Below are 57671 nucleotides of genomic sequence, written 5' to 3' on the forward strand. Positions count from 1 at the left end.
CTTAATAATATTTTTGTAATTGATGGTTCTAAACGCTCTACCAAAGCAAATGCTTATTTTTCTGGTTTTGGTGCACAAAAAAGAATTACACTTTTTGACACCTTAATTAACGATTTAGAAACTGATGAAATTGTGGCAGTTTTAGCACATGAAGTTGGGCATTATAAGAAAAAACACATCATTTTTAATTTGGTTTCATCAATATTACTTACGGGTTTTACATTATTTATTTTATCATTATTTATCGATTCTTCAATATTATCCAGAGCATTAGGGGTTGCAACACCTAGTTTTCATATTGGGTTAATTGCATTCGGAATTCTTTACTCGCCAATATCAGAAATTACAGGTTTATTTATGAATTATATGTCTCGTAAATTCGAATATCAAGCCGATAATTTTGCAAAAGAAACTTTTGCAGCTTTACCATTAATTACATCTCTTAAAAAATTATCGAAAAATAGTCTAAGTAATTTAACCCCTCATCCTGCATATGTTTTTATGCATTATTCGCATCCAACTTTGTTGCAAAGAATTCTAAATTTAGAAAAGTAATTCTTTGGCTGTTAAATTTTATTTGTTAAATTCACTAAAGTTTTAATCTAAGTCTTTCATCGAGTTTATGGAATATAATGCAACACCAGAAGAAGAAAACAAGGAGATAGCAAATCGTTACAAAGACTTGCTAAAAGGTACTTATGAGGTGTTATCTAAAGAAGATAAAGAGCTTATAAGAAAAGCCTTTGATATTGCTGTGGATGCACACTCCAAACAGCGAAGAAAAACAGGCGAACCCTATATATTTCATCCGATTGCTGTAGCTAAAATTGTAGCTATAGAAATTGGTTTGGGAGCAACTTCTATTGCTGCTGCTTTATTGCATGATGTTGTAGAAGATACGGATTATACTTTAAATGATATGGAGCATTTGTTTGGCGAAACTATTGCTCGAATTGTAAACGGTTTAACCAAAATATCGCGTTTAAATAAAGAGCAAGACGCTTCTATTCAAGCAGAAAATTTTAGAAAAATGCTTTTAACCTTACATGATGATGTAAGAGTTATTTTGATAAAAATTGCAGACAGATTGCATAATATGCAAACTATGGATGCCATGCCTGCACACAAACAAGTAAAAATTGCTTCAGAAACCTTATACATTTATGCGCCTTTAGCACATAGATTAGGTTTGTATAACATTAAAACAGAACTAGAAGACTTAGGCTTAAAATATACAGAACCTGAGGTTTACAACAGCATTATTAATAAAATAAAAGAAAGCAAAGAAGAGCAAAAAGCTTATTTACAGCAATTTTCTAAGACCTTGGGTGATGACTTGAATAAAGAAAATTTTGAATATGAAATAAAAGGACGATTCAAATCTATTTTCTCTATCAGAAAAAAAATGCAAAAGCAAAATGTTACTTTTGATGAAGTTTTTGATAAATACGCCATTCGAATTATTTTTAAGCCTATTTCTAAAGATGTAAAACATGATGCTTGGAAAATTTACTCGATAGTAACAGATAATTTTAGACCAAATCCTGCTCGTTTAAGAGATTGGATTTCTCAACCCAAATCTACGGGTTACGAAGCTTTGCACATAACTGTTATTGGGCCAGATGCAAGATGGGTAGAAGTTCAAATTCGTTCTGAAAGAATGAATGAAATTGCAGAAAAAGGATATGCCGCACATTTTAAATATAAACAAGGCGCAGATAATGAAAGTGGTTTAGAAACCTGGTTAAATAAATTAAAAGAAACTTTAGAAAACCAAAATATAAATGCAGTAGATTTTGTTGAAGACTTTAAACTAAATCTGTACGCTAAAGAAATTTACGTTTTTACACCTAAAGGAGATTTAAAATCGTTACCTAAAGACGCCTCTGCTTTAGACTTTGCCTTTTCTATTCACACAGACGTGGGCTTAAAATGTAGAGGGGCAAAAGTAAACGGAAAGTTAGTACCACTAAGTCACCCCCTAAAAAGTGGCGACCAAATTGAAGTCATTACAAGCTCTACCAACAAACCCAATTCTAGATGGTTAGATTTTGTGATAACTGCCAGAGCAAGAACTAAAATTAGAGCTGCTCTAAAAGAAGAAGAAAAGCTAATTGCAGAAGAAGGTAAAGCCATTTTAACCAGAAAATTACGTCATTTAAAAATACCTTTTAATGAAAAAACTATCAATGAATTGGTGGTATTTTTCAAACTAAAAACTAGTTTCGATTTATTTTATAGATTTGGTAATGGGGCTATAGATAATACACAACTTAAAGCATTTGTAACTCAAAGAAATAGCACCATTTTAAATTTCTTTAAAACAAAATTAAGACGAACCCCTTCTAATACAGAGGTTGATGACACTTCTGATGAAGTAAATAGTAAATACGATGCCTTAGTTTTTGGTAAAGAAGAAGAAAAATTAGATTACAAACTATCTAAATGTTGTAACCCAATTTCTGGTGATAAAGTTTTTGGCTTTTTAACCATTAATGATGGTATTAAAGTACATAAAATGAATTGCCCAAATGCAATTTCTTTACAATCGAATTATGCATATAGAATTATGCGTGCCAAATGGATAGACTCTACAAAACAAGACTTTAAAGCTGTTTTACAAATTAATGGAGTAGATCATGATGGCATTGTTAACAATGTAACAAGAATTATTTCTAGTAGTACAGGCGTATATTTACACAAAATAAATATTTCTGGTGATGAAGGTATTTTTGACGGAAAAATTTCGTTAAGTGTAAAAAACAGCTCTCAATTAAATAACCTAATTAAACGCATAGAAAAGGTAGAAGGCGTTAAAAAAGTAGAGCGTGTTAATAGAATGTAAATATCATTCTTAGAAAAGTGTATTTTAATTCAGAAATAACTGTAAATTTGTCTTTTCGTAAAATTCAAAACGATGAGTAATTCTCAGGACAACCAAGAAATAGTTAAAAAAGTTTTTACCGCTTATTTACAAGAGCATAAACACAGAAAAACTCCTGAACGTTATGCCATACTTCAAGAAATATACGATGCAGAAGAGCATTTTGATATAGAATCTTTATATATTAAAATGAAAAACAAAAACTATAGAGTTAGTAGAGCAACTTTATACAACACTATAGATTTGTTATTAGACTGCGGTTTGGTGCGCAAACATCAGTTTGAAGGACAATCAATGGCACGTTATGAAAAAAGTTATTTTGATAAAAATCATGATCATGTTATTTTTACAGATTCTGGTGATGTAAAAGAATTCTGCGATCCAAGAATTCAAATCATCAAAAAAACCATAGAAGATATTTTCGATATCGATATTCATAATCATTCGCTATATTTTTACGGAACTAAAAAGAAGAAATAATTCAGTTTTCACACACTTTACAATACAACAAACAATACAAAAAACAACAAATTAACACAACTAATGGCTGTAGATTTATTACTAGGATTGCAATGGGGAGATGAAGGTAAAGGTAAAATTGTAGATGTTTTAACCAAAAACTACGATATCATTGCACGCTTTCAAGGAGGTCCAAATGCTGGACATACTTTAATTTTTGATGGATATAAACACGTTTTACACACAATTCCATCAGGAATTTTTCATAAAACTGCCTTAAATGTTGTAGGTAATGGAGTGGTTATAGATCCTGTAATCTTTAAAAAAGAATTAGAAAACCTAGATAAACATAATATCGATTATACATCTAAATTATTAATTTCTAGAAAAGCGCATTTAATTTTACCTACACACAGATTGTTAGATGCTGCCTCAGAAACTTCTAAAGGTAAAGCTAAAATTGGTTCTACTTTAAAAGGAATTGGCCCAACTTATATGGACAAAACTGGTAGAAATGGAATGCGAGTTGGTGATTTAGAATTAGATAACTGGAAAGAAAAATACGATGCTTTAACAGAAAAGCATATTAAAATGCTAGAATTCTTTGATGTTCAAATAGAATATAATTTAGAAGAATTAGAAGCAGAATTCTGTAAAGGAATTGAAAAATTAAAAACTTTAGAATTTATTGATAGCGAAGCATTTTTAAATCAAGCAATAAAAGATAAAAAAACCATATTAGCAGAAGGTGCTCAAGGTTCTCTATTAGATATCGATTTTGGTACTTACCCATTTGTAACATCATCTAACACCACTGCAGCAGGTGCTTGTACAGGTTTAGGAGTTGCGCCAAATAGAATTGGCGATGTTTTTGGTATTTTTAAAGCCTACACAACTAGAGTTGGTTCTGGTCCTTTTCCTACAGAATTGTTTGATGAAGATGGAGCTACAATGGCTAAAGTTGGTCATGAATTTGGTGCAACAACTGGTAGACCAAGAAGATGTGGTTGGTTAGATTTAGTAGCGTTAAAATACGCTGTAGATGTTAATGGAGTTACCCAATTAATGATGATGAAAGGTGATGTACTTTCTGGTTTCGATACTTTAAAAGTTTGTACTTCTTACAACTATAAAGGCAAAGAAATTACACATTTACCATACAACATAGAACCAGAAAATGTTTCTGTAAATTATACTGAATTTAAAGGTTGGGAAGATGATTTAACTAAAATGACTTCTGCTGATGAATTACCACAAAATTTAATGGATTATATTTCTTTTATAGAAAAAGAAACTGGAGTTCCTGTAAAAATTGTTTCTGTTGGTCCTGATAGAAAACAAACAATTAGCAGATAATTCTAATAAAATAAAAGCAAAAAAAAGCATCTTTAAATAATTTAAAGATGCTTTTTTTATTGGTCTAAAACTTATTTTAAGTTCTCTATTTGCACTGTAATTACTTGCAATTTATTTTGTTCTGCTGATAAAGCACTTAGCAAAGCCTCTTTTTGGTTTTTAAAAGCTTCTTTTCTTTCTAATAAAATTTCATTGTAATATTCAATTCCTTTTTCTAAATTATTTTTGAATTTTAATAAATACCTCAATTGCTTTTTATCAATTGTAGTTTTTATTTCATTTAATTTATCTTGTAAATGATTTACATATAAAGACAATTCTTTAATAAACACATTTGGTCTGTCCTTTCTAGAAACCGAATTTGCTCTACCATAAATGTGATCAGTAATTCCATTTAAACTCATAATTTTATCAAAATAAGCCATATTAGGTCCAGGACAAACAGAAACCCCATCTCCTATTTTCTTGGTATCTAAATTGTTTAAAATAAGTGTAGAAGTACTTAACCCCACACAAATACAAGATTTCTCTACAATTTTATCAAAAGCTTTCTTTTTTTCTTCGGCATTTAAATCTAAACTATCTAATTGTTTTAATTTTAAATGTTGATATTCTCTAGATGCCACACACAAACCAGATTCTTTAAATTCTTTATTCAATTGAATAAATTTATTTGGGCAAGACGTTCCTGGTCTGTTTTTATCAATAAATTCCTGTTTTTGAATGTCTTTTGTATTTCCTTTCAAGGTATTAAAAGGTACCCCTAAAGGTGATGTATTACTCAAATACAAATCATTTTCTTTGGCTTTTATAAGTTTGTCCATTGTTTTATCATCTACACTTGTAGCTTCTGGCACTAATAAAAAAGGGCTTCCCCAACCTACAGAATCTAAATCGTATTCCTTTAACAAAAAAGAATGTTCTTCTTCATTACCTACTCCACCTTGTGCTGTAATTTTTAATTCCAAATCGTTTTTTGGTATCGTTTTTTGGGCTTCTTTTAAAGCATCAAACAATAAATTTTTGGTTTGTTCTTTTAAAATTTCTTTATTTTCTTTAAACTCTTTTAGCACAGGCCCCATTAAAAAACCATCAGTTGCAAAAGCATGTCCACCACAATTTAAACCAGATTCTATTCTGTATTCTGAAACCCATAATCCTTTTTTAGCTAAAAATTTACCTTGAATAAAAGCAGATCTATAATCGCTAACTTTTAAGATTATTTTCTTTTTGATGATGCCATTTTCATCAGGAAAAAAATCGTTAAACTTACTGATATAAGTATATAACTTAGGATTCATTCCTGCAGAAAGTACTAAAGACGATGCCAATTTACTTTCAGCAAAACCACGCAAAGCAGCATGAGCATCATTATATTCTACAGGTAACATTTCTTTATTCAGGTAGTTTTCTTTATCAACTTTTGTCATGATATTTACATCAATACTCCCCTTTTTTAAATTTTTGTTAGCCCATTCTTTTAATTTGTTAAAATCGACACCTTCTTCAGTAAGTTTTAAAAAATCTTTTTTAACATCAGAATATTCTGGCAACATATTGATGTATGCTTTTAAAGCGGAACTTTTTTCTGATGTTATGCTTTTAAGTTGATTAAATTTTTGCTCTGTTTGCTCGTGTAATAAATTTAGATAAGATGTTATTCTTTTTGCTCTAAAATCATCCACTTTATCAGATATTTCTTGATATGGAATTTGAAACTTTTCGCTATAAAGTTTGCGCATTTTTTCTACCAAAATGTCATCAACCAAAGAAATTACAGAGTCTATACCATATTGTGCTACTTTTAAGGGCGAATCTATTGTAAAACCAATACCCATAACTGGTATATGGAATGTATGTGCGTTGTTCATTTTAAAATTCAATTATTTTACTAGTTTTAAATTAGTTGCAATGTATTTATTATGAAAACTGTAAAAAATGATTATTATCATAGAAAAATAAGTAACCTTATAAATTCAATTAACGGGAAGCTGAAGTTTGCTTTTAGAAAAAAATCATACTACAGATTTTTTAGATGCTTTTAATCAGACTGATAAAAATCATGTTATTAACTAATATTTATTGCAAACTTCGCATAAAATATGATATAACATGATACATTTAGAAAATAAAACCGTAGGAAATATCGTAACTGAAAATGTTAATACAGCACAAATTTTTCACAAATATAAGATTGATTTTGGCTTTCATGGAGATGTTATGTTGAAAAAGGTTTGCAAAAAGAAAAAACTAAATATTGATCGTTTAATAACAGAATTAAATTCGGTTAACCCAAACAAATTTTATCTCAAAGACTATAATAATTGGAAATTAAATTTACTAATTAGCTTTTTAATTGATGTACATCACCACCACAAACAAGATGATATTTTGTTGCTAAAAAAATTAGCGAATCAGGTTTATAAAAATTATGGTAATACATATTCAAACACAAAATATTTAATTCAAACTGTAATTTCTATTTCTGATGATTTATTAATGAAAATGAATTATGAAGAAACAATTATTTTTCCACATATCAAAAAACTAATAGCGGCAAACTCAGACTCAAAAAGCAGTTTTTCTATATACCCTGTTTTAAGTAATAATATTTCAACCATCGAAAAACAACGCATTATTGTTTCAGATAAATTTAATACCATTGTAAATTTTACAAATGATTTTAAATTGCCCAATAATGCCAGCAAAACCTTTCAACTGTTTTATCATAAATTAAAGAAGTTTCAATTTTATCTACAAGAGCACAATCATATTGAAAAAAATATATTATTACCCAAAGCTTTACAGTTAGAAGAATCTTTAATTCACAAAAAATAAAATATTCACTTTTCTTTAATATCATACACTTAACTTTTCATTATTTTTGTGGCAAAACAACTACTTTTGAAAAGACTATTTTTCATCTTCTTCACGTCTTCTTTTTTTATTTCATTTTCTCAAGAAAAATTGAAAAACGAACAACAAAAAAAAAGAATTGAGTATAAAGCAGAAATTCAAGAAGCAGACGAAGCAAAATACCCAGGTGCAACTGTGCTTATTGGTAATGTAAAAATGAAACATGCTGGTATTCACCTAACTTGCCAACAAGCCTTATACTACCGAAAACAAAATTTTTTCAAAGCTATTGGAAATGTACTCATAAAACAAGGTGATACCATTACGCAAACTAGTGATTATGTAGATTATGATGCAAATGCCAAACAAGCTCTTTCTTGGGGAAATGTGGTGTTAACAGACCCTACAATGACGTTAACAACAGATACGTTACAATTTGATAGAATAAACCAAAAATTATACTATCAGAGCTATGCTACAATTAAAGATACCACCAATACTTTAAAAAGTAAAAACGGAAATTATTATTTAGAAAATAAGAAATTTACGGCAACCACAAGAGTAACTGTAGTAAACCCAGAGCATCATTTAGCATCTAATCATTTAGATTATTATACAGACTCTGGCTTAACCTTTTTGTATGGTCCATCTACCATAACAAATACAGAAAACGAAAATAAACTATACTCAGAAAAAGGGTTTTACAACACTAAAACCGACATCTCTCACTTTACAAAAAACGCAAAATTGTTCTTAAACGAACGTACTATTGAGGGCGATAGTTTGTATTATGATAAAAACCGAGGATTTGCCTCTGCAACTAACAATATTCAAGTAATTGATACCGTTCAAAATTTTGTATCTAGAGGAAATTATGCTGAGTTATTTGAAAAAAAAGATTCTTTATACATCATAAAAAAAGCAGTTGCCATTTCTATAGTTGATAAAGATTCGATGTTTGTTCATGGAGATACCTTATTGGTTACAGGAAAACCAGAACAAAGAATTGTACGCACATACCATAATGTAAAGATTTTTAAATCTGATTTACAGGGAAAGTGCGATTCTATTCATACCAACCAAGCAACTGGGTACACTAAAATGTATAGAAATCCTGTAATTTGGTCAGATAAAAATCAAATTACAGGAGATAGTATTTACTTACAATCAAATGTTGAAACCGAAAAATTAGACTCGTTAAAAGTGTTTAATAATGCGTTTATTGTATCTAAAGATTCTTTATCAGAAGATGACTTTAATCAAATTAAAGGTAGAAATATGTTTGGTAAATTTTACAATAACAAACTAAAATTGTTGCTTGTTAAAGGAAATGCAGAATCTGTATATTTTAATAGAAATGAACAAACTCAAGTATTAGAAACTATTACCAAAGAAATTTCTAGTAATATTGAATTTACTTTAGAAGACGGACAAATACAATCTATAAAATATTTAAAAGATTCTGATGGTCTTACATATCCACCTTCAAAACTTCCTGATGAAGTTAGAAAATTAAAAGGGTTTATTTGGCGAGAAAGTGAGCAACCAAAACGCAAAGAAGATATTTTTATCAAAAATGAGATTAACAAAGAAAATGATGAGAAAAAAAAACCACTTAAAGATAAAGAGTTACTTAAACCAAACGCCGTTTTAGATAAAAAAAAGAGTAAAAAATTACCCTTAAAAAAACAATAGCTTTGAAAGCAGATTTTTTTAAATACCAAGCACAAACTAGCCCTCACCCACTTGCTATAGAAATTTCTCATGCTAAAGATTCTTCTATTTTTGATGTTTCAGGAAAAAAATATTTAGATTTTGTAGCAGGTGTTTCTGCAAATAGCTTGGGTCACAATCCAAAAAAGGTTACTGAAGCCATAAAAAAACAATTAGATGCTTATGCGCATGTAATGGTGTATGGTGAGTTTGTGCAAAAACCTCAAGTAGATTTATGTAAACTGTTAGCATCTACTTTACCTAAAAGTTTACAATCTGTATACATTACCAATTCAGGAACAGAAGCTACAGAAGGTGCTCTAAAATTGGCCAAAAGAGTAACCAACAGAGCCGAAATTATAGCTGCTAAAAACTCTTATCATGGCAATACACAAGGTGCAATGAGTGTTTCTGGAGTCGATAAACAAAATGCTGCTTTTAGACCTTTAATTCCTGGCAATAAGTTTATTACTTTTAATTGCGAGTTTTGTTTACAACAAATTACTACTAAAACTGCTGCTGTAATTTTAGAAACCATACAAGGTGGTGCTGGTTTTATAGAACCGATTGACAACTATTTATTGAAAGTAAAAAAAAGATGTGAAGAGGTTGGTGCGTTGTTAATTTTAGATGAAATACAAAGTGGTATTGGAAGAACGGGTACATTCTGGGGATTCGAAAATTACAATGTTGTTCCAGATATTATCATCACTGGAAAAGGTTTAGGTGGTGGTATGCCTATTGGTGCATTTATAGCATCATTTGAACACATGAACTTGCTAAAAGACAACCCTAAACTAGGTCATATTTCTACATTTGCTGGACACCCTGTAATTGCTGCTGCAGGTGTTGCTACTGCAACAGAAATTTTAGAAAAAAATTTACTTTCAGAAAGTTTGCGAAAAGAAAAAATTATAAGAACACATTTACAACACAATGCCATTTTAGAAATTAGAGGACGAGGATTAATGTTGGCCGCAATTGTTGAAAGCCCAGAGCTAGCTGCAAAAATTATATTTAAATGTTTAGATAAAGGATTAATTTTATTTTTTTTGTTATTTGAAGCAAGAGCTCTTAGAATTACACCTCCTTTAACCATTTCTGATGATGAACTTTTAGAGGGTTGCAGCATTATTCTAGAAGCCATAGAAGAAGTTATTTAATTCTTATTTTTCACTTTGTTTATTGCTCTAAACCATTATTTTTGCAAAAATGGAACACATTAAACAAACTACAAAAAAATTACAAAAAGCAATCGCTAAGGCCATTCAAGAGTTTAAAATGATTGAAGAAGGTGATAAAATTATGGTGTGTTTATCTGGTGGAAAAGATAGTTACACTTTATTAGATATGTTGCTGTATTTTCAAAAAGTAGCTCCTATTTCTTTTGATTTAATAGCGGTTAATTTAGATCAAAAACAACCTGGTTTTCCCGAAGAAATATTGCCCAATTATCTTACAGATTTAAAAGTAAACTATAAAATTATAGAAAAAAATACTTACAAAATTGTAATGGACAAAACTCCAGAAGGTAAAACAACTTGCAGTCTCTGTTCTCGATTACGAAGAGGAACATTATACGAAGCTGCCAGAGATTTGGGGTGTAACAAACTCGCTTTAGGGCATCACTTAAATGATATTTTAGAAACATTTTTTCTAAACTTATTTTTTTCGGGAAAGCTAGAAACCATGCCTCCAAAATTTAAAAATGATGTTGGAGACTTAGTAATTTTAAGACCACTAGCTTTTTGCAGAGAAAGTGATATAGAAGCATTTTCAGCCTTTAAAAAACATCCAATTATACCTTGTAATTTATGTGGCTCTCAAGAAAATTTACAGCGTAAAAAAGTAAAACAAATGATATTTGAATGGGAAAACGATTTTCCGAACAGAAATGCAATTATGATGAATGCATTACAAAATGTGTTTCCTTCTCATTTATTAGATAAAAATCTATTTGATTTTGAAAATTTGAGTAAATACTAGGCACCCATACTAAAGTGTAAATCTCTAGTATTTTAATGCTTCTTATCCTTTTTTAACAATTCTGGAAATTTACTTTTAAACTTATTCAATCTAGGAATTGAAACTGCTTTTACATAACTCTGGTTTGGATTTCTCTTTTCAAAATCTTGGTGATACTCTTCTGCCTTATAAAACTTTGTATGTTGGGTAACCTCTGTAACTATTTTACCATCATAAATATCTTTATTTAGTTGAGTAATTTTGTTTTCTATAATTTCTTTCTCATTTTTAGTACTATAAAAAGCAATAGATCTATATTGTGTTCCATAATCTGGATGTTGACCATTTTTGGTTGTTGGATTGTGTGAACCAAAAAAAACAGTAACCAATGTTTTAAAACTTACTTTTTTTGGATTATAATATACAGCTACAGTTTCTGCATGCCCTGTTCTTCCAGTTCCTATAGATTGGTAAGTGGGGTTTTTAGTTCGTCCACCTGCATAACCAGAAACAGCCTCTTCTACTCCTTCTACACTTTCAAAAATTGCTTCTACACACCAAAAACATCCGCTTGCAAAATAAGCTACTTTTATATCTTGTGATGGTGTATAAACCGTTTTAATTCCATTTTCTACTTGTATAGAACCTTTTTCTTTTTTCGAAAATCCTAAACAAGAAAATAGAAATAACGAAAAAATAATTGCAAATACTGATTTTGATAATTTCATATATAAATTGGTGTATTAAAAGTTAAAAATTGCACCTCAAATATTGCATTGTATTTTCAGTGCAATTTTCGGAACTTTTAATTCGAACTTGATTATGTTTCGAATAATAAATAAGTCGCAAAATTACGAATCATTTTACAGATGTTTACAACTTTAGCATTTTGTTAAGAATTGAAGTTGTAGAAACCCGTGCAGAACCTTACTTTTGTGTAGTTAATTTGAGTAATGGAGCATTTTATAGTATCAGCACGTAAATACAGGCCACAAAATTTTGAAGATGTTGTTGGGCAACAAGCCATAACAAATACCTTATTAAACGCTATACAAAACAATCATTTAGCACAAGCCTTGTTATTTACAGGACCAAGAGGTGTTGGTAAAACATCCTGTGCCAGAATATTAGCAAAGAAAATAAATCAACAAGAGGTTAAAACTTCTGATGATGAAGATTTTGCCTTTAATATTTTTGAATTAGATGCTGCTTCAAACAATTCTGTAGATGATATTAGAAGTTTAACAGATCAGGTTCGTATTCCACCTCAAACAGGTAAGTATAAAGTTTATATTATTGATGAGGTACACATGTTATCTCAAGCCGCTTTTAATGCGTTTTTAAAAACGTTAGAAGAACCTCCTGCACATGCTATTTTTATTTTAGCAACAACAGAAAAACATAAAATTATACCTACCATTTTATCTCGTTGTCAAATTTTTGATTTTAAACGAATTGGTGTTTTAGACGCCAAAAACTATCTAAAAACCATTTGCCAAAAAGAAAATATTACTGCAGAAGATGATGCTTTGCATATAATTGCACAAAAAGCAGATGGAGCAATGCGTGACGCTTTGTCTATTTTTGATAGAGTAGTTAGTTTTTCTGGTAAAAATTTAACTAGAGAAGCTGTTACTGAAAATTTGAATGTGTTAGATTACGATACGTATTTTAATATGACAAATTTATTGCTAGAGAATAAAATTCCAGATGTATTGAATGCATTCAACATAATATTAGCAAAAGGATTTGAAGGCCATCATTTTATCAATGGATTAGCGAGTCATTTTAGAGATTTATTAGTAGCTAAAGACAAAGCTACTTTAGATTTATTAGAGGTAGGTGATGCTGCCAAAAAAAAATATTTAGAGCAAGCTACAAAAGCAAGTATTCCGTTTTTAATGCAAGCTATTCATAAAGCGAATGATTGCGATTTAAATTATAGAGCTAGTAAAAATCAACGATTACTGGTGGAATTAACTTTAATGCAGATTGCCTCTATCACTTTTGATGGAGAAAAAAAAAAGCCAGCTAATTACATAATTCCGGCTACATTTTTTCAAGCGCTTTCTCCTGCTAAAAAAACAGTTGCAAAGCCTACTCAAAAAACGGTTACACCTACAAAACCTCAAAAGGTTGAATCATCTAAACCAAAGCTAAAAACTCCTATATTACAATCTACCAGAAGAAGAACATCTTCTCTTTCTTTAAAAAGTATTTATCAAAAAAAAGAAATAAAAAAATCTGAGATTGAAGAAAATTTTGACAATCATCCTAAGGAAGCTTTTACTCAAGAAAAATTAGAAACACTTTGGAAAGAGTATGCTGTGTTACTTCAAAAAAAAGGACAAAGAAGTATGGCTTCTATAGTGGCAACAGATGTACCTAAATTAGAAGATAATTTTAAAATTTCATTTTCTGTACCCAATAAATTGATGCAAGATCAATTTCACAAAGGACGTCCAAAATTATTAGGTTTTTTAAGACAACAGCTTAATAATTACGGTATTGAAATCATTGTAAATTTGAATGAAAAAATAGAGAAAAAATTTGCATACACCAATGAAGAAAAGTTTAAAAAATTAGCAGAAAAAAACCCTTTATTAGAAAAATTACGCCAAACTTTTGAATTGGATTTGTAATAAAAATAGTTTTTTTACACTTATAGCTTACCAACTTATGAATTACTTTTTTGGCAATGCTTTTATTGCAGTTATTTGGTTTTTAATCTGTAATGAAATTGCAAAAAGTTTAGAATTGAACTTTATTATAATTGAGAGATAGTTTCATTATAGCGCTTAAAAGAATGGCTACTTATCGCCTTCATTTTACTAAAAATTTAGTTTTATCGTAGTAATATTCGAAATGACAATCTGCTGTTTTTTAGTAAAATAAACTTGTATTGCTCTAAAAAATTATATCGATCATGTTAATTACAAATCGTCAGCTACAATTTTTTCTTTATAAGCATCACTTATTTCTTTACCTAAATAAGATAAAACAAGGTTTTTCTTTTCCATTTGTTCTTTTTCTACTTCAGCAATTAAATACAAGCCCTTTTCATTTTCTATAAACAAAGGAATTGATTTTTCTTCATTTGCCAACATTTTTAAAACCGCATCGTATTCTTGTTCATTTTCAATTTTTACCTCTTTAATGGTTGGATTTTCTCTAAATGCTTCACTTAAGTTAATATAATCATCATTAGGTGTAAAAAAGGCCAAACGATCTTGTTCTGTAGCATTGATAACTTCTAAAGAAGAAGCCAATCTAAAAGAACCATGTTCTCCAAAAATTTCTGAAAATGTACTCAAAGCATATTTATTAACAGCATCATTACCTGTCATTGCAATTAAATAACCAACATCACTAAGCTCTATATTACCTCCTAAATCATCATCATAAATATTTACAGCAATTGCCTCAAAATCATCTTCTTGGGCTTGGTTTATAAAGTTTTTATTAGAATCTATTAAAACGACTCTTTTTCCTTTATCTCGTAAATACGAAGCAATTAATCTTGATGGATTAGAAGCTCCTACAATTAAAATAGCATTAGAACTCTTAAGAAATACGCCTACAAGTTTGGCAAATAATCTTGCTGTTGTTGCATTTAGTAGCACTGTTCCTAGCACAATCATAAACACTAAAGGGGTTATATACTCTGCACCTTCAACCCCTTGTTTTAATAATTTACTGCCAAATAATGATGCAATACCAGCAGCAACAATACCTCTTGGACCAACCCAACTTATAAATAGCTTTTCATTTAATTTTAATTTAGAGTTAAATGTACTCGCAAAAACAGCTAGCGGTCTTATCACAAAAACTACTATAGCAAAAAGCGTAGCAGTTTTCCATGTATAGAGCAACATTAAATCTTTCATGTTTATATTTGCAGCCAATAAAATAAATAAGATTGATATTAATAAAACGCTGAGTGATTCTTTAAAATATAATAATTCTTTTAAATTTTTTAGCTTTCCATTTCCTAAAACCATCCCCATAACAACCACTGCTAAAAGACCAGATTCGTGAGCAAATATTTCTGATTCTACAAAAACCAACAACACTGTAGATAATGATACTACATTTAATAAATAATGTGGAATTAGTTTTTTATTGATGGCGTAGGCTAATGCATGCGCAAAAGTAAAGCCAAAGGTTGTTCCAAAAAGTAGAATTTTACCAAATTCAATTAAGGCTGTTTTGGTAAAACCACCACCACCACCAACGCTAATAAACTCAAAAACCAAAACTGCTACTAAGGCCCCAATTGGATCAATTAAAATTCCTTCCCATTTTAAAACCGTAGAAATATCTCTTTTTAAAGGAATGTTTCTTAAAATTGGAGTGATTACAGTTGGACCAGTAACAATAATTAATCCAGAGAATAAAAACGATAGATCCCAACCTAAATTAAAAACATAATGCGCAACAATACCTGCGCCAAAAAAAGTAATTGCAGATCCTAAAGTGATTAATTTGGTAATTACAGGTCCTACATTTTTTATTTCACTTCTCTTTAAGGTTAAACCTCCTTCAAAAAGAATAATACTAATGGCTAAAGAAACAAAATAATACAAACCTTCTCCTGGAAACAAACCTTTTTCACCATTCCAAATAGGCTCAATCCATTTTGCTCCATCTTCACTTAAATATGTTGCTGCTATGGGTCCTACTAATAAACCTATTAAAATTAACGGCAATATGGCTGGTATTTTAAATTTCCAAGCCACCCATTGTGCCAATATTCCTAAAATTATAATTCCTGCTAACTCTAACATATTTTGTGCCTATGATGAATTAGTAAATTTAAGAATGTTTATGTATCATAAAAATAAAATCCATAATTTTTTTCTTGCTTTTAAAGTTGAATTTATTATGTTAATTATTACAAATTCAAACGTATTTTTTTAAAATTATAATAAACTTCTGACACGAATAACTTTTTTCTTAAACTTAAAAGCAAATGATTTTTGCAGATGATTTTCATCAGTTTATCAATTCAAAAGATTTTAGTAGCAATGCTATATAACTAAAAAAAAGGATTAAAATTAGTAAAATATGCATTCTAAAACGGGTTAATCCACTAAAAAAAGCGTTTTTTTAGTATTAAAAATGATATACTTTATGGCACCAAAAACAACAATCTATTGATTTTAAATGATTGAATATGTACTGTTATTGCTTATTTTTTTTTATGACAACGTTTTTATCAAAAGGTAAAATTACACCATAAAAACTCGAACTTTTTTATTTTTTAAACGCACATTATTTAATTGTTCTACCAATCTTTTTGCCTCTGTTACTGGCACAGCAACAAATGCACAATCTTGTTTTAGCTCAATAATACCCAGTTGATCTTTGTTTAAATTTCCTTTTTTAAAGAACAACCCAGCAAGATCTCCTTTAGAAATTTTGTCTTTTCTACCACCAGAAACAAACAAAGTTTCCCAAAAAACAGGTTTTAATTTTTGCTGATGGGTTATATCAGTATTTGTATATCCTTTAATAAATTCTGGCAAAATTTCCTTTTTCCATTTTAACACATAAGCAGTTCCTTTGGCATCTACTCTGGCTGTTCTTCCATTTCTATGGGTAAATTCTTCTATTCTTTGTGGCAATTCGTAATGAATAATGTATTGCAATTCTGGGATATCTATTCCTCTAGCAGCTAAATCTGTGGCCAATAAAATCTGACTTGTTCCATTTCTAAATTTAATTAAAGAACGCTCACGATCTCTTTGCTCCATACCTCCTGAAAAACAAGTATGTGTAATTTTACTCTTCGTTAAAAAATCGCTTACATTATCAATACTACTTTTTAGATTGCAAAAAATAATTCCGGGTTTGTTACCAATATATTTTAATAAGTTAACTAAAGTTTCATTTTTATTTTTTGCGTCTGATGCAACAATCTTAATATCTAATTTTTTAGATTTTTTTTCGGTTAAATAATTGATAATGCTAGGATTATTTAGGTTAACAAAATCAGGAATTTCGGCATCTTGTGTTGCTGATGTTAAAATTCGTTTGTTAATATTTGGCAATTGATTGATAATACCTCTCATTTCATATTCAAAACCAACTTCTAAAGATTTATCAAACTCATCTAAAATTAAAGTTTTAATGCTTTCTTTAGAAAAACGATCGTTGGCAAAATGATCAGAAATTCTACCAGGAGTACCAATTAAAATACTTGGTGTATGTTTTATTTCTATTTTATCTTTGGCCATAGAACGTCCTCCATAAACTGCATTCACCTTAAAACCAGTACCCATTTCTCTGATAACTTGCTCAATTTGAATGGCTAACTCTCTAGAAGGTACTAAGATTAGTACTTGAATATCTTTATTTTCAGGGTCTATCAACTTTAAAGTTGGCAACAAAAAAGCTAACGTTTTACCTGTTCCTGTAGGCGAAAGAAGTATGGTATTTGCTGTGGTATCTATTACAGAAATGGCTTCATTTTGCATTTCATTCAACTCATAAATATTCAATTTTGCTAAAATATCTTCTTGATTTTTAATACTATTTGCCATACTTGTTATTGCTGTAAAAATTAAATGAACTTAATGAATTTTAAATTCGGTTCAAAGATAGTTAGTCTTTTATCAAAAAAGGGTGTATATTTTTTTACTTTTGTGTTTTCAAATTAAAACAATGTTAGGCTTACAATTCGAAACAGAAACTTCTTGGGCAGAAATTGCAAAAGTAAATTTGCAACAAATATTAACAGACCATGCATTTTTAGAACAAAAAGCAGCGTCTAATGCAGTATCTATCATTATTAATTATTCTGAAGAAACAGAACTAGTTAAAGAAATGAGCAATATTGCTATAGAAGAAATGCAACATTTTAAAATGGTACATTTATTAATGGTAAAAAGAGGAATGGTTTTAGGGCGTGAGCAGAAAAATGATTATGCAGTTCGTTTGCAGAAATTTTTCCCAAAAACAAAAGACAGAACCAATGCTTTAATTCAACGTTTGTTAGTGGCTGCTTTAATAGAAGCTAGAAGTTGTGAGCGCTTTAAGGTTTTTTCTGAAAATATGGAAGATGAAGAATTGCAAAAGTTCTACAAAAACTTAATGATTTCTGAAGCCAATCATTATACTACTTTTTTACAATTTGCCAGAGAATATCAAGATAGAGCAATTGTTGATAAAAAATGGAATGCTTTATTAAAGTTTGAAGCAGAAATGATGAAAGAAAGAGGAAAAACGGCTAAAATTCACGGGTAACACTATATTAAATTTTGGATTATTTTACCAATTCAATTCTATCTTCTTTTAAAATGATTAATTTTTGACGGTATAAATTTCCTATAGCCTTTTTAAATGCTTTTTTGCTCATTTTTAAATGGAACTTGATTGATTCAGGAGAGCTTTTATCCGTTAATAATAAAAAGCCTTCTTTACTTTTTTGTAATTTAGTTAATACTTTATCTACATCAGTATCAATTACATTTCTAAAACCTTGTGGTCTTAAAGAAACATCAATTTTACCATCTTCACGAATATTTTTGATGTAACCTTCTACTTCCATATCAATATCTAAATCTTCAAAAACCTCATTTCTATATAATAAGCCTTCAAATTCTTCATTAATTAGTACAACATAACCCAATGCAGTTTCTTTTTCTATAACTAACTCAACCTTGTCTCCTACTTGTAAATCCATTATTGTATATATTTAAAATATGCTGCCAAAATTTTATCGTTATCTTCACTTGGTGTAAAAATTTCTAATATTTTAGGCTGTTTTGATTCTTGATAAAATCCTTGTAATTCTTTTTCAACGGTTTCTTTAGAATATGCTTTTTGATATTCAAATCCGTACATTTTGCACAAATGCTCTGCAGTTAAACAATGGGGTGTTTCAAAATATTTTTGCGCATTTGTTGTTGACGGACCTGGTATAATTTTAAAAATTCCACCACCAGAATTATTCATTAAAATGATACGAAAATTTTTTGGGATATTTGTATTCCAAAGCGCGTTAGAATCGTAAAAGAAACTCAAGTCTCCAGTAATGCAAATGGTTTGCTTGTTGTTTGCAAAAGCCGCTCCAATTGCGGTTGATGTACTGCCATCAATACCACTTGTACCTCTGTTACAATATACCTCAACACTGCTATTAATCGTAAAAAGTTGTGCATATCTAATGATAGCACTATTACTTATTTGCAACTGTACATTATCTGGTACACTTTCTAAAACCTGTTCAAAAGCTTTAAAATCGGAATGTATAATTTTTGATAAATATTCGGAATGTTTTATTCTTCTTTTATCTCGTATGGCTAACCATTTTGGTTGATAATCACTTTCTAATTTAGAAATATTTGCATTGAAATTGCTAAAAAAATTATTCGGATTGGTTTGTATAAAATCTGATAAACAAAAAAACGTATTTGTTGCTTTTCGCTCATCAATATCCCAATGATGTTTTGGGCTGTAAGTTCTTAAAAATTTTTTAATTCGTTTTGATACTATCATTCCACCAAAAGTGATGAGAATATCTGGTTGCAAGTCTAAAAAATCAGTATCATTCAAAGAAAAAATTAATTGATCTATAGAATTGATTGCTTTTTTATGATGTAAGTTTGATGTTGTTTCTGTAAAAATTAACACAGAATCGTCATCAGCATACAAGTCCATTAATTGGTGTAACTCTGCATCAGGATAATTTACCCCTACCAAAATCATTTTCTTTTTACAAGTATTCCAAATTTTTGATAAATTTTTATAATCGATATTAGAATTATCTAAAAAACTTGATGATATCTTCGGAAAGTGAAATTCTTTTAATTCATCTACAGTTTCATACAAAGGCTCATCAAAAGGAACGTTAATATGTACAGGTCCTTTTTGGGATGTTGCAATTTGTAATGCCTCGCCAATCAGTTGCGAGTTTCGAGGATTAAACTTTGGGTTTTCGATTAAGTTCGCAGAAAATAAAATATGATTTTCAAACACATTTTCTTGACGAATGGTTTGGCCATCACCAATATCAATTAAATGTTTGGGTCTATCAGCAGAAATTACAACTAACGGAATATTGCTGTAAAAAGCTTCTGAAATTGCTGGATAATAATTTAACAAGGCAGAACCAGAAGTGCACAAAACTGCCACTGGTTTTTGTTTTTGTTGTGCAATACCTAAAGCAAAAAAAGCAGCACATCGCTCATCAACAACACTTAACGTTTCTATTTCTTTATGATTAGAAAAACCTATGGTTAATGGTGCATTTCTAGAACCAGGAGAAATAACAATAGTATCAATATTAAATTGACAACAAGCTGAAATTACTAATTGTGCGAGTTCTTTTTTTGGAAAAGCCCCTTTTAATTTCCCCAAAGGAGAAAAACTTGTGCCAGAAAAATATACCTTATCTTTTTTCATTCAAAAAGACTTATTCTTTTTAAAAAGAACTCCAAACTTACTAAATTTGGAGCTCTCATAGTTTTTAGTTTTTCTATTAGCTTTCAAACAATATTAGCCCTGATTGAGCGGTCTGTTTGAGCTCTTTTTTGCTGATTCCTGAATTAAAATTCAGGATCTAGCAAAAAAAGCGAGTAGCGAAAGCAGGAAATAGCTTCAAACAAACATTTTCCACATTCAATTCCCACAACAGTTCCTTCCCTTTGGGAAGGTTAGGATGGGCTTCTAGTTTCCTTTATTATAGTCTGCTAAAAATTTTGCCAAACCACTGTCTGTTAAAGGATGTTTTAACAATCCTTCAATTGCACTTAAAGGGCCTGTCATTACATCAGATCCTAGTTTTGCACAATCTACAATGTGCATGGTATGACGTACAGAAGCTGCCAAAATTTGAGTCTGAAAATTGTAATTGTCATAAACCGTTCTAATCTCTGCAATTAAATTTAAACCGTCTGTAGAAATATCATCTAAACGCCCTAAAAATGGAGAAACATATGTAGCACCCGCTTTTGCTGCTAATAATGCTTGCCCAACAGAAAACACTAAAGTTACATTGGTTTTAATTCCTTTAGACGAAAAGTACTTACATGCCTTTATACCATCTTTTATCATTGGTAATTTTACTACAATCTGTGGATTTAAAGCTGCTAAAGCTTCACCTTCTTTAACCATTCCATCAAAGTCTGTAGAAATAACCTCAGCAGAAACATCGCCATCAACAACATCACAAATTGTTTTGTAATGGTTTATAATGTTTTCTTCGCCAGTAATTCCTTCTTTTGCCATTAAAGATGGGTTTGTAGTTACACCATCTAAAATACCTAACTCTTGTGCTTCTTTAATTTGCTCTAAATTTGCAGTATCTATGAAAAATTTCATTTTTATTTATTGATTTATTGATTTACTTACAAAGATATAAACAAAGATTATTTATCAGTAATTTAAACACATCAAGTTTTAAAATTTAGCTGTAAAAAGTTTCTAATTATCGTATTATGTTAAAAATTTAGCTTTTTTATTGATTGATGGTCTTCAAGTGAGTCATAATTTATAACTTTCCACTTTATTTTATTATGCGATTTTACAAAAACACATTATTAATTTTATTTTACCTTTTTTTGGTATCCTGTGAGAGAGAAATTCAAACAGAAGGTATAGAGGGTTCAATTATTTGTAATTTTTCTGATCTAGAAATTTCTGAAGCAGATGCAGTTGCTATAGCAGATGATACAGCACCTGTTTTATGGAAAGGAACTTATAACAACGATTTTGTTACCATTGGTTTTACCAAGGCACTAGATGACGAAGGAGTTTCAGAAACGCTAAATTTTGTTTTTGAAAAAGTAGATAATTGTTTAAAAATAAGTCGTGGTTTCGAGTTTTATAATGGAGGTACTGCAGATGTAAGTGCTTTAACAGAAGTTAATGTTTTAGAAGTTTACATTATCGATTGGGATATAGATAAAAAATTAACAGGACAAATTGTGTACAGAGATCATCATGATAAATTAATTAAAACGCTTAATTTTTGGGTAGAATTTACCGCAGATGATTATTTTATTGAAAGTACCGATTACAAGTATTTTTCTGATTGTTTTGCAGACCAATTACCTATAGATATTGATTTAGATAATGACGGCACTACAGATTATAGCCTACTTGCAGAAGAGATTGTTGATTTTAAAAACCGACCAAACTTTGTTTCTTATACGATTAAATTAGTTGCTATTGATGAAGATATTAATGAAATTTTATCTCCAAGAGGAGTTAAAATCCCATTTCCTGTGCTATTTGAACCTCCTTTTTCAACAGAAAACACTAGAAGTTATGCAGCCAATAAGTTTAACTCTTTAGATGTAAAAAATTCGCTAGATGTTTTTTATGAATTTAATGCGCCTTATGAAAGTTATAACTTTTTTCTACAAAATAATTTAACCTACAAAAAACAGTTTGAGAATACTAAAGATGATTATTATGCTGTGAATTTGATTAGAAATAATCAAAATTTTTACGGGTGGATAAAAGTTGATTTCAATGCCTTAACTTGCGAAATAAAAGTTTTAGAAACCTATTTAAATTCGAATGCAGAAGAGCACATTTATGTAGCAAATTAAAGTTTATAATGATTCATTAACAACCTTTCGTAAACTCTGTCTGGTAAAACACGTTTTAAAACAATAGAAAATTTCTGCATAAAATCGCCTACTTTATAGTGTATTTTAGGGCTCTTATTGTTGATAATTTTGTAAACAGTTTTTGCCATTTCTATAGGATCCATTCCATGATCTACATGAGCATCCATTAAATCTAAACTCGCTTGATATTTTTCTTTGTAAGCAGAATTGTCAAAAACTGGTGTGTGGTACCTACCAGCCGCAATGTTTGTTGCAAAATCTCCAGGAGCTACATTTACAACGTTAATTCCGAAGTTTTTTACCTCCATACTTGTTGCTTCTGTTACTAATTCTAAAGCACCTTTAGAGGCAGAATATGCAGCTCTAAAAGGCAAACCCATATAACCAGCAATAGAAGTTACGTTTATAATAGTACCTGAGTTTTGTTTACGCATTTGTGGTAAAACTGCTTTCATAACATCAATAGCACCAAAAAGATTGGTATTAAAAACTGCGCGCATTTCATCTATTGGAGTATCTTCTACAGGGCCTGTAATTCCCATTCCTGCATTATTTACCAAAACATCTAATTTGCCTTCTTTTTCTATAATTAAATCTACTGCACTATTTATAGTTGCTGTATTTAAAACATCTAAAGCAATTAATTGAAAAGAAAAACTATCTATGTTTTTTGGATTTCTACTTGTACCGTAAACAGTAAAGCCTTTTTCGCTTAAAAAAGTTGCAATCGATTTTCCTATTCCAGAAGAAGCTCCAGTAACTAAGACTACTTTAGACATGTTTTTTAAAATTATAATTATAGAACAAATATCAGAAAAGATAAAAGAAGAAACGTAAATATAGCGCACAAAAAATGGCAAGCTATCTACATCACACTGCTACAACCTAATACCCTTGCTGTGTTCCCACCCTGGGGGATTCAAAGGGAGCTAGTTGTGTAGGACTTGCCACTGCAAATTTACAATCTATTTTTATTTAAACAATTAAAAAAACACTAAATTTTATGTAACATTTTTAAAGTATTGATTACTAATAAGATGTTTTTGGGTAGTAAAATTAGAATACCAAATGAAAAACATATATTTGTATCACTAACTAAATAAAAAAAAAATGGAAAATCAAGCGGACAGTAAAGGCATTATTTTAAATAATGGTTTATATTTTGGTTTGTTATTAGTTGTAGCAAGTCTTGTGCCTTATGCATTAGGCATGCACCTAGAACCAACAGCAGGTTATATTAATTTTGGAGTAATTCTGTTAGGAATTATTTTATTCCCAATTCTTGGAATGAGTAAATTTAAAAATACCAGTGACGGCTTTATGACTTGGGGACAAGGGGTAAAAATAGGCGTTGGTATTATACTCGTAGGTACCATTATAAGTACTTTATACCAAGTGGTTTTTACAACGGTTATAGAACCAGAATTTTATGCACAAGTAGAAGAAGTTACTAGAAAAGCACTTGTTGATGCAGGCTTAACAGAAGAACAAATAGATACGCAAATAGAAATGCAAGGTAAGTTTCAAGGTACTGCCATTGGTTATGGTATTGGTATTTTGTTTATGGCGTTTATTGGCTTTATATCTTCTGCAATAATTGCAGCTGTTAAGAAAAAATCTGAAGAAGACGCTTACTAAAACCTAAAGTTTAACGTTCTATATTGTATAAAATGGTAACTTTGATTTTTTAGAATATCAAAATCTGAACCTAAATATGCAAATTTCGGTAGTAATACCACTTTTAAACGAAGAAGAATCTTTAATAGAATTACACGATTGGATTGTATCTGTGATGCAATCCAATCGTTATTTCTATGAAATTATTTTTATTGATGATGGTAGTACAGACAATTCATGGAAAATTATAGAAAATTTATCTTCAAAAAATAATGCCGTAAAAGGAGTTCGTTTTCAAAAAAACTATGGAAAAAGTCAAGCTTTAGATGCTGGTTTTGAAATAGCAAAAGGTAGTGTTGTAATTACTATGGATGCTGATTTACAAGATAATCCTGAAGAAATACCAGAATTATATCAATTAATTACAGCTAAAAAATTAGACCTAATTTCTGGCTGGAAAAAGAAACGTTACGATAATGTAATCACCAAAAATATTCCTTCAAAGTTATTCAATGCAGCCGCTAGAAAAACGTCTGGGTTAAAATTACACGACTTTAACTGTGGGTTAAAAGCCTATAAAAATGAAGTAATTAAAACCGTAAAAGTTAGTGGTGAAATGCATAGATACATTCCTGTTTTGGCAAAAAATGCTGGTTTTCATAAAATTGAAGAAAAAGTAGTACAACATCAAGCTAGAAAATATGGCGAAACCAAATTTGGTATAGATCGTTTTATCAATGGTTTTTTAGACCTAATTACCATTTCTTTTCTATCAAAATTTGGCAAAAGACCCATGCATTTTTTCGGGCTTTGGGGTACATTTATGTTTTTATTTGGTACTACATCTGCCTTTTACATTGGTGCCTACAAACTTTATAAACTTTATAATGGCATAAAAACCATATTAGTTACAGATAATCCTTGGTTTTATATTGCATTAACATCTATGATTCTTGGAACGCTTTTATTCTTAGCTGGTTTTTTAGGAGAACTCATTATTAAAACAAAAAGTGATGAAAAACACTATACAATCAAAGAAAAACTGAATTTGTAAATGTATATTTGTAATTTAAAAAAAGTATTTAATCAACTCAATAAAATTAACTTTATCAAACTATGAATGAAATTTTAGAAAAAGCAAAACAATGGTTAACTCCTAGTTTTGATACCGAAACTCAAACTGAAATTCAAGAATTAATCAAAAATAATCCTGATGATTTAGCTGACCGATTTTATAAAGATATGGAATTTGGTACTGGTGGAATGCGAGGCACAATGGGTGCTGGAACCAACAGAATCAACAAATATACTTTAGGAAGAGCCACACAAGGATTATCCAATTATTTGATTGAAAATGTTGATAAAGAACAATTAAGTGTTGTTATTGCTTACGATTGTAGACATAATAGTAAAAAGTTCGCAAAGGTTGTGGCCGATGTTTTATCAGCAAATAATATTAAAGTTTTTCTTTTCGAAGATTTAAGACCAACTCCAGAATTGTCTTTTGCAGTTCGTCATTTAGGTTGCGATGCTGGTATTGTATTAACAGCTTCACACAATCCGCCAGAATATAATGGCTACAAAGTATATTGGGCAGATGGTGGTCAAATTGTTCCGCCAAATGATAGCGGAATTATTAACAAAGTAAATGCTTTAGATTTTTCTGAAATCAATTTTGATGCTAATGAAGAATTGATTGAAATGATTGGTGCTGATGTAGACAAAGTTTTTATTGATAACTCAGTAAAAAATGGTTCACTATCACCAAATATTGATAGAAAAAATTTAAAAATTGTTTTTACTTCTTTACACGGAACTTCAATAATGTCTGTACCAGATGCTTTAGCTGAGGCTGGTTATAGTGATGTACATATTGTTGAAGAACAAAGAAAACCAGATGGAGATTTTCCAACTGTAAAATCGCCAAACCCAGAAGAACCAGAAGCTTTAGAAATGGCAACAAATTTAGCCAATGAAACAGGTGCTGATATTGTTATTGGTACAGATCCTGATTGTGATAGATTAGGTGTTGCTGTTAGAGATTTAGAAGGGATTATGAAGTTAATGAATGGGAACCAAACTATGGTTGTGATGACCGACTTTTTATTACGTAAATGGAAAGAAGAAGGCAAATTAAATGGCAAACAATTTGTAGGTTCTACCATAGTTTCTACGGAATTAGTAAACGATGTTGCTGCTAATTATGGTGTAGACACTAAAGTGGGTTTAACTGGTTTTAAATGGATTGCTAAAATGGTAAAAGATTTCCCTGAGTTAGATTTTATTGGTGGTGGTGAAGAAAGTTTTGGGTATATGGTAGGCGATTTTGTACGTGATAAAGATGCTGTAACAGCCACTCTTTTAGCTTGCGAAGTTGCTGCATATGCAAAACAAAATGGAAGTTCTTTTTATCAAGAATTATTAAATATTTATGTAGAGAATAAATATTACAAAGAGCATTTAATTTCTATCGTTAAAAAAGGAATGGATGGCGCTGCTGAAATTCAACAAATTTTAAGTGATATGCGTAACAATCCATTAACCGAAATTGATGGAGAAAAAATAGAATCGCTTTCTGATTATGATGCATCAACAAAAAAGAATTTAATTACTGGAGAAGTTACTGAAATAGATTTACCAAAATCTAATGTATTAATTTATCAAACAGCTTCTGGTACAAGAATTGCTGCAAGACCAAGTGGAACTGAACCTAAAATTAAATTCTATTTTAGTGTTAATAGCGAATTAGATGCCATTGAAAATGCTGATAACGTTGAGGCTGAATTAGACGCAAAAATTCAACGAATTATAAAAGAGATGAAATTAAATTAATGAGTCACTTTAAGGACATTCTTAAATATGAAAGAGAATATAGAAAGTTTACGCTTTTAAATATTCTCTTTAATATTTTTTACGCCATTTTTAACGTTTTATCTGTCTTAGCTTTTATACCTGTATTAAATATTTTGTTTGGTGTAAAAAAAGCGGTTATTAAAAAGCCTATTTATGAAGGCATTACCAATTTAGGATCGTATTTAGAAGGCAGTTTTAATTATTTTATATCAAACAAAATAGAAGAAGATGGTCAGATAAATGTATTACTATTTATCTGTTTGTTATCGCTTTCTTTATTCTTTTTCAAAAACTTATTTCGGTATTTGGCATCTTATGTCATTACTTTTTTAAGAACAGGAATTGTTAAAGATTTAAGAGATAATTTATATCGTAAAATTGTAGAATTGCCAATCGCATACTTTACAGAAAAAAGAAAAGGAGACATTATTGCAAGGATGACTGCTGATGTGCAAGAAGTAGAAAACTCAATTTTAACATCAATAGAAACCTTAGTTAGAGAGCCTTTAACAGTGGTAATTTCTATTGGAATAATGCTTTTTATAAGTGTAGAATTAACATTATTTGTTTTTGTTCTTTTGCCTGTTTCTGGTTTTATTATTTCATCTATCAGTAAAAAATTAAAATCACAATCAATCAAGGCACAAAAAGAAACCGGTACATTTTTATCTTTTATAGAAGAAACTTTGGGTGGTTTAAGGGTGATAAAAGGTTTTAATTCAGAAAGAATTATTGAAAGAAAATTCAACGAATCTACAACTACATTTAGAAGGTTAATGACTAGTGTTTTTCATAGGCAAACTTTAGCATCGCCTATGAGTGAATTTTTAGGATCTGCAACCATAATTGCCATTCTTTGGTATGGAGGTACTGAGGTTTTAGAAAATACAAGCTCTTTACAAGCGGGTAAATTTATGGGGTATATTGTGTTATTTTATACTGTTCTAAATCCTATAAAACTAATAACCACAACATTTTACAACATAAAAAAGGGAGAAGCTTCTGCAGAAAGGATTATGCAAGTTTTAAATACTGAAAACAGCATAAAAGACAAACCTGAGGCTATTGTAAAACAAGATTTTATAAGCGAAATTGAGTTTAAAAATATTTCTTTTAAATACAAAAAAGAATATGTTTTAAAAGATTTTTCTTTAACAATTAAAAAAGGACAAACAGTTGCTTTGGTTGGCCAATCTGGAAGTGGAAAATCTACACTTGCCAATTTAATTACCCGTTTTTACGATGTTAATAAAGGTGATATTTTAGTAGATGGCATCAGCATAAAAGATGTTACTAAAAAATCTTTAAGAGGTTTAATGGGTATTGTTACACAAGAATCTATTTTGTTTAACGATTCTGTTGAAAATAATATTAAATTAGGTTCAGAAAATGCATCAGAAACCGAAGTTATAGAGGCTGCAGAAATTGCAAATGCTATGGAATTTATTAAGGATTTACCAGAAAAACTTAAAACTAATATTGGTGATAGTGGAAACTCTCTTTCTGGAGGTCAAAAACAACGTTTATCGATTGCGAGAGCTGTTTTAAAAAATCCACCAATTATGATTTTAGATGAGGCTACTTCTGCCTTAGACACAGAATCTGAACAATTGGTACAAGTGGCTTTAGAAAAAATGATGCAAAACAGAACTTCTTTGGTTATTGCCCACAGATTATCTACCATCCAAAAAGCAGATATAATTGTAGTAATGAAAAAAGGAAAAATTGTAGAGCAAGGAAAACACGACGATTTATTAACTAAAAAAGGTGAATACTTTAAGTTAGTTTCTATGCAAAGTTTGAGTTAAAAAATTAATCAATATCTTGATGAATTTTAAAACCAAAACGTTTAAACATCATTTTTTTTCCGATTTCAGGAATGTATTTGTAAACTAGCGTCGATAAAATTGCTTGATCCTGTCTGTGATTATTTCTATTGCTTCCATTAGGAGCAATACAGTCTTTATTTAATGCACACTCCTTCCATTGATTAATAACATTTCTTACTTTTTTATTATTATAATCTGCACATACACAAGCCCCATTTAAATTTCTTTGATTCAATATTTTTTTATTTTTAGAAACTTTAAGAAATTCTAAAGATTTATAATGAGTCCAATCAGAAATTAAACCTTTTGAAAAAGGCGAGTAAAAGCCATAAAGTTCAATTATTTTTCTTAAATTATTTAGTGGTTTAGTAATAATATTACCTGCATCCAACCAACAAACAGAACACTTAAACTCATTCAATACTTGTGCTATAATAATAGGTTTCCATGCATACTCACCCGCATTAATTTTTATATTAAAATACTTTGGATATTTGGAATAATCAAAGGTTCTTAAGTCAAGTGTTTTAAAACTTTGTAATAAAACTTTTCTTTCTGAAACCTTTAGGCCTAAATCATATACAATTACCTTCGTTTTTTTTTCATGAATAAAAACACTTTCTAAAAACTGATAAAGGCTTTTATAATGCGAACTGTCAGAAGCAGAAATAATAACAAGTTTCTGTTTTTTAGGTTTAAAAATTAATTTTAGCTCCAAGACTAAAGTCTTAATGTAAATTATTATTTTACTCAATTTTTTATTATTTGAATTTTATAATAACAAAAATAGCATCTATTAATTAATAGATGCTATTTTAAATTATTATTAATTATTAATTTAAAAAATTTACTTGATAAGAGCTAATCTGATCATTCCATGATTTCTCCCACCATGCTCTGTTCCAGACATCCAATACCATGATAAATTACTAACAATATAAGGCATATCATTTACATGTATAAGAAATTCTCTATCAGTAGTGCTACCAATATCATCTTTATAAATAAATAACGATACTCCATTGAAATTTGCACCTACCATTTTATTTACTACGAAGGAAGAAATTTTATCATTCATATTATTAGTATTTAAATAACTAAAATACCTTCTACGAGAATTTAGTGATGTATGGTATATTGTCCAATCGTCTAATAATCCTACATTGTTTATATGTTCATACATTTTTACATTTAATAAAGGAAAAGATGAAGAACCTCCACCAATCGGCCCACCATCAATGGGACCATCCTCTATAAAAGCTTCTGCTTTACTATGAAAGATATCATTATTTACTTTATAGCCAATTGAGGATTTGAATTTATCTTTATCATTATCATTTTTAAATATACGAATTGCATTGTCATTAGATAAGATTAAACTTGAATAATTTGGATTGGCTTCAAGAAAACTGTTAATTATTACTTTACTTTCTTCACCGATTGAAACAATTCCATTTGCATCTGTATAAGTATCTATTTCAATTTTTTTTCCATCTAAATATAAGACTTCGGTCTTAAGAAAAGCAGATTCACTTTCTTGTATTTCTTCAGATTGGCATGATATTAATGTTGTTAAAAATAGGCATAGGGTTATTCTTAAAAAAAACTTCATTTTTTTTATTTTAAATGTTAATAAATCACTTGAAAAAAATAGCTATTTTTGAATAGCTAACATAAATAAAAATTAATTAATATTTAATTTTTTTAACTTTATATCATAAAACTGTAGTCTAAATTTAGTTTTAAATAATAAATTTCTTAAAAAAGCATCTTTTACTTACCCAATTACTTTAATAGGCTTTAAATTGAAAGCCTATATAATTTGAACAAAAGCAATATAATTCTCTAATGAACTTACTGTATCTAATATACTTCTTTATTTTGATTGTTACTAACTAGAATTTATAATCAAAGTTTTAAAGTTTTACAGGATTAATTGCACCAAAATTTCAGATTCATATAGTTAGCAAATCAATTTGATTAAACATTTACATAAAATACCAAACTTGACAAGGCTTTACCTTGGGTAAATTTCTTTCTACTCGAAGTTTTTCCTATTGATATATTATGCCCAGTAGTCATATCGAATTTTGTACTGGACAAATTACATCTTGGAGTTCTAGTCTTTTTTATTACTTGGTTACTAATGATTTACAAAACTTTTTTTATTACAAAAAGTAATATTTCTAAGGTTTAAAATCAAAGACCAAATTACCATCTTTTTTAATTATTTGAACTCCATAATTAAATCATCAGAATTTACAATTGTACCTTCTTTTAAAATTATATTTTGAACAGTTCCATCAATATTAGCGGTGATGGTTGTTTCCATTTTCATAGCTTCAATAATAAATAAGGGCTGGTTTTTTTTGATTTTATCCCCTTTTCTTACCATAATTGTTGATAATAATCCTTGTAACGGAGCACCTATTTGTTTATCATCTGCCTTATTCGCCTTCACATTTTCAATAATATTCACTTTTATAGATTCGTCTTTTATTCTAACAGTTCTACCTTGTCCGTTTACCTTAAAGTAAATGGTAACCAAACCTTCTGAATCTGGTTTTCCTATTGAATCTAAGGTAACCAGTAAGGTTTTACCTTTATCTATTTCAACGGTAATTTCTTCTCCTATTTGCATACCATAAAAAAAGTTTTTGGTAGGCAGATTGGTTAAGTTGTCATATTTTAAATGCTTGTTGTAAGCCTCTGTAAACACTTTAGGATATAATTTATACGACAAGAAATCTGTGAAATCTATTTTTCTACTCAAATCATTTTCAAAGATTTTTTTAAATTCTGCATATTCAGTTTCAAAATCTATTGGAGACAAATGTGCGTTGGGTCTTTCTGTATACGGTTTTTGATCTTTTAAAATTATTTGCTGTAATTTCTCTGGAAAACCACCTACGGGTTGCCCTAAATCTCCTTTAAAAAGACTTACCACTGATTGTGGAAACGAAATGGTTTCTCCTCTTTCCAATACATCGTTTACGGTTAAATTATTACTCACTAAATACTGTGCCATATCTCCCACTACCTTAGAACTTGGCGTTACTTTTGTAATATTACCAAACAATGTATTCACTTCTCCATACATTTTTGTGATTTCATGAAAACGACTTTCTAAACCAAGTGCCTGTGCTTGAGGCTTTAAATTTGAGTATTGACCTCCAGGAATTTCATGTTTAAACACCTCTCCAGAGCCTGATTTTAAACCAGATTCAAAAGGATAATAATATTCTCTTACAGTTTCCCAATAATTAGAATATTCGTTTAGCGAAGTAATATCCATCGAATTTTCTCTTTCATGGTATTTTAACATTTCTACAATTGAATTAAAATTCGGTTGTGATGTTAATCCTGACAAACCACTCAAAGCAACATCAACAACATCTACCCCTGCTTCAATTGCTTTTAAATACGTTGCAGATTGTATAGACGAAGTATCATGTGTGTGTAAATGAATAGGAATATTTAATTCGGATTTTAATGCAGTTACCAATTCTGAGGCTGCATAAGGTTTTAGTAAACCTGCCATATCTTTAATGGCTAAAATGTGCGCACCAGCATTTTCTATTTCTTTTGCTAATTGTAGGTAATATTTTAAGTTGTATTTGGTATTGTTTACATCTAAAATATCACCTGTATAACAAATTGCACCTTCTGCTAAACCTTTGGTTTTTGTTCTTACATGCGCTATACATGGTGCAATTGATTGCATCCAGTTTAAGGAATCAAAAATTCTAAATAAATCTACTCCATTTTCCCAAGATTGTTCTACAAATTTGCCAATTAAATTATCTGGATACGCTGTATACCCTACTCCATTTGAACCTCTAATTAACATCTGTAATAATACATTTGGCATTTTTGCTCTGAGTAAACGTAACCTTTCCCAAGGATTTTCTTGTAAAAAACGTAAACAAACATCAAAAGTTGCACCTCCCCAAACTTCCATACTAAAAATATTAGGATGATTTTTTGCATAGCCTTCTGCCACTTTTAACATATCAAAGGTTCGCATTCTGGTAGCCAATAGACTTTGATGTGCATCTCGCATTGTGGTATCTGTAAAATGAATTTTCTTTTCATTTTTCAACCATTCTGAGAAACCTTCTGCGCCTAATTCTGTTAATAAATCTTTAGTACCTTTTGGGTAATTGGCATGAATATCAAAAGCAGGAACTTTTGGTTTTATAAATGTTTTAGAAACATCAATTTTCTTTACATCTTTATTTCCATTAATAGTAATATCACCCAAATAGGTAATTATTTTATTGGCTCTATTTCTGGGTGCTTTAAAGTTGAATAAACTAGGTGTCGATTTTATAAAATTTACCGTAATTTCACCCTTTCTAAAAGATTCGTGTTGCAGAATGTTATCTAAAAAAGGCATATTTGTTTTTACACCTCTAATTCTAAACTCGCTTAGAGCTCTTCTAATTTTTCGCGCAGCACCATCTAAAGTTCTGCCATGTGCAGTAACTTTAACCAGCATTGAATCGAAAAAAGGAGATATTTTTACCCCTTGATAAATACTACCTGCATCTAAACGAATTCCGAAGCCAGAGGCACTTCTGTACGTTGTTATTGCACCAAAATCTGGTTTAAAATCGTTTTGTGGATCTTCTGTAGTAATTCTACATTGTAATGCATAGCCATTAATTGAAATAGCTTCTTGGCTGTTAATTTTTATTTGTTGGTCTGTTAATTTGTAACCACCTGCAATAAATAATTGTGTTTTTACCAAATCTATATTAGTAACAACTTCTGTTACAGTATGTTCTACTTGTATTCTTGGATTTACTTCTATAAAATAAATAGCACCATCACTATCAACCAAAAACTCTACAGTACCTATATTGTTATAATTTACAGCTTTACAAATTTTAATAGCATAATTATACAGTGCATCTTTAGTTTCTTGTGGTAATCCATAAGAAGGTGCAAATTCAATTACTTTTTGATAACGTCTTTGCACAGAGCAATCTCTTTCAAACAAATGCACAGTATTTCCATAATTATCGGCAACAATTTGAATTTCGATGTGTTTTGGATTTTCGACAAATTTTTCTAAAAAAACAGTATCATCACCAAAAGCATTTAAGGCTTCTCTTTTACTTTCTCCATACGCTTTTTTAAGCTCACTTTCTTCACGAATTACGCGCATTCCTCGACCTCCACCACCAGAAGCCGCTTTTAGCATAACAGGATAACCAATTTCTTGCGCTTCTTCTAAAGCAATTTCTAAACTATTTAAATCGTTTTTATTGCTTTGAATAATAGGTATATTATTGTGTATTGCTACCGTTTTTGCTGTGATTTTATCTCCTAATGCTTTTAAAACAGACACTTTGGGTCCTATAAAAATGATATTATTTTCTTCACATTTTTGTGCAAAATTGGCATTTTCTGACAGAAAACCATATCCTGGATGAATGGCATCTACATTATTTTCTTTGGCTATTTTTATAATAGCATCTATATCTAAATAAGGTTTTAATGGCTGACTGTCTTCGCCAATTTGATAGGATTCATCAGATTTATACCTATGTAAAGAATACCGATCTTCGTAAGTATAAATACCTACCGTTTTTACATTTATTTCTGTACAAGCTCTAAAGATTCTTATGGCAATTTCGCCTCTATTGGCAACTAAAACTTTTTTGATTTTCATTTTTTTTGATTGATTGATGTGATGCTTTAAAGATACAATACATCAATCTAAAAATGAAAATAAATGAACAATTTTAATAAATTACCGATAATTTATTACAAAAAATAAGCGGTTGGGTAAATTTACCTTAAAGAAATTAAATTAAGTTGAATAAAATTCAATAAAATTAAGCATCAGGCTTGTTTCAACCCTAAAGATTTCCCTTTTTCAAGCATAAAGTCATAAGAAGCTTGGTGTTCGTTAGGTATTTTACCATCTAAAATTGCTTCTTTAATGGCTTCTTTAATTTGACCAATTTCTCTACAAGGTTTTAAATTAAAAGCTTCCATAATTTCTTCGCCAGTAACAGGTGGCTGAAAATTACGAACACGATCTCGTTCTTCTACTTCTTTTATTTTTTTTCTAACTAAATCGAAATTTTGATGATAACGTTTAAATTTTCTTGGATTTTTAGTGGTAATATCTGCCTCGCACAATGTCATTAATGCATTAATATCATCACCAGCATCAAAAACCAAACGTCTTACAGCAGAATCATTTACATCCGAAGCTAACACAATAGGTCTAGAACTTAATAACACCATTTTTTGCACAAATTTCATCTTGTTATTCAATGGCATTTTTAATCTTTTAAAGATTTTATACACCATTTTAGAACCCACAAATTCGTGCGAATGGAAAGTCCACCCTACTTTTTTAGAAAATCTTTTTGTAGGTGCTTTTCCAATATCGTGCAATAATGCAGCCCATCTTAACCAAACATCGTCTGTATGTTTTGCAATATTATCTACAACTTCGAAAGTATGGTAAAAATTATCTTTATGCTTCTGCCCTTCTACTTCTTCTACTCCTTTTAAAGCTATCAATTCTGGTAAAATTTGCGGCAATAATTTTGTTTTTTCTAACAATAAAAATCCGATAGAAGGTTTTGGCGATGATAAGATTTTGTTCAATTCATCTACAATTCTTTCTCTTGTAATAATTTTAAGTCTATCCGAATTTTTCCCAATAGCAGAAAGCGATGCTTCTTCTATTTTAAAATTTAATTGTGTTGCAAAACGGATGGCACGCATCATACGTAAAGGATCATCAGAATAGGTAATATCAGGATCTAAAGGTGTTTTAATTACCTTATTTTGTAAATCTTCTATTCCGTTAAAAGGATCTAAAAGTTCGCCAAAATTATCTTCATTTAAACTTAAAGCTAATGCATTTATGGTAAAATCTCTTCTATTTTGATCGTCTTTTAAAGTCCCTGCTGTAACTTCAGGATTTCTACTTTCTTCTGTGTACGATTCTTTTCTTGCACCAACAAACTCAATTTCTACATCTTTAAAACGCAACATTGCTGTGCCATAGGTTTTAAAAACCTGAACTTTGGGTTTATTGGGTAATAATTTAGACACTTGTAATGCCAAATCGATTCCACTACCTACAGCAACTACATCTATATCTTTTGCTGTACCTCTTTTCAGAAAAAAATCGCGCACAAAACCGCCAATCACGTAAGAATCTACATTGATTTCTTTTGATGCTTTAGAAATTACGCTAAATATTTCTGATGAAATTGCTTCTTTGAAGAATTGCTTTGACATAAATTTTTACTCTCTAAAAAACCTAAATACTAACATTAAAAATATAATTAAAAGTTTTGTTTTGTTGCAAATCTACTATATAATCAACGCCTTTCAAAATTGGTTTTATATAATACATTATTTAAACGAATATTTCAAATCTAAACCATTGAAACTTTAAAATAATCTGTCAATTTTTCCCATTGAACTCTGTTTTTATCTAAATCTACATTTTCCTTTTTTAAAGAAATACGTTGAGTACCAATAATTGGTATTGGTCCTTTTACTTTATTACTAGATTGATGAGATGTTGTATTATTTAACAAAGACATCATTTTAAACCACAAATCGTCAGCCTTTGGAGCTAATTCTAAAAATAATTTCGAATTATTAAACCTTTTGTCTAATGAATTTTTAGGATACAAAACACCGGCAGAACCTATTGGTAGGATATGATTATCATCTATAGAAACAAAATTAGTATATGTCCATTCTTTATAGGGCATCAGTTCGCCATTTTCGGAATACTTAATATATCTTGTCACGTTTGCTATTATTTTTTTGGGATGTTTTAAATGTTCTTCATAAATTTTTTTTAACATTTTACTATTATAAATAACATCATCATCACAGGTTACAATTGTTTTATTTGGGTATCTATTCATTGAATAAATCAACTTTCTATGTGAACATGTTAAATCTTCATATCTAATACAAAAAAAATCTCCTTCCAAATTTTTAAGTGATTTAGGTATTGAATCTTTCAAGGACTCATTTAACCATAAAATTATTTTTTCTGGTTTTGACTCTTGTAATAAAATACTTTTTACAGTAATGTGTAATGTTTTTAATCTTGAAGGGATAGATGTTAATGAAACAATAACTGGTATAATATTATTATAATCTTTTTCTATTGTTTTTTTTGAAATCACAAAAAGTCTTAATGTATGATAGATTGAAAATGGAAGTTCTTTTAATTTCATAAAATTTATTCAAATAACTCAGTAATCTGCTAAATTAAAACAAAATGATTTATTTTTACCAAATACAAAATTAATATTATTTCAATTGAATTTAAAAGCTATTTAATGAGCTTGTGTAAAAATAACATTACCGCTAACAGCAGTTTTTCTTGGTGGGGTGCTTGGCTGAATAAAAACAAAGAAAAAATAGTAATCTCACCAAAGCAATGGTATGTTTCAAAAAAAACAAATATTATTTGCGATGATTGGATAAAACTTTAAAATTACGACAATGAACATAGGTGTTGTTATAACTACATACAACCATCCAGCTTGGTTAGAAAAAATATTTTGGGGATATTTAGCTCAAAAAGATTCTGATTTTACTTTGATTATAGCTGATGATGGCTCTAAAGTGGAGACAAAGAATTTGATTGAAAAATACGCTACTCAATTAAAAATTGAACATGTTTGGCACGAAGATTTAGGATTTAGAAAAACCAAAATTCTTAACGATGCTATTAAACAAACTAAATGTGATTATTTAATTTTTACTGATCATGATTGCTTACCTCGTGAAGATTTTATTGAAACCCATAGAAAATACGCTAAGAAAAATGTTTTTTTATCAGCGGGTTATTATAAACTAACTATGCCTGTTAGTTTAAAAATTAAGCAAGAAGATATCAACAATCAAAATGCGTTTAATTACGAATGGCTTGTAAAACATGGACAAACAAAATCATTCAAATCAATTAAACTTAGAGCAAAAGGTTTTTGGGCCAAATTTATGGACACGATTACACCTACAAAAGCCACTTGGAATGGAGCGAATAGCTCAACCTTTAAACAACATATTGTAGATGTTAATGGGTTTAACGAAGATATGGCTTATGGTGGTTTAGATCGTGAAATGGGTGAAAGAATGATGAACAACGGAATAACTGGAAAACAAATTCGTCATCAAGCAATTTGTGTACACTTAGATCATAAACGAGGTTATGATGGTAAAGAAACTTGGGAAAAAAATAGAAAAATTCGCCAAAGAGTTAAAAGAGAAAATATCAAGTGGGCTGAAAACGGAATTATCAAAAAATAAAAAAGTCTTAATTTTTTAATCCCTGCAAACAACAATACAATTTAGTATACGCCATAAGTGTTTTAAAACAAAAACAAACTTTACATTAATAGAAATGATAAAAATTTTAGTAAGAGCTACTAAAAGTTAATTTTCTTTAATCCCTTGGTTTAGCAACCACAATTTTACATATCTCGTTCTTACAGAATAGGCAAGTGTTTTTGCCAAAATAATACCTGCAAAACCGTCTAAAAAACCAAGTCTAATAAAATAGTGAATAAAAAACCTAGCTGGTGGTTTTACAAGAATATGATATAAACCAGCTCTTTTACCTTGTTTGTGTAAATCAATCGATTTTAAAAAAGCATAATGATTAATTTTATCGATAAAATGATTATAGTTTCTATAGCCAAAATGGTCTATTTTATTATTAAAAAAACCTAATTCTCCATTCGCTTTTATCGTTTCATGAACAATACCACGATACCTGCAATGCGCTTTTAAAAACAAACGCACTACTTTATCTCTTTGCCAACCAGAATACTTAATTTTTTTTCCAGCAAAATAAAAGCTTCTTCTAACATAAAAACCAACTTTACCTTTGGGTTTTTGCACCGCTTTTAAAATTTCTTTTTCTACTTCTGGAGTAACTCTTTCATCAGCATCTAAAATATAAATCCAAGGATGTTTTGCTTGGTCTATAGCAAAGTTTTTTTGAGAAGAAAAATCATCAAACTTTCGTTTGATGATTTTTACATTATGTTTTTCAGCTAAAACTACGGTTTTATCTGTACTATATGAATCTATTACAATAATTTCATCTGCAAAATTTACAGATTTTATAGCTGCTTCTATATGAATTTCTTCATTTAAAGTAGGAATAATAGCAGTAATCTTAGTCATAGAATTTTAATCTTTAAACAGCAACATCATACTCTCGTAGCGCATCATTTAAAGAGGTTTTTTTGTTGGTACTTTCTTTTCTTTTTCCAATTATTAATGCACATGGTACATTGTATTCTCCTGCAGCAAATTTTTTGGTGTAGCTACCAGGAATTACAACAGATCTTGCTGGTACAACTCCTTTTGTTTCCACAGGTTCATCACCAGTAACATCTATAATTTTAGTACTCATTGTTAGCACTACATTAGCCCCTAAAACCGCTTCTTTTTCTACTCTAACACCTTCTACAACAATACATCTAGAACCAATAAAAGCGCCATCTTCTATAATTACAGGTGCAGCTTGTAATGGTTCTAAAACACCACCAATACCAACACCACCAGATAAATGTACATTTTTACCAATTTGCGCACAAGACCCCACTGTAGCCCAAGTATCAACCATTGTACCTTCGTCTACATGCGCACCAATATTTACGTAACTAGGCATTAAAATTGTACCTGGAGAAATGTACGCTCCATGTCTTGCCACTGCATTTGGCACCACTCTAATGCCTCTTTCTGCAAAGTTTTTCTTTAAAGGTATTTTATCATGATATTCAAAAATACCAGCTTCTAAGGTTTCCATTTTTTGAATTGGGAAATACAAAACCACAGCTTTTTTTACCCATTCGTTTACTTGCCAACCACCTTCTACTGGTTCTGCAACCCTTAATTCTCCTTTATCTAATAAATCAACAACTTTTCTTATGGTATTAATCGTGTTATCTTCTTGTAACAATTCACGATTTTCCCAAGCAGATTCTATAATTTTTCTAATATTTTCCATCTTAATAAATTAATTTTTGCAAATATAATTTGATTGCTAAAAACCAAAGCGAATATACGTTTTTTAAACAGATTACCCATCCTTGTGTAAAATCTAAAAAAGTTTTTTTTAATCTTAAACTAAAACAAAACTTAGCCTTACCATATTAAAAATTAACTCTATTTTTGCAAAAAAAGTATATAATTTGGGAAGAATTTTAGCCATAGATTTTGGAAAAGTTAGAACTGGCATAGCAATTACAGACGAATTAAAAATTATAGCTTCTGGTTTAACAACTGTGCCTACAAAAGAACTCATTCCATTTTTAAAAGAATATATTTCTAAAGAAAATGTAGAACTCTTTTTAATAGGAAAACCAAAACAAATGAATAATACTGATAGTGAAAGTGAAACCTTAATTGTTCCTTTTTTAGAAAAACTATCTAAAGAAATTCCGAATATTCCTACCCAAAGAGTTGATGAACGTTTTACATCTAAAATGGCTTTTCAAACCATGATAGATGGCGGATTAAAAAAGAGTAAACGTAGAAACAAAGCGCTTGTTGACGAAATAAGTGCAACTATTATTTTACAATCTTATCTGTACAATCAATAAAGATTAATTTTAAATTATGAATTCAAAATTTGGGAGTTCGGATTTTGAAATTGTACTTTTGTAACCGATAAACAAACAAAAATGATTTTACCAATTGTAGCTTACGGAGATCCTGTTTTACGCAAACAGTGTGTAGAAATTGATGCAGATTATCCAAACTTGGCAAGCTTAATTGCCAATATGAAAGAAACCATGTACAATGCTTCTGGCGTTGGTTTAGCAGCTCCACAAATTGGTAAAGCTATTCGTTTGTTTGTTATTGACGCATCACCTTTTGCAGAAGATGAAGATTTAGATGAAAGCGATAGAATAACCTTAAAAACATTTAACAGAGTTTTTATAAATGCACAAATTATTAAAGAAGAGGGTGATGAATGGGCTTTTAATGAAGGTTGTTTAAGTATTCCTGATGTTCGTCAAGATGTATATCGTCAACCAAAAATAACAATAGAATATCAAGATGAAGATTTTAATACGCATACCGAAGTTTTAGAAGGTTTAGCTGCAAGAGTTTTTCAACACGAATATGATCATATAGAAGGTATTTTATTTACAGACAAATTATCATCACTTAAAAAAAGATTAATCAAAAAGAAATTAGAAAATATTTCTAAAGGCAAAGTTAGAGCAGATTATAGAATGCGTTTCCCTAATTTAAAAAAGAAAAAATAATTAATTTATTTAGAATATTTTTGTGTCATTTGAACCTTGTGTGGAGAAATCTAATTTTAGTATCAATTAGATTTTTCGTCTTCGCTTAGTTTCGCTTAAAATGACATGAAAATTTAAATAACTTTTATAAAAAATATACAAATGGAATTTAGTAAAATTATATCGGTTTCTGGAAAACCAGGATTGTTTCAAGTAGTATCTCAATCTAAAAATGCAATTATTGTTGAATCTTTAGTCGATAAAAAAAGGATAGCTGTAAACTCTACTCAAAATGTTAGTTTACTAGAAAACATTGCCATCTACACGTATGAAGAAGACATGCCTTTATTAGAGGTATTTAAAGCAATGTCTGAAAAAACAAATGGTGCAAAAGCAATCTCTCACAAAGAAAGTGGTGAAAAATTAGCTTCATTTTTTGCAGAAGTTTTACCAAATTATGATGATGAAAGAGTGTACACCTCTAATATTAAAAAAGTAATTCAGTGGTTTAATTTATTAATAGAAACTGGTTTTGATTTTTCTAATACGGAATCAATTGCTGAAGAAAATATTGAGGAATAGAGTCAGTAGTCAGTAGTCAGTAGTCAGTAGTCAGTAGTCAGTAGTTAAAACTAAAAAATGAACTCAAGGAAAAAACAATTAGCTGCATTTAATCGTTTATTGGATATTATGGACGATTTGCGCGAAAAATGTCCTTGGGATAAAAAGCAAACCTTAGAGAGTTTACGGCATTTAACGATTGAAGAAACCTACGAATTAGCAGACGCTATTTTAGATAACGACTTGCCTGAAATTAAAAAAGAACTGGGTGATGTGTTGTTACACATTGTTTTTTATGCAAAAATTGGAAGTGAAAAAAACGCTTTTGACATTGCTGATGTTGCCAATAGTATTTGTGATAAATTAATTGATAGACATCCTCATATTTATGGTGATGTTAAGGTTGATAATGAAAACGATGTAAAACGCAATTGGGAACAACTAAAACTAAAAGAAGGCAAAACATCGGTTTTAGAAGGTGTTCCTAAAAGCTTGCCTGCTGTAGTTAAAGCTAGTAGAATTCAAGAAAAAGTTGCAGGTGTTGGTTTTGATTGGGAAAAACCCGAACAAGTTTGGGAAAAAGTACAAGAAGAGCTTACCGAATTAAATGATGAAATTAAAGCTAAACATCAAGAAAACATTGAAAAAGAATTTGGAGACGTGTTGTTTTCTATGATAAATTATGCGCGTTTTATTGGCGTAAATCCTGAAAATGCTTTAGAAAAAACGAACAAAAAGTTTATCAATCGTTTTCAATTTTTAGAAAAAGCCGCTAAAAAAGAAGGCAAACAATTGTCTGATATGTCACTAGATGAAATGGATGTTTATTGGAATGAGAGCAAAAAGTACTTTTCATAATAAAACGTTAAAGGTTTATATCTAAGTTTTAAATTTTATAAATTCTACTATCTTTAGACAAGAAATTATAAATCAACCTAATATGAAAAGGCAATGGCTAGTATCTTTACTTATAATTGCGATTTCTTTAACTGCCTCCTCTTGTATTTCAACAACACAAAAAGAAGATAGTTCTAAAAAACACTACAATCCAGAAGACTATAAAAATGTAAAAAATGCTATTTTAGATTATGTTGACGCTTTATATTTGGTAGATTCTACAAAAATTATCAAAAGTGTAGATACCACACTTAGAAAAGTAGGTTATTGGTACAATCCTGATAAAAAACAATACGTAAACAACCTAGAAATGACACACCAACAATTGGTTCGTTTAGCCGCGCGTTGGAATTCAGATTATGACCAAGTTGATGAAACCTCACCAAAAGAAATTGAAATTTTTGATGTAAATTCTAAAACTGCATCCGCAAAATTAACAGCTGAATGGGGTATAGATTTATTTCATTTGGCAAAAGTTGATCATCAATGGAAAATTGTAAATGTGATTTGGCAAAGTCAACCAAAGAGCGAATAAGGGCAGCAACAATTCATTAAATTATTATGAAAAAAAATATCGCATTTCTTGTTTTTGTATTTATCATTACTAGCTCCTTTTCACAAAAGAAAGCAAAAGATATGGTAGATTTATCACTAATAAAACCTAATAAAATTGACTTGTTTGATTATCGTATTTTTGAACTTAAAAAAGAAAATGCACGAACATATGAAAGAATAATAGTTAAAGAAAAAGCCAAATCTAAAATGCCAATTTTCGATCCAAAAGGAAACTTTTCTCTTAAAGTTGTAAAAGTGGATACTACAAAAACTCATAGCTTACGCATCCAAATAATAGAATAACTATTTCGTTTCTAAACCGTACTCACCAGACAAAGAACGGATTGCTCTTGCATCTGGATAAAGTTTAGAAATCAGCAACACATAATCCATCAATAAACTATTTTGAGAATATTTAAAAAAGCGTTCTTGAGCTCTTTTAGAACGTTGGTAATTGGCTAAAAAACGGTTTTTCCAATCGGTTTCGTAATTTTTTAATAGCTCTAAATTATCATTTATCAAAGCCAAATCAATGGCTTTACTAGCCATTATTGCTGCTTCAAAAATAAATTTATATCCTTCGCCTACAATTGGATTTACTTGAGAAACAGAATCTCCCACACAAATTAAATTATTTACAATAAATTGATCTAAAACTGGTGTTATAGGAATACTACCTCCTTCTACTTTATCATTGTCTTTTAAAACTAGTTTTTTAATATTTGGTAAGTCTAAAATTTTATGTAACCTGTTTTTTAAATCTTTTACAATTTTGTTATCAAAAGTACCAAAACCAATAATAGCTCTTTGGTTTTTTAAAGGAAAAATCCAGCCATAACCTCCTTGATAAACTTTACCAATTAAAAGGTGCATTTCACTTGATTTTCCTAGATACTTTACATTGTATTCAACACCTGTAGCTAGCGCTGTCTTTTTTGAAATAAGCCCTACTTTTTTGCTTAACACCCCGTTTGTACCAGACGCATCAATAAATATTTTACCAATATATTTTACTTTATTTTGATCTATAACAGCAGTAAAATTTCCGAAACTATCTGTTTCAATAGTTTTTATATTTATGCCAGTTTTTACAGTAACGTAATTCGTGTCGATAGCTTGTAAAAGCTCTGCGTGTACCTGTTTTTTATCAAGAATATATAAATTGGTTTTTATTTTTCTTTTTACTCTTTTAGATACCAAAGCAACAGAATTTATATGCTGAGCTACAACGCTTTTTGTTAAACCAAACTTATCTAAATCTATAAAACTCCCAAGAGTGTTAAAAGAAAACTCTAGCAAACTTTTTTTTCTATCTAAGAGTAATACATTATGTTTTAACCTGCCTAATTCTCTAGCCAACATCATTCCTGCTGTTCCTCCACCAACAACTACAACATCAAATTTTTTCATTTTATTGCAATGATTTTTTATTATTTGTGGTACATCAACACTACAAACAACTTACAATTTTATCAATTAATTCGGCTGGTCTGTAGGGTTTAAATATCACTTCATCAAATCCTATTTTAATATACTGGTTTCTGTACTCTACAGTTGCGTTTCCTGTTAAAGCTAAAAAAGGAGTTGTAGTATTTTTAACAAAATTAGATTTCTTTTCAATTAATTCTTCTCCCGTTAATTCTGGCATGTGAATGTCTAAAATAACAATATCAAAATGATCATTATTCAATGCATTTAATGCACTTAACCCATCTTTTACAAAAGTTAAAATGGCATTTTCTTTTTCTAAAAAGTAGCCCGTAATTTTTTGATTTAACAAATCGTCATCTGCCAATAAAATACGCTTACCTTTTAGCGTTTTTATTGGTAAAACAGTTTTTTCTGGTGTTTTATTTATTTTGGTTTGTATTACTTTTTGAAATGGAATATCTACCGAAAATTTGGTGCCTTTATGCAAGGTACTATGCACAGAAATAGAGCCATTCATGGCACTTACCAATCTCTTTACAATAGATAGTCCTAAACCTGCACCACCATGAATTCGATTGTCATTTAACTCTGTTTGGCCATATTCTTCAAATATTTTTACGGTTTGTTCATCTGTCATTCCTCTACCTGTATCGCTAATATTTATTCTAATTTCGGTAGTAGTTTCGTTTTCTGATAGCATTTCTGAGTGCACAGTTACCTTGCCTTTTTGGGTAAATTTTAATGCATTACTCATTAAGTTAGTAATAACTTGGGTAAGCCTTACTTCGTCTCCTAAAAGTAGTTTGGGTATTTTATTGGATGTAGAAAGCTCTAAATCAACCAAATTATTTTTATTTTGAATTTTATAATTCAAAAATGTTCCTTTTAAAATTTCATTGATATTTATTTCTTCGGCTACTAACTCTAACTTACCTGCTTCTATTCTTGATAAATCTAAAATATCATCAACAATAACCTTTAAATTTTTTCCTGCTAGTGTTAAATAATTCACGTATTCTCTCACCTTATCATTTAAATCTTCTTTAGAAACCAAATCTGTATATCCTAAAATGGTATTTAAAGGGTTTCGAACTTCGTGACTCATCATTGCTAAAAATCTCGATTTTTCTTTGTTTGCCTTATCAGAGGCTTTTCTTAAAACATCTAATTGCTTATTTTTTTCTGCAATTTCTTTTTTTAGAAAAAATAAATCATTTCTATTTTGATTGAGTTTTGTTATGGTTTTATAAATGTGGGTTCTATTGTGAATTAAAATTGTAATTGCTTCTTGATTGCGATACAACTCCATATCTACATTATACTCTTCGTTGTTAGAGGAGATAATCATCCCCTCAATCAAATAGTTTTCTTTATAAGGTAATGCCTCTAGAGTACCAAAAAGATATGGACAACTATTAAAGATGCTGGTATTTACTACAAACTCTTTTACTGCAAATTTACCTGCAACGATTTTGTTTATGATTCCTTCTGTATTGACAAGGAGTTCTATAAAAACATTCTCTATTTTTGGAGATATCACAAGTTTTAATTTAAGGATTGTTTTGCTAAAATAATAAAAGCATCTTCTACATTTTCGTTTTCTTTAGCACTTGTAATAAGATCGATAGGTATAGAAATTTTTTCTTTTAAATCTTGTAATTCTGTGTGTGATAATAAATCTTTTTTATTACCAACAATGGTAATATCTTTTAAACCAGATAAATCTTTGACAATTTTTAACTGTTGCTCTAGGTTTACGTAGGTATCTTCTCTAGTTACATCAAAAACATACATTGCTGCACTGGCTCCTAGAAAATAGGCTTTGGGTACTTTTTCGTCTGCATTTGTACCTGCTACATCCCAAATTAATAATTTAATTTTTTCGGAATTGAGGTCTATTATTTTGGTACTAACTCTAACTCCTATTGTACTAATGTAATCTTCTGAAAACTCATTTAACACAAACCTTCTAATAAGCGAAGTTTTTCCAACACCAAAATTACCTACTAGTAAAACTTTTTTCGCTATCATAAAATATAATTAACGCAACTATTCTTTTTTTACAAAGGTATTAAAGATTAACGTATTTAATCGTTCTTCATCTTCCAAAAAACTTCTATCTTTTAATACTTTTTCTGCAATATTATTGGTGTAGTCATACAATTGTTCTTTAAAATTGATGTTGATAATTCCAGATGTTGCTGTTGCTATGTAAATGGTTTTAAAATTTAAAATGGATAGCTGAAAGTTTTCAAACTTAATATCTTCTAAATTTTGATTTTCTTTAGAAAACGCATCTTCTGCAAAAGATTTAATGGCTGTTAACATACCAGATACCATATCTTTATCTGCAATATTACCTCTAGAAAAACTACCTTTTAGCAATCCTGAATCTTTTTCAATTACAAAAATTTCTTCAATAACTGGTTCAAAAACTTCTTGTAGCACATCATCTGCATCTGTTCTTTTACCTTTAAAAAGACGTTTAATAATCTGAGAAATAGAAAATTTCTCATTTATGGTTTGGTTAATAGATTCTGTAAGTTTTGTTATTTCTGCAACAATAAATTTTTTAATCAATCTACCTATAATGGGATAAAGCGCTTCTACAACCTCATCTTGAGCGTCTCTAATTTGAACTTTAATGGTTTTTGTTATAGTATCACCAAAATATTCTGGAAAATTAGTTTTTAAATCTTCAATTTTCTCGTCAATTAAAGGCGAAACTTCATCCTTAAACTTTTCATACTTAAGAATTTCTTGTTTTAAAAGGCTCAGATTTTTTCTATCGTCTTTTAACAAAAGTTCTTTAAGCAACTCAAATCGATTGTCTATATTATGATCTACAGTCGAGTTTTCCATTTATTCCTGCAACATCAGGGCTATTTTTTCTAAAGCTTTACCAAGTTTTCTTCTGTCTGCTTTTTCATCGTCTAAATCTGCCAAACGCTTGTCTAAATCATCATTTAAATCTTGAAATTTATGATCTACCAAACTTTCTAAATCAGCTAATTTATTTTCTAAATTGGTTACGGCTTCAGATAAATTTTTATTTGTGCTATTTTTTAGCGCCTCTATTTTGTTATAAACATCTGCAAATTCAGAGTCGTATTGTTGGATGTTTTCTCCAAAAATTAAGTCTCTTACTGCAGCAATTCTGCTATCTACTGGCTGATTAGCAGTTGTTTCTTTGTTTGTTTCTGGATTATTTGCCATGAGTGTTGTTAATCGGGGTTATATTTTGTTAGAATTATTCTTTTCAATATTATAAAGTGCGCTAAACTGTAGCATTACAGACAAATATACACTAAAAAACAAATTATTAAAATCTACAAGGTAAGTTTAAGACCATCATATGCTAAAAAAACATTTTCTGGAAGTTTTTTTGATGTTTCTGCATGAAAACCCAATTTATGACTGATATGCGTAAAATAAGCTTTTTTAGGTTTAATTTCATCTACAAAATTTAAAGCATCTTGTAAATTAAAATGGGTAGGATGTTCTTTAATTCGTAAAGCATCTACCACCAAAACATCTAAGTTTTTTAACTTCTTTTTTTCTGAATCTTCAATATATTTAATATCAGTTATATAGGCAAAATCTTCAAAACGATAAGCAGTAATAGGCAATTTACCATGAAAAACTTCAATAGGAATTACCTCTAAACCTGAAACTTCAAAAGAGTCTTTATAAATAATGTGAGGTTGTAATGTAGGTGATCCTGGATACTTATATGCCGGATCAAAAATATATTCAAATCTTTTTTCTAAACTTTTTAAAGTTATTGCATTCAAAAAAATAGGCATTTCTCCTATTTTATAGCAAAATGCTCTTAAATCGTCTAATCCACCAATATGATCTGCATGATGATGTGTAAAAAACACTCCATTTAAAGATTGCACATTTTCTTTAAGCATTTGTTGCCTAAAATCTAAACCACAATCTACAGTATACGCAACATCATCCCAAGAAATTAAAATCGAAGAACGCAAACGTTTATCTTTAGAGTCTGTTGATAAACAAACAGGATCGTTACTTGCAATCATTGGAATTCCCTGTGATGTGCCTGTACCTAAAAAAGTAACCTTTAACAGTTTTTTATCTTTTTTCATACCAACAAAAATAACATAAAAATTGACTGATAGCTTAGTTATTTAGTACATTTGTTTAACACCTAAAAAATCTAATATGGCCATTTCTTTAAAAGGAGATCAAGAAATTAGTAGTGTACCTACTACAAAAAACAAAGCACTTAGAATAAACTTAAATAAAGATATCTACGGTACTTTTGCCGAAATTGGAGCAGGACAAGAAACTGCTCGTAATTTTTTTAGATCTGGAGCTGCTTCTGGAACTATTGCAAAAGCTATGAGTGCCTATGATAAAGACTTCTCTGATGCAATTTATGGTATTGAAGATGACAGACGATATGTTACACAGCCTCGTTTAAAGAAAATGTTAGGGCACGAAATTGATTTGATGGAAGATCGATTAAGCCGACACAAACACCCTGATAAACTATTTTTTAGTTACGCAAATACGGTAACAACTATTGATTTTGCCAGAAAGTTTAAAGGCCATGGTTGGGTGGGGATTCGTTTTCAATTAGATCCTTTAGAAGATTATAATGAAATTGTTTTACACCTTCGTTTTAAAGAAACTGATGCTCGCTTGCAACAAGAAACCCTAGGCATATTGGGTGTAAATTTAATTTATGGGGCATTTTATCTTAATGACAATCCTAAAGAATTGGTAAAATCTTTTTACCATAACTTAGGCAATCATCAATTAGAAATTGATATGATTAATTTCTCAGGACCTCGTTTTATGTATGTTGATAATCGTTTGATGAGCTTACAACTACTAAAAAATGGAATGACCAATGCTGTAATGTTTGGGCCTGATGGAAATAATTTATTGCCTGCTCAAGTACTTTATAAAAAAAACATTTTAGCCTTAAGAGGCAGTTTTAGACCGGTTACTAAGGTAAACATGGATATGTTTGAACAATCTAAAAAAATGTTTTTACAAGAAAATAAAGTAGATGAAAGTAAAACACAAATTATTTTTGAAATTACGTTAAGCAACTTATCTGCTGAAGGTAAAATTAATGAAAGAGACTTCTTAGACAGGGCAGAATTATTATGTTCTTTAGGACAAAATGTAATGATTACCAGCTTTCAGCAATATTTTAAGTTGGTAGAATACTTTAGTGAATTTACCAGAGAAAGAATGGCGCTAGCAATGGGAGTGTATAATTTAATTCAAATTTTTGATGAAAAATATTATCGCGATTTAAGTGGTGGTATTTTAGAAGCTTTCGGAAAACTATTTTATAGAGATTTAAAAGTTTACATGTATCCTTATCACGACCAAGAATCTGGTGAATATATTGACAGTAAAAACCTAAAAGTACATCCGAGAATGAAAGAATTGTATAAATTCTTTAAAAACAATGGTAAATTATTAGACATTACTGACTTTGATAAAGGAATTTTAGATATATTTTCTAGAACAGTACTTAAAATGATTCGTCTTGGCGAAGAAGGTTGGGAAGAAATGTTGCCAGAAGGTATTGCAGAAACAATAAAACAAAAACGCTTGTTTGGCTACTCTAGATCTAGAGGAAACTAGATATTTTCCTACAATAATTTACCCAAATAATTAATGAGTTGTTTAAACCTTTTTAATTTTTTACTGTCTAACAAACAAATTTGTTTTTTTTGACAGACGAAATTACATTAGTAACACAACTTCAAGATCCGAAAACCAGAGAAAAAGCTTTTAGCGTATTGATTACTCAGTACAAAGAGCGTTTGTATTGGCATATTCGTAAAATTGTAATTGTACATGATGATGCTGATGATGTTTTACAAAATACGTTTACAAAAATTTTTAAGAATATAGAAAAGTTTAACCAACAAAGTAAATTATACTCTTGGATGTATAGAATAGCTACAAACGAGTCCATTTCTTTCATCAATAAAAGAGCAAAAGAACGTAATTTAGACATTTCTGATTACCACCAACAACTAGCAAGTACCTTAGAAAGTGATGTGTTTTTTTCTGGTGATGAAATTCAAATTATCTTACAAAAAGCAATTGCTACATTACCAGAAAAACAACAGTTGGTTTTTAATATGAAATATTTTGACGAACTAAAATACAATGAAATCTCTGAAATTTTACAAACATCGGTTGGCGCTTTAAAAGCTTCTTATTTTCATGCTGTTAAAAAAATTGAAAATTATATAAAAACACAAACACATTAAACCTTTTTGTTTTTTAAGGGTCTAATTAACAATGGAAAACGAAATAAAACATAGCGAAGATTTTATAAAAAAAAATGTAGGTAAAACCTCTTTTTTTGATGTCCCTTCTGATTATTTTAACACTGTAGATTTTGAAATTTCAGCTAAAATAACCGAAGAAAAATGGAATAAAACAACTGCTTTTAAAGTACCTGATGATTACTTTAAGAACTTAGAAGATAAGCTTATCACAAATATTAACTTAAACAAAAAAGCAACTAAAGTTATTTCTTTTAAAGAACGTTTACTTAAAATAATACCTTATGCAGCAGCAGCCTCTATTGCATTATTTATCAGCTTAAATACTTTTGTTTTTAACGCAAATAAAGAGTTAAGTTTTGAAACCATTTCAGACTCTGAAATAGAGTATTGGCTAAACGAAAATACGGTAAGCACAAGTGAAATTATAACAATTTTAGAAGATGAAATTTTAGATGAAACTGAATTTTCTTTTGCTAATATTAACGATGAAAGTATTGAAGATTACATTAATTCGATAGATAATACTACACTATTAAATGAATTAAATTAAAATTATAGATTATGAAAAAAATAATTTTTAGCTGTATTATCCTATTTTTTACACTTTCTGTACAATCGCAAAGAGGTAAAGAAAGCTGGGAGAAAATTAAAGCTTTAAAAATTGCGTATTTAACAGAGCAGTTAAACTTAACTAGTGCCGAAGCTGAAAAATTTTGGCCTGTTTATAATGCTTACAACGATGAACAAAATTCCATTAGAGGCAACTATAAATCTACGCTTAGAAAAACCATAAAAAAAGGAGCCATAGACAGTATCTCAGAAAACGCTGCAAAAAGCTTAATAAATTTAAAGCTACAAACCGATAAGGAATTATATTCATCGCAGAAAAAATTTATTGCAAAAGTTGCTAATACAATTCCCTACAAAAAAATTATAAAATTACAAATCGCAGAAATGGAGTTTGGAAGAAAATTAATGAGGAAATACAAACGCAAGGGGCCAAATCCTAAAGATTAAATAAAAAAAAGGAAGCTGTAACGCTTCCTTTTTTCATTTTATAAGACTCATGCACGAGTACAACTCTGGTTTGTTGGCGGTAAATTGTTTTAACCAAATTACCAACTCATCAATTTCATAAGGTAACAATCTATTCATTGCTTTTTCTAACTCTTTACAAAACAACTCAGAATTGAAACTCACTTTTTGTAACACGGTTTTCGTGTATTCAAACATTGCTCTAGCCATTTTACTTAAAGATTTGTGTTAAACAAAACGTATGATTATAATTTTTATTGTGTCTAAATTACAAAAAAAACCAACATTACATAATAATGTTGGTTATAAATTTTTGTTTATAATTTGTTAAAATTATAAACTATTTACTTTTTCTACTAAAGCTTTTGCCTCTGTTTCTAATTCGTTTTGTATTGCGTTATAATGTGCTTTTTTATTTTCGATGTTTTTTGCATTTACTTTTGCAATTAAACTGTCGAAAGTTTCAATAGCTTCATCTACAATAGCTTCGCCTTTCTTAGGTTCGTTTTTTAAGATTGAAACATCTAAAGTATACTCAATAACATCACCTAAAACGTAATTGATATCCTTTTTTAAATTCTTTATACTTGCCATAAATCGTATCTTTTATAAGTTGCAAATTTAGTTTTTTTTATTTAGACCAACCGTAAAAGCTCTTTTATATTTGTTAACGTGTAGTAGTCTTTTTTAGAAAAATCCTCTATAGCAACCTCTTCATGTGCCCAGGTTGTATGAAAAGGTACATGAATAGCAGTTGCCCCTACTTTAATTAAAGGCAAAACATCTGATTTTAAAGAATTACCAATCATTAAAAGTTCTGAAGGCTCAATGTCTAAATGTTGAATTAGTTTTTGATAATCTTTTACTTTTTTATCGCTCATCACTTCAATATGATGAAAATATTTTGACAAATTCGATTTTTCTAACTTTCTTTCTTGGTCTAACAAATCGCCTTTTGTAGCAACAATCAACTTAAATTTATTTTGTAAAACTTGTAAAACATCTTCTACTCCATCTATTAATTCTATTGGTTTTTCTAGCATTTCTTTACCAATGTTTAAAATAGCCTCTATGTTTTTTTGACCAATCTGATAATTAGACAACTCTAGCGCACATTCTACCATAGAAAGTACAAAACCTTTTACACCATAACCATACAAACGAAGGTTTTCTATTTCTTTTTTAAACAGTTCTTGATCAATTTTATTTTCTGTTTCATATTTTGCTAATAGTTTGGCAAATTGATGTTCTGCCTCTCTAAAATAAGTTTCATTAACCCAAAGTGTATCGTCAGCATCAAAAGCAATCACTTTTATATTATTCAGCATTTTTTAAATAATTTATGGCTTTTTCTAAATCTTTAGGGGTATCAATACCAACAGCTTCAACAGTAGTTTCTACCATTTTTATTTTTTTTCCAATTTCTTGATAACGAATTGCTTCAATTTTTTCAGCTGCCTCTAAAGGTGTTATTGGGGTTTTGTAAAAATCTAACAAAGCTTGTTTTCTAAAGGCATAAACACCTTTATGTTTATAATACTTTACCTTAATAGTTGTTTCTCTATGATAAGGAATTACACTTCTAGAAAAGTAAATGGCTAAGTTATTTACATCTGTAATTACTTTTACATTATTAGGATTTTGAATATCTTCTATAGCTGTTATTTCTACCTTTAAAGACGCTAAATCAACTTCTTGCTTAGTATCGTTTTTAAAAACATCTATTAATTTTGATAACGAAATAGCATCTATAAAAGGTTCATCTCCTTGAACATTTATTACAATATCTACAGGTAAATTTTCTACAGCTTCTGCAATTCTATCTGAGCCACATTCGTGTTCCTTTACACTCATAATGGCTTTACCTCCCGCATTTTTTATAGTTTTAAAAATAATATCAGAATCTGTAACCACATAAACATCATCAAATAAATTGGTTTGTAAAGCAGCTTCGTAGGTTCTTAAAATTACTGGTTTACCTGCTAAATCTTTCATTAATTTTCCAGGAAAACGAGTTGCACTATAACGTGCAGGAATCATTGCAATGATTTTCATAAGATGATTTTGTTTAATGTATTTTACACTTTTATTGATCGTACAAAGTTAAGTATTAAAAGAATTAAATTTGAATTGACAAAATATTTAAAAACACTTTATAAATTCATAACATATTATGGGCATTTTTTGGGATTTAATTCAGCAAAGCGAAATTCAGAAGCAAAATAAAAAATCAAAAAGCTTAGAAGAAAGAATATTATTATTAGAAAATGAGTTAGCGGCTACTAAAACCATTTTACACAAAACATTGGTTACTTTAGAAGTCTATTTAAAAAAAGATATTGATGGTGATGGAAAAATAGGGTAATCCATTAACAATCAATAAAATAAATTATACAATTATTTTTTACAAACTATATTAACTCTAAAAAGTTTTCATTAATTTTACACTATGGTTTTTTAATAACTTTATGGATAACTTTAATTTATATTGAAAAAATCTCTTATCCTTTTTTTCTGCATTTTTTCTATTACAGTTATCTTTGGTGAACAAAGAACTTTGTATGTAGATAATTTTATTAATATTATTGGTAGCCCCAATAAAGAAGACAAATTACTCCTCTTTGCCAAACGAAACAATTTTAAAACGCTAATTTTATATCAATTAAATAAAGTTGATAAAATTTGGAATTTAACGGATCCAAGAAAAAATAGTGTTTTAGCAGAATTTATTGATAAAGCAAAAACAAAATTTAGTATTAAACACGTTGGTGCCTCTGGCGAATCTGCTTCATTTTTTAGAGATATTATTGACCCTTACAATAATACTAGAAATAAAGCCGAAGAAAAGTTTGACATTTATAATTTAGAGTACGAATATTGGTCTAAAAAAGCATCAGGGCCAAATGGGTATTACTGTATTAATTACTTAGAAGAAAATGCTAAGACTTGCGACAGAAACGGATCTTTTAACTATTTTGTTAACAACTTAAAAGATCTAAAAAAACTTTCTCAAAACAACACTCATGCTATAAAAATAGAAGCTTATTTAGCGTACTATTCTCAAAAAGAAATTTCTACAATTGTCAATTATTGCGATCGGTTAATACTACAAACTTCTGGTAAAACACCAAAAGTATCCTACAATTTTGTTAAAAAAAGTTTATCGCTTATTTCTAAAATTAAAAGTAATATTAAGACTTCTATTTTATACTCTACTCGTATGAATCAAATGGGCTACTGGTTCAAATCTAATAGTTTGGACAAGGCTGAACAAGAATTTTTTAAAGCGATGGACGCTAATAATTATCAACTAAAAAAATCTATAAATTTAGATGGTTTTAGCTACCACACTTATTCTTTTTTAGAAAAATCAGTGAATTATTTTTCTTACACAAGAAATTAAAAATAAGGATATCTATTTACGCGATTATTCTTTACAATACACTTAATACAAGAAGCAATTCCTTACACCACTGTATTGAAATATAAAATTTTAATCAGATATGCTTTAAAGTTTCTAATTGTGATTATAACTTAGTATTTTAAAAAAATATCATCCATTTTCTAGAGAGTTATGTAATGCTAATCTGATATTTTTTTAGTATATTTGAGTATATCCCCCATTCTAATGACTAAAAAATATCAAAAAACTTTTTTATTTCTTTTATTATTGATTTGTAGTACTCTTTCTGCACAACGTGCTTTGTATGTTGATAACTTTAATTCAATTTTAGGAAATAATGATAAAGAAGATAAATTACTTTATTTTGCTCAAGATAACGGATTTACTACGCTTATTTTATATGAGTTACATTTGGTAAGAAAGAGACTACCAATTAATAACTATAAAAAAATAAGCATTCTTTCAGATTTTATAACTCTTGCAAAAACCAAATACAATGTTAAAAAAGTGGTTGCTTCTGGTGAAAACAGCGAAATTTTTTTAAACTACTTGCATGTTTATAATGAAACAAGAGAAGATAATATTGAAAGGTTTAATTCTTACAACATAGAGTATGAATTCTGGCATAAAACAAATTCTGATCTTGGAGGATATTATTGTGAAAACTACCTAAGAAAAAACAAGATTCCTTGTACTTCAGAAGGAAGTTTTAACTATTTTAAGGAAACCATAAGTGTTCTTGATTTTATAAGAAAAGAAACTAATTATCCACTAGGCATAGAAGTATATTTAGCAAATTTTGATAAAAAACAAATTTTAGCGCTAAAAAAATACGATATTAAATATAGAATTAGTGCTTATGCCAGTAATGTGGAGTTGAGTTCTAAAGAAATTAAAAAAGAGTTAAAGATTCTATCTAATTGTAATTGTCTTAAAGAAGTTTCAATTATTCTTTCTTCTGAACCCTTTTTTATGTCCGGTCATTTAAAATATAATTCTTTAGAAAAAACAGAAAAAGAATTTGAAAATTATATATCAAAATACAAAAATATCCATTTTACTGAATTTACATATTTTAAATATTCAGACCTTAAAAAGTCTATTGGTTTTGAGAAATTAAGAAGAACTGGTATAAAACCAAAATACTAGCCAGCACAAAAAGAATACTTACATATTTAATAGGTACTATTTTTCGATCTTAAATCTTTTAAGAATTGTTTATATTTGAATCGCTCTAGAAATATTTGAATTTTACAATGAAATTTCACCAACAGCTTTTCAGTTTCTTTCTCTTTATAATGTCAATCTCTTTTTGTTTTGGCCAAAAAGAATATGAAAATAGAGCCCTCTACGTAGATAATTTTGCAACTATCCTTGGTTCAAAAACTTTGGAAAATGAGCTTTTAGAATTTTCTAAAAATCATCAAATAAACACACTTATTCTTTACGATTTACATAAAGTTAACAAAAGATTTCATTTAGGTGATGTTAGTAAAAATCATTTACTCGCTAATTTTATAAAAAAAGCTAGAGTAGAATTTGGCATTAAAAAAATTAGTGCCTCTGGTGAAAGCAGTAACTTTTTTTTAAAGGCGATTCATCCTTTTAATTTATCTCGAAAAAATAAATTAGAACGGTTTGACGTGTATAATTTAGAATATGAATATTGGAACGAAAAAGAATCTTTAGAAAACGGTTATTATTGCAACAACTACCTTAAAAAGGTACAATTACCTTGCAATAGAGAAAACTCGTTTAAATACTTTATACAATCTTTATTTGTAATGAAATCTTTAGCAGAAGAATTGGATAAGAATATTGAGATAGAGGCGTATATAGGTAATTTTAATAATAATGAAGTTGAAAAAATTAGCAAACATGTAGATCGTTTATTGATTCATGATTATGTAAAAGACCCGAACAGAAACTTTATTTACATTAAAGAAAGATTAAAACTTTTAGAAAAAATAAATTCTAAAATTGATATCTCTATTTTATATTCTTCTGAGATGAATTTTATGGGTAAATGGCTAAAAGATCATAAATTACATGAAGCCGAAATTAAATTCTTTAAAAAACTAGAAGAGAGTGATATTTCTTTAAAACAACA

At 29.3% G+C, this 57671-nt stretch carries 56 protein-coding genes and 1 other RNA gene (2 of these 57 running past the window's edge); 31 read left to right on the forward strand and 26 right to left on the reverse strand.

The genetic code is table 11. The features are described from left to right. The 4 genes from ACW9UN_RS06830 to ACW9UN_RS06845 all read left to right on the forward strand — a co-directional run. Positions 1-555, forward strand: partial view of a M48 family metallopeptidase gene (locus tag ACW9UN_RS06830; protein ID WP_459485140.1) — the 3' portion only. It extends 678 nt beyond the left edge of the window; the window shows 555 of its 1233 coding nt (coding positions 679-1233); its start codon lies beyond the left edge, outside the window; its stop codon occupies positions 553-555. Between the two features lie 67 nt (positions 556-622). Further along, the gene (locus ACW9UN_RS06835; RefSeq protein WP_459485142.1) at positions 623-2845 is read left to right on the forward strand and encodes a RelA/SpoT family protein; all 2223 of its coding nucleotides are present in this window, start codon (positions 623-625) and stop codon (positions 2843-2845) included. 72 nt (positions 2846-2917) lie between these two features. After that, positions 2918-3364 (forward strand): Fur family transcriptional regulator, encoded by a 447-nt coding sequence (locus tag ACW9UN_RS06840; RefSeq protein ID WP_459485143.1) that lies wholly within the window; start codon positions 2918-2920, stop codon positions 3362-3364. Positions 3365-3427: 63 nt separating this feature from the next. Continuing rightward, complete coding sequence (locus ACW9UN_RS06845; RefSeq protein ID WP_459485144.1) at positions 3428-4699, forward strand: adenylosuccinate synthase; 1272 nt, start codon at positions 3428-3430, stop codon at positions 4697-4699. A 71-nt stretch (positions 4700-4770) separates the two neighbouring features. Here ACW9UN_RS06845 and ACW9UN_RS06850 read toward each other — a convergent pair whose 3' ends face one another. Then, complete coding sequence (locus tag ACW9UN_RS06850; RefSeq protein WP_459485146.1) at positions 4771-6570, reverse strand: hypothetical protein; 1800 nt, start codon at positions 6568-6570, stop codon at positions 4771-4773. A gap of 241 nt (positions 6571-6811) precedes the next feature. Here ACW9UN_RS06850 and ACW9UN_RS06855 point away from each other — a divergent pair, with 241 nt between their 5' ends. The 4 genes from ACW9UN_RS06855 to ttcA all read left to right on the forward strand — a co-directional run bounded on the left by ACW9UN_RS06855 (position 6812) and on the right by ttcA (position 11254). After that, positions 6812-7537 carry a DUF542 domain-containing protein gene (locus tag ACW9UN_RS06855; RefSeq protein WP_459485148.1) on the forward strand — a complete coding sequence of 242 codons (726 nt, stop codon included), beginning with the start codon at positions 6812-6814 and terminating at the stop codon, positions 7535-7537. 129 nt (positions 7538-7666) lie between these two features. After that, entirely contained in the window at positions 7667-9250 is a 1584-nt protein-coding gene (locus tag ACW9UN_RS06860) for an OstA-like protein (RefSeq protein ID WP_459485150.1), read from the forward strand. A 2-nt stretch (positions 9251-9252) separates the two neighbouring features. Beyond that, positions 9253-10431, forward strand: coding sequence for an aspartate aminotransferase family protein (locus ACW9UN_RS06865; RefSeq protein ID WP_459485153.1), 1179 nt, complete (start codon positions 9253-9255; stop codon positions 10429-10431). A 49-nt stretch (positions 10432-10480) separates the two neighbouring features. Next, positions 10481-11254, forward strand: coding sequence for a tRNA 2-thiocytidine(32) synthetase TtcA (gene ttcA, locus ACW9UN_RS06870; protein ID WP_459485155.1), 774 nt, complete (start codon positions 10481-10483; stop codon positions 11252-11254). A 32-nt stretch (positions 11255-11286) separates the two neighbouring features. Here ttcA and msrA read toward each other — a convergent pair whose 3' ends face one another. Beyond that, positions 11287-11961, reverse strand: coding sequence for a peptide-methionine (S)-S-oxide reductase MsrA (gene msrA, locus ACW9UN_RS06875; protein WP_459485157.1), 675 nt, complete (start codon positions 11959-11961; stop codon positions 11287-11289). Between the two features lie 225 nt (positions 11962-12186). On the opposite strand from msrA, the gene dnaX reads away from it, so the two are divergent. Then, positions 12187-13875, forward strand: a complete 1689-nt coding sequence (gene dnaX, locus ACW9UN_RS06880) for a DNA polymerase III subunit gamma/tau (RefSeq protein WP_459485159.1) — start codon at positions 12187-12189, stop codon at positions 13873-13875. A gap of 291 nt (positions 13876-14166) precedes the next feature. Here the strand turns inward: dnaX and ACW9UN_RS06885 are convergent, their stop codons facing one another. Both ACW9UN_RS06885 and ACW9UN_RS06890 read right to left on the reverse strand, forming a co-directional pair. Next, positions 14167-16020: a cation:proton antiporter gene (locus ACW9UN_RS06885; RefSeq protein ID WP_459485161.1), complete on the reverse strand. Its 1854-nt coding sequence runs from the start codon at positions 16018-16020 to the stop codon at positions 14167-14169. Positions 16021-16464: 444 nt separating this feature from the next. Further along, positions 16465-17778: a DEAD/DEAH box helicase gene (locus tag ACW9UN_RS06890; protein WP_459485162.1), complete on the reverse strand. Its 1314-nt coding sequence runs from the start codon at positions 17776-17778 to the stop codon at positions 16465-16467. A 121-nt stretch (positions 17779-17899) separates the two neighbouring features. Between ACW9UN_RS06890 and ACW9UN_RS06895 the strand changes: the two genes are divergently transcribed. Beyond that, the gene (locus tag ACW9UN_RS06895) at positions 17900-18481 is read left to right on the forward strand and encodes a MiaE family protein (protein ID WP_459485164.1); all 582 of its coding nucleotides are present in this window, start codon (positions 17900-17902) and stop codon (positions 18479-18481) included. A 19-nt stretch (positions 18482-18500) separates the two neighbouring features. Here the strand turns inward: ACW9UN_RS06895 and ACW9UN_RS06900 are convergent, their stop codons facing one another. The 3 genes from ACW9UN_RS06900 to fsa all read right to left on the reverse strand — a co-directional run bounded on the left by ACW9UN_RS06900 (position 18501) and on the right by fsa (position 21559). Then, entirely contained in the window at positions 18501-18920 is a 420-nt protein-coding gene (locus ACW9UN_RS06900; RefSeq protein WP_459485167.1) for a S1 RNA-binding domain-containing protein, read from the reverse strand. After that, complete coding sequence (gene menD, locus ACW9UN_RS06905) at positions 18920-20641, reverse strand: 2-succinyl-5-enolpyruvyl-6-hydroxy-3-cyclohexene-1-carboxylic-acid synthase (protein ID WP_459485169.1); 1722 nt, start codon at positions 20639-20641, stop codon at positions 18920-18922. Before menD ends, ACW9UN_RS06900 begins: the two co-directional genes overlap by 1 nt. Positions 20642-20905: 264 nt before the next feature. Then, the gene (fsa, locus tag ACW9UN_RS06910) at positions 20906-21559 is read right to left on the reverse strand and encodes a fructose-6-phosphate aldolase (RefSeq protein WP_459485171.1); all 654 of its coding nucleotides are present in this window, start codon (positions 21557-21559) and stop codon (positions 20906-20908) included. 194 nt (positions 21560-21753) lie between these two features. On the opposite strand from fsa, the gene ACW9UN_RS06915 reads away from it, so the two are divergent. Beyond that, positions 21754-22794 (forward strand): hypothetical protein, encoded by a 1041-nt coding sequence (locus ACW9UN_RS06915; RefSeq protein WP_459485173.1) that lies wholly within the window; start codon positions 21754-21756, stop codon positions 22792-22794. Here the strand turns inward: ACW9UN_RS06915 and ACW9UN_RS06920 are convergent. Beyond that, positions 22791-23594, reverse strand: coding sequence for an SDR family oxidoreductase (locus tag ACW9UN_RS06920; protein ID WP_459485176.1), 804 nt, complete (start codon positions 23592-23594; stop codon positions 22791-22793). The genes ACW9UN_RS06915 and ACW9UN_RS06920 overlap by 4 nt on opposite strands. Before the next feature lie 72 nt (positions 23595-23666). Continuing rightward, an RNA gene (ffs, locus tag ACW9UN_RS06925) (signal recognition particle sRNA small type) lies at positions 23667-23765 on the reverse strand. A gap of 160 nt (positions 23766-23925) precedes the next feature. Here ffs and ACW9UN_RS06930 point away from each other — a divergent pair. The 4 genes from ACW9UN_RS06930 (at position 23926) to ACW9UN_RS06945 (ending at position 29093) form a co-directional block, all read left to right on the forward strand. Further along, positions 23926-24453, forward strand: a complete 528-nt coding sequence (locus ACW9UN_RS06930) for a DUF4199 domain-containing protein (protein ID WP_459485178.1) — start codon at positions 23926-23928, stop codon at positions 24451-24453. Between the two features lie 76 nt (positions 24454-24529). Continuing rightward, on the forward strand, positions 24530-25486 hold the full coding sequence (locus ACW9UN_RS06935) for a glycosyltransferase family 2 protein (protein WP_459485180.1): 957 nt from the start codon (positions 24530-24532) through the stop codon (positions 25484-25486). Between the two features lie 62 nt (positions 25487-25548). After that, positions 25549-27264 (forward strand): phospho-sugar mutase, encoded by a 1716-nt coding sequence (locus tag ACW9UN_RS06940; protein ID WP_459485182.1) that lies wholly within the window; start codon positions 25549-25551, stop codon positions 27262-27264. Then, positions 27264-29093, forward strand: coding sequence for an ABC transporter ATP-binding protein (locus ACW9UN_RS06945; protein WP_459485184.1), 1830 nt, complete (start codon positions 27264-27266; stop codon positions 29091-29093). The genes ACW9UN_RS06940 and ACW9UN_RS06945 overlap by 1 nt, the downstream gene beginning before the upstream one ends. Positions 29094-29097: 4 nt before the next feature. Here the strand turns inward: ACW9UN_RS06945 and ACW9UN_RS06950 are convergent, their stop codons facing one another. The 5 genes from ACW9UN_RS06950 to ACW9UN_RS06970 form a co-directional block, all read right to left on the reverse strand. Continuing rightward, positions 29098-29832 (reverse strand): DUF1647 domain-containing protein, encoded by a 735-nt coding sequence (locus tag ACW9UN_RS06950; RefSeq protein ID WP_459485186.1) that lies wholly within the window; start codon positions 29830-29832, stop codon positions 29098-29100. A 129-nt stretch (positions 29833-29961) separates the two neighbouring features. Beyond that, positions 29962-30726, reverse strand: a complete 765-nt coding sequence (locus ACW9UN_RS06955) for a hypothetical protein (RefSeq protein ID WP_459485188.1) — start codon at positions 30724-30726, stop codon at positions 29962-29964. 615 nt (positions 30727-31341) lie between these two features. Continuing rightward, positions 31342-34794, reverse strand: a complete 3453-nt coding sequence (locus ACW9UN_RS06960; RefSeq protein ID WP_459485189.1) for a pyruvate carboxylase — start codon at positions 34792-34794, stop codon at positions 31342-31344. A gap of 173 nt (positions 34795-34967) precedes the next feature. Next, complete coding sequence (locus tag ACW9UN_RS06965; RefSeq protein WP_459485191.1) at positions 34968-36389, reverse strand: CCA tRNA nucleotidyltransferase; 1422 nt, start codon at positions 36387-36389, stop codon at positions 34968-34970. Positions 36390-36529: 140 nt separating this feature from the next. Then, positions 36530-37351 carry a glycosyltransferase gene (locus ACW9UN_RS06970; protein WP_459485193.1) on the reverse strand — a complete coding sequence of 274 codons (822 nt, stop codon included), beginning with the start codon at positions 37349-37351 and terminating at the stop codon, positions 36530-36532. Between the two features lie 105 nt (positions 37352-37456). Between ACW9UN_RS06970 and ACW9UN_RS06975 the strand changes: the two genes are divergently transcribed. Together ACW9UN_RS06975 and ACW9UN_RS06980 are read left to right on the forward strand one after the other, a co-directional pair. Then, a complete protein-coding gene (locus ACW9UN_RS06975; RefSeq protein ID WP_459485195.1) occupies positions 37457-37612 on the forward strand; it encodes an alpha-1,2-fucosyltransferase in 156 nt (51 codons plus the stop codon). A 10-nt stretch (positions 37613-37622) separates the two neighbouring features. Further along, positions 37623-38429, forward strand: coding sequence for a glycosyltransferase (locus ACW9UN_RS06980; RefSeq protein ID WP_459485197.1), 807 nt, complete (start codon positions 37623-37625; stop codon positions 38427-38429). Positions 38430-38555: 126 nt separating this feature from the next. On the opposite strand, the gene ACW9UN_RS06985 is transcribed toward ACW9UN_RS06980, so the two are convergent. Together ACW9UN_RS06985 and ACW9UN_RS06990 are read right to left on the reverse strand one after the other, a co-directional pair. Beyond that, positions 38556-39311: a glycosyltransferase family 2 protein gene (locus ACW9UN_RS06985; protein ID WP_459485200.1), complete on the reverse strand. Its 756-nt coding sequence runs from the start codon at positions 39309-39311 to the stop codon at positions 38556-38558. 13 nt (positions 39312-39324) lie between these two features. Then, a complete protein-coding gene (locus tag ACW9UN_RS06990) occupies positions 39325-40140 on the reverse strand; it encodes a 2,3,4,5-tetrahydropyridine-2,6-dicarboxylate N-succinyltransferase (RefSeq protein WP_459485202.1) in 816 nt (271 codons plus the stop codon). Positions 40141-40324: 184 nt separating this feature from the next. Between ACW9UN_RS06990 and ruvX the strand changes: the two genes are divergently transcribed. From ruvX to ACW9UN_RS07020, 6 genes are all read left to right on the forward strand, one after another. After that, positions 40325-40735, forward strand: a complete 411-nt coding sequence (gene ruvX, locus ACW9UN_RS06995; RefSeq protein WP_459485204.1) for a Holliday junction resolvase RuvX — start codon at positions 40325-40327, stop codon at positions 40733-40735. An 81-nt stretch (positions 40736-40816) separates the two neighbouring features. Continuing rightward, positions 40817-41407, forward strand: coding sequence for a peptide deformylase (def, locus tag ACW9UN_RS07000; protein WP_459485205.1), 591 nt, complete (start codon positions 40817-40819; stop codon positions 41405-41407). A 141-nt stretch (positions 41408-41548) separates the two neighbouring features. Continuing rightward, entirely contained in the window at positions 41549-41968 is a 420-nt protein-coding gene (locus tag ACW9UN_RS07005; protein ID WP_459485207.1) for a DUF5606 family protein, read from the forward strand. A 57-nt stretch (positions 41969-42025) separates the two neighbouring features. Then, positions 42026-42805 (forward strand): nucleoside triphosphate pyrophosphohydrolase, encoded by a 780-nt coding sequence (gene mazG / locus ACW9UN_RS07010; protein ID WP_459485209.1) that lies wholly within the window; start codon positions 42026-42028, stop codon positions 42803-42805. 82 nt (positions 42806-42887) lie between these two features. Further along, positions 42888-43379 carry a nuclear transport factor 2 family protein gene (locus ACW9UN_RS07015; RefSeq protein WP_459485211.1) on the forward strand — a complete coding sequence of 164 codons (492 nt, stop codon included), beginning with the start codon at positions 42888-42890 and terminating at the stop codon, positions 43377-43379. Between the two features lie 26 nt (positions 43380-43405). Next, a complete protein-coding gene (locus tag ACW9UN_RS07020) occupies positions 43406-43702 on the forward strand; it encodes a hypothetical protein (RefSeq protein WP_459485213.1) in 297 nt (98 codons plus the stop codon). Here the strand turns inward: ACW9UN_RS07020 and ACW9UN_RS07025 are convergent, their stop codons facing one another. The 6 genes from ACW9UN_RS07025 to ACW9UN_RS07050 form a co-directional block, all read right to left on the reverse strand. Continuing rightward, positions 43703-44809: an NAD(P)/FAD-dependent oxidoreductase gene (locus ACW9UN_RS07025; RefSeq protein ID WP_459485214.1), complete on the reverse strand. Its 1107-nt coding sequence runs from the start codon at positions 44807-44809 to the stop codon at positions 43703-43705. It lies immediately after the preceding gene. Between the two features lie 40 nt (positions 44810-44849). Beyond that, entirely contained in the window at positions 44850-46370 is a 1521-nt protein-coding gene (locus ACW9UN_RS07030) for an ATP-binding response regulator (RefSeq protein ID WP_459485216.1), read from the reverse strand. A gap of 5 nt (positions 46371-46375) precedes the next feature. After that, positions 46376-46861: a Rab family GTPase gene (locus ACW9UN_RS07035; RefSeq protein ID WP_459485218.1), complete on the reverse strand. Its 486-nt coding sequence runs from the start codon at positions 46859-46861 to the stop codon at positions 46376-46378. A gap of 18 nt (positions 46862-46879) precedes the next feature. After that, complete coding sequence (locus ACW9UN_RS07040) at positions 46880-47692, reverse strand: cell envelope biogenesis protein OmpA (protein ID WP_459485220.1); 813 nt, start codon at positions 47690-47692, stop codon at positions 46880-46882. Further along, the gene (locus ACW9UN_RS07045) at positions 47693-48046 is read right to left on the reverse strand and encodes a hypothetical protein (protein ID WP_459485223.1); all 354 of its coding nucleotides are present in this window, start codon (positions 48044-48046) and stop codon (positions 47693-47695) included. It abuts the gene before it with no gap. Between the two features lie 113 nt (positions 48047-48159). Then, positions 48160-48942: an MBL fold metallo-hydrolase gene (locus ACW9UN_RS07050; protein ID WP_459485226.1), complete on the reverse strand. Its 783-nt coding sequence runs from the start codon at positions 48940-48942 to the stop codon at positions 48160-48162. A gap of 76 nt (positions 48943-49018) precedes the next feature. On the opposite strand from ACW9UN_RS07050, the gene ACW9UN_RS07055 reads away from it, so the two are divergent. The 4 genes from ACW9UN_RS07055 (at position 49019) to ACW9UN_RS07070 (ending at position 52140) form a co-directional block, all read left to right on the forward strand. Then, a complete protein-coding gene (locus ACW9UN_RS07055) occupies positions 49019-50464 on the forward strand; it encodes a TonB-dependent receptor (RefSeq protein WP_459485229.1) in 1446 nt (481 codons plus the stop codon). 89 nt (positions 50465-50553) lie between these two features. Beyond that, entirely contained in the window at positions 50554-51102 is a 549-nt protein-coding gene (locus ACW9UN_RS07060) for an RNA polymerase sigma factor (protein WP_459485231.1), read from the forward strand. Between the two features lie 31 nt (positions 51103-51133). Continuing rightward, positions 51134-51673 carry a hypothetical protein gene (locus tag ACW9UN_RS07065; protein ID WP_459485233.1) on the forward strand — a complete coding sequence of 180 codons (540 nt, stop codon included), beginning with the start codon at positions 51134-51136 and terminating at the stop codon, positions 51671-51673. An 11-nt stretch (positions 51674-51684) separates the two neighbouring features. Beyond that, positions 51685-52140, forward strand: coding sequence for a sensor of ECF-type sigma factor (locus ACW9UN_RS07070; RefSeq protein WP_459485234.1), 456 nt, complete (start codon positions 51685-51687; stop codon positions 52138-52140). Positions 52141-52173: 33 nt separating this feature from the next. On the opposite strand, the gene ACW9UN_RS07075 is transcribed toward ACW9UN_RS07070, so the two are convergent. The 4 genes from ACW9UN_RS07075 to kdsB form a co-directional block, all read right to left on the reverse strand. Then, the gene (locus ACW9UN_RS07075; protein WP_459485237.1) at positions 52174-52368 is read right to left on the reverse strand and encodes a hypothetical protein; all 195 of its coding nucleotides are present in this window, start codon (positions 52366-52368) and stop codon (positions 52174-52176) included. A gap of 123 nt (positions 52369-52491) precedes the next feature. Further along, on the reverse strand, positions 52492-52752 hold the full coding sequence (locus ACW9UN_RS07080) for a hypothetical protein (protein ID WP_459485239.1): 261 nt from the start codon (positions 52750-52752) through the stop codon (positions 52492-52494). 41 nt (positions 52753-52793) lie between these two features. Continuing rightward, positions 52794-53486, reverse strand: coding sequence for an HAD family hydrolase (locus ACW9UN_RS07085; RefSeq protein ID WP_459485240.1), 693 nt, complete (start codon positions 53484-53486; stop codon positions 52794-52796). Next, positions 53476-54213 (reverse strand): 3-deoxy-manno-octulosonate cytidylyltransferase, encoded by a 738-nt coding sequence (kdsB, locus tag ACW9UN_RS07090; RefSeq protein ID WP_459485242.1) that lies wholly within the window; start codon positions 54211-54213, stop codon positions 53476-53478. Before kdsB ends, ACW9UN_RS07085 begins: the two co-directional genes overlap by 11 nt. A 118-nt stretch (positions 54214-54331) precedes the next feature. Between kdsB and ACW9UN_RS07095 the strand changes: the two genes are divergently transcribed. The 4 genes from ACW9UN_RS07095 to ACW9UN_RS07110 all read left to right on the forward strand — a co-directional run. Continuing rightward, positions 54332-54523, forward strand: a complete 192-nt coding sequence (locus ACW9UN_RS07095) for a hypothetical protein (protein WP_459485244.1) — start codon at positions 54332-54334, stop codon at positions 54521-54523. Between the two features lie 123 nt (positions 54524-54646). Then, positions 54647-55561, forward strand: a complete 915-nt coding sequence (locus tag ACW9UN_RS07100; RefSeq protein WP_459485246.1) for a hypothetical protein — start codon at positions 54647-54649, stop codon at positions 55559-55561. Between the two features lie 225 nt (positions 55562-55786). Then, complete coding sequence (locus ACW9UN_RS07105) at positions 55787-56710, forward strand: hypothetical protein (protein ID WP_459485248.1); 924 nt, start codon at positions 55787-55789, stop codon at positions 56708-56710. Positions 56711-56859: 149 nt separating this feature from the next. After that, positions 56860-57671, forward strand: the 5' portion of a protein-coding gene (locus ACW9UN_RS07110; protein WP_459485250.1) for a hypothetical protein. It continues 76 nt past the right edge of the window; only the first 812 of its 888 coding nucleotides appear in the window; its start codon is at positions 56860-56862; its stop codon lies off the right edge, out of view.

Source organism: Polaribacter litoreus, from assembly GCF_054584775.1.

Bases quoted from the DNA above. Each gene is read 5' to 3' on its own strand.
- ACW9UN_RS06835 (WP_459485142.1), top strand. From the start codon at position 623: ATGGAATATAATGCAACACCAGAAGAAGAAAACAAGGAGATAGCAAAT.
- ACW9UN_RS06840 (WP_459485143.1), top strand. From the start codon at position 2,918: ATGAGTAATTCTCAGGACAACCAAGAAATAGTTAAAAAAGTTTTTACC.
- ACW9UN_RS06845 (WP_459485144.1), top strand. From the start codon at position 3,428: ATGGCTGTAGATTTATTACTAGGATTGCAATGGGGAGATGAAGGTAAA.
- ACW9UN_RS06850 (WP_459485146.1), bottom strand. From the start codon at position 6,570: ATGAACAACGCACATACATTCCATATACCAGTTATGGGTATTGGTTTT.
- ACW9UN_RS06855 (WP_459485148.1), top strand. From the start codon at position 6,812: ATGATACATTTAGAAAATAAAACCGTAGGAAATATCGTAACTGAAAAT.
- ttcA (WP_459485155.1), top strand. From the start codon at position 10,481: ATGGAACACATTAAACAAACTACAAAAAAATTACAAAAAGCAATCGCT.
- msrA (WP_459485157.1), bottom strand. From the start codon at position 11,961: ATGAAATTATCAAAATCAGTATTTGCAATTATTTTTTCGTTATTTCTA.
- dnaX (WP_459485159.1), top strand. From the start codon at position 12,187: ATGGAGCATTTTATAGTATCAGCACGTAAATACAGGCCACAAAATTTT.
- ACW9UN_RS06885 (WP_459485161.1), bottom strand. From the start codon at position 16,020: ATGTTAGAGTTAGCAGGAATTATAATTTTAGGAATATTGGCACAATGG.
- ACW9UN_RS06890 (WP_459485162.1), bottom strand. From the start codon at position 17,778: ATGGCAAATAGTATTAAAAATCAAGAAGATATTTTAGCAAAATTGAAT.
- ACW9UN_RS06895 (WP_459485164.1), top strand. From the start codon at position 17,900: ATGTTAGGCTTACAATTCGAAACAGAAACTTCTTGGGCAGAAATTGCA.
- ACW9UN_RS06900 (WP_459485167.1), bottom strand. From the start codon at position 18,920: ATGGATTTACAAGTAGGAGACAAGGTTGAGTTAGTTATAGAAAAAGAA.
- menD (WP_459485169.1), bottom strand. From the start codon at position 20,641: ATGAAAAAAGATAAGGTATATTTTTCTGGCACAAGTTTTTCTCCTTTG.
- fsa (WP_459485171.1), bottom strand. From the start codon at position 21,559: ATGAAATTTTTCATAGATACTGCAAATTTAGAGCAAATTAAAGAAGCA.
- ACW9UN_RS06915 (WP_459485173.1), top strand. From the start codon at position 21,754: ATGCGATTTTACAAAAACACATTATTAATTTTATTTTACCTTTTTTTG.
- ACW9UN_RS06920 (WP_459485176.1), bottom strand. From the start codon at position 23,594: ATGTCTAAAGTAGTCTTAGTTACTGGAGCTTCTTCTGGAATAGGAAAA.
- ACW9UN_RS06930 (WP_459485178.1), top strand. From the start codon at position 23,926: ATGGAAAATCAAGCGGACAGTAAAGGCATTATTTTAAATAATGGTTTA.
- ACW9UN_RS06935 (WP_459485180.1), top strand. From the start codon at position 24,530: ATGCAAATTTCGGTAGTAATACCACTTTTAAACGAAGAAGAATCTTTA.
- ACW9UN_RS06940 (WP_459485182.1), top strand. From the start codon at position 25,549: ATGAATGAAATTTTAGAAAAAGCAAAACAATGGTTAACTCCTAGTTTT.
- ACW9UN_RS06945 (WP_459485184.1), top strand. From the start codon at position 27,264: ATGAGTCACTTTAAGGACATTCTTAAATATGAAAGAGAATATAGAAAG.
- ACW9UN_RS06955 (WP_459485188.1), bottom strand. From the start codon at position 30,726: ATGAAGTTTTTTTTAAGAATAACCCTATGCCTATTTTTAACAACATTA.
- ACW9UN_RS06960 (WP_459485189.1), bottom strand. From the start codon at position 34,794: ATGAAAATCAAAAAAGTTTTAGTTGCCAATAGAGGCGAAATTGCCATA.
- ACW9UN_RS06965 (WP_459485191.1), bottom strand. From the start codon at position 36,389: ATGTCAAAGCAATTCTTCAAAGAAGCAATTTCATCAGAAATATTTAGC.
- ACW9UN_RS06970 (WP_459485193.1), bottom strand. From the start codon at position 37,351: ATGAAATTAAAAGAACTTCCATTTTCAATCTATCATACATTAAGACTT.
- ACW9UN_RS06975 (WP_459485195.1), top strand. From the start codon at position 37,457: ATGAGCTTGTGTAAAAATAACATTACCGCTAACAGCAGTTTTTCTTGG.
- ACW9UN_RS06980 (WP_459485197.1), top strand. From the start codon at position 37,623: ATGAACATAGGTGTTGTTATAACTACATACAACCATCCAGCTTGGTTA.
- ACW9UN_RS06985 (WP_459485200.1), bottom strand. From the start codon at position 39,311: ATGACTAAGATTACTGCTATTATTCCTACTTTAAATGAAGAAATTCAT.
- ACW9UN_RS06990 (WP_459485202.1), bottom strand. From the start codon at position 40,140: ATGGAAAATATTAGAAAAATTATAGAATCTGCTTGGGAAAATCGTGAA.
- def (WP_459485205.1), top strand. From the start codon at position 40,817: ATGATTTTACCAATTGTAGCTTACGGAGATCCTGTTTTACGCAAACAG.
- ACW9UN_RS07005 (WP_459485207.1), top strand. From the start codon at position 41,549: ATGGAATTTAGTAAAATTATATCGGTTTCTGGAAAACCAGGATTGTTT.
- mazG (WP_459485209.1), top strand. From the start codon at position 42,026: ATGAACTCAAGGAAAAAACAATTAGCTGCATTTAATCGTTTATTGGAT.
- ACW9UN_RS07015 (WP_459485211.1), top strand. From the start codon at position 42,888: ATGAAAAGGCAATGGCTAGTATCTTTACTTATAATTGCGATTTCTTTA.
- ACW9UN_RS07020 (WP_459485213.1), top strand. From the start codon at position 43,406: ATGAAAAAAAATATCGCATTTCTTGTTTTTGTATTTATCATTACTAGC.
- ACW9UN_RS07025 (WP_459485214.1), bottom strand. From the start codon at position 44,809: ATGAAAAAATTTGATGTTGTAGTTGTTGGTGGAGGAACAGCAGGAATG.
- ACW9UN_RS07035 (WP_459485218.1), bottom strand. From the start codon at position 46,861: ATGATAGCGAAAAAAGTTTTACTAGTAGGTAATTTTGGTGTTGGAAAA.
- ACW9UN_RS07040 (WP_459485220.1), bottom strand. From the start codon at position 47,692: ATGGAAAACTCGACTGTAGATCATAATATAGACAATCGATTTGAGTTG.
- ACW9UN_RS07045 (WP_459485223.1), bottom strand. From the start codon at position 48,046: ATGGCAAATAATCCAGAAACAAACAAAGAAACAACTGCTAATCAGCCA.
- ACW9UN_RS07050 (WP_459485226.1), bottom strand. From the start codon at position 48,942: ATGAAAAAAGATAAAAAACTGTTAAAGGTTACTTTTTTAGGTACAGGC.
- ACW9UN_RS07055 (WP_459485229.1), top strand. From the start codon at position 49,019: ATGGCCATTTCTTTAAAAGGAGATCAAGAAATTAGTAGTGTACCTACT.
- ACW9UN_RS07065 (WP_459485233.1), top strand. From the start codon at position 51,134: ATGGAAAACGAAATAAAACATAGCGAAGATTTTATAAAAAAAAATGTA.
- ACW9UN_RS07070 (WP_459485234.1), top strand. From the start codon at position 51,685: ATGAAAAAAATAATTTTTAGCTGTATTATCCTATTTTTTACACTTTCT.
- ACW9UN_RS07075 (WP_459485237.1), bottom strand. From the start codon at position 52,368: ATGGCTAGAGCAATGTTTGAATACACGAAAACCGTGTTACAAAAAGTG.
- ACW9UN_RS07080 (WP_459485239.1), bottom strand. From the start codon at position 52,752: ATGGCAAGTATAAAGAATTTAAAAAAGGATATCAATTACGTTTTAGGT.
- ACW9UN_RS07085 (WP_459485240.1), bottom strand. From the start codon at position 53,486: ATGCTGAATAATATAAAAGTGATTGCTTTTGATGCTGACGATACACTT.
- kdsB (WP_459485242.1), bottom strand. From the start codon at position 54,213: ATGAAAATCATTGCAATGATTCCTGCACGTTATAGTGCAACTCGTTTT.
- ACW9UN_RS07095 (WP_459485244.1), top strand. From the start codon at position 54,332: ATGGGCATTTTTTGGGATTTAATTCAGCAAAGCGAAATTCAGAAGCAA.
- ACW9UN_RS07105 (WP_459485248.1), top strand. From the start codon at position 55,787: ATGACTAAAAAATATCAAAAAACTTTTTTATTTCTTTTATTATTGATT.